General features: G+C 54.2%; 57 protein-coding genes (2 of these 57 cut by a window edge). 15 read left to right on the top strand and 42 right to left on the bottom strand.

What is annotated here, in order from left to right:
- The 6 genes in view from miaB to Q8W32_RS11350 are tightly spaced (at most 35 nt apart) and all read left to right on the top strand, a layout consistent with a single transcriptional unit that may run on beyond the window.
- Positions 1-787: the 3' portion of a tRNA (N6-isopentenyl adenosine(37)-C2)-methylthiotransferase MiaB gene (miaB, locus tag Q8W32_RS11375; RefSeq protein ID WP_305414994.1), read on the top strand. Its footprint begins 575 nt before the window's first position; the window shows 787 of its 1,362 coding nt (coding positions 576-1,362); its start codon lies beyond the left edge, outside the window; its stop codon occupies positions 785-787.
- A 35-nt stretch (positions 788-822) separates the two neighbouring features.
- Positions 823-1,920, top strand: coding sequence for a PhoH family protein (locus Q8W32_RS11370; protein WP_305414993.1), 1,098 nt, complete (start codon positions 823-825; stop codon positions 1,918-1,920).
- Positions 1,917-2,399 (top strand): rRNA maturation RNase YbeY, encoded by a 483-nt coding sequence (ybeY, locus tag Q8W32_RS11365; RefSeq protein WP_305414992.1) that lies wholly within the window; start codon positions 1,917-1,919, stop codon positions 2,397-2,399. The genes Q8W32_RS11370 and ybeY overlap by 4 nt, the downstream gene beginning before the upstream one ends.
- On the top strand, positions 2,396-3,217 hold the full coding sequence (locus tag Q8W32_RS11360; RefSeq protein ID WP_303433027.1) for an HlyC/CorC family transporter: 822 nt from the start codon (positions 2,396-2,398) through the stop codon (positions 3,215-3,217). The genes ybeY and Q8W32_RS11360 overlap by 4 nt, the downstream gene beginning before the upstream one ends.
- Before the next feature lie 26 nt (positions 3,218-3,243).
- Positions 3,244-4,767 (top strand): apolipoprotein N-acyltransferase, encoded by a 1,524-nt coding sequence (lnt, locus tag Q8W32_RS11355; RefSeq protein ID WP_305414990.1) that lies wholly within the window; start codon positions 3,244-3,246, stop codon positions 4,765-4,767.
- On the top strand, positions 4,767-5,120 hold the full coding sequence (locus Q8W32_RS11350; RefSeq protein WP_305414989.1) for a DUF6164 family protein: 354 nt from the start codon (positions 4,767-4,769) through the stop codon (positions 5,118-5,120). Before lnt ends, Q8W32_RS11350 begins: the two co-directional genes overlap by 1 nt.
- 11 nt (positions 5,121-5,131) lie before the next feature.
- Here the strand turns inward: Q8W32_RS11350 and mutT are convergent, their stop codons facing one another.
- The 20 genes from mutT to mraZ form a co-directional block, all read right to left on the bottom strand.
- A complete protein-coding gene (gene mutT, locus Q8W32_RS11345; RefSeq protein WP_305414988.1) occupies positions 5,132-5,584 on the bottom strand; it encodes an 8-oxo-dGTP diphosphatase MutT in 453 nt (150 codons plus the stop codon).
- The gene (gene argJ, locus Q8W32_RS11340; protein WP_305414986.1) at positions 5,584-6,801 is read right to left on the bottom strand and encodes a bifunctional glutamate N-acetyltransferase/amino-acid acetyltransferase ArgJ; all 1,218 of its coding nucleotides are present in this window, start codon (positions 6,799-6,801) and stop codon (positions 5,584-5,586) included. Before argJ ends, mutT begins: the two co-directional genes overlap by 1 nt.
- Before the next feature lie 17 nt (positions 6,802-6,818).
- A complete protein-coding gene (gene secA / locus Q8W32_RS11335; protein ID WP_303433032.1) occupies positions 6,819-9,554 on the bottom strand; it encodes a preprotein translocase subunit SecA in 2,736 nt (911 codons plus the stop codon).
- A 114-nt stretch (positions 9,555-9,668) separates the two neighbouring features.
- Complete coding sequence (locus Q8W32_RS11330; RefSeq protein WP_303433033.1) at positions 9,669-10,598, bottom strand: M23 family metallopeptidase; 930 nt, start codon at positions 10,596-10,598, stop codon at positions 9,669-9,671.
- A gap of 170 nt (positions 10,599-10,768) precedes the next feature.
- Positions 10,769-11,677, bottom strand: a complete 909-nt coding sequence (gene lpxC / locus Q8W32_RS11325; protein WP_303433035.1) for a UDP-3-O-acyl-N-acetylglucosamine deacetylase — start codon at positions 11,675-11,677, stop codon at positions 10,769-10,771.
- Positions 11,678-11,777: 100 nt separating this feature from the next.
- Entirely contained in the window at positions 11,778-12,965 is a 1,188-nt protein-coding gene (gene ftsZ, locus Q8W32_RS11320; RefSeq protein WP_303433086.1) for a cell division protein FtsZ, read from the bottom strand.
- Positions 12,966-13,028: 63 nt separating this feature from the next.
- A complete protein-coding gene (gene ftsA, locus Q8W32_RS11315) occupies positions 13,029-14,264 on the bottom strand; it encodes a cell division protein FtsA (RefSeq protein WP_303433037.1) in 1,236 nt (411 codons plus the stop codon).
- Positions 14,264-15,025: a cell division protein FtsQ/DivIB gene (locus Q8W32_RS11310; protein ID WP_303433040.1), complete on the bottom strand. Its 762-nt coding sequence runs from the start codon at positions 15,023-15,025 to the stop codon at positions 14,264-14,266. The genes ftsA and Q8W32_RS11310 overlap by 1 nt, the downstream gene beginning before the upstream one ends.
- 1 nt (position 15,026) lies before the next feature.
- On the bottom strand, positions 15,027-15,947 hold the full coding sequence (locus tag Q8W32_RS11305) for a D-alanine--D-alanine ligase (RefSeq protein ID WP_303433042.1): 921 nt from the start codon (positions 15,945-15,947) through the stop codon (positions 15,027-15,029).
- The gene (murC, locus tag Q8W32_RS11300) at positions 15,944-17,389 is read right to left on the bottom strand and encodes a UDP-N-acetylmuramate--L-alanine ligase (RefSeq protein WP_303433088.1); all 1,446 of its coding nucleotides are present in this window, start codon (positions 17,387-17,389) and stop codon (positions 15,944-15,946) included. Before murC ends, Q8W32_RS11305 begins: the two co-directional genes overlap by 4 nt.
- A gap of 43 nt (positions 17,390-17,432) precedes the next feature.
- Complete coding sequence (gene murG / locus Q8W32_RS11295) at positions 17,433-18,515, bottom strand: undecaprenyldiphospho-muramoylpentapeptide beta-N-acetylglucosaminyltransferase (protein ID WP_303433044.1); 1,083 nt, start codon at positions 18,513-18,515, stop codon at positions 17,433-17,435.
- The gene (gene ftsW / locus Q8W32_RS11290) at positions 18,512-19,669 is read right to left on the bottom strand and encodes a putative lipid II flippase FtsW (protein WP_303433045.1); all 1,158 of its coding nucleotides are present in this window, start codon (positions 19,667-19,669) and stop codon (positions 18,512-18,514) included. Before ftsW ends, murG begins: the two co-directional genes overlap by 4 nt.
- Positions 19,662-21,023, bottom strand: a complete 1,362-nt coding sequence (gene murD / locus Q8W32_RS11285; RefSeq protein WP_305414984.1) for a UDP-N-acetylmuramoyl-L-alanine--D-glutamate ligase — start codon at positions 21,021-21,023, stop codon at positions 19,662-19,664. Before murD ends, ftsW begins: the two co-directional genes overlap by 8 nt.
- A gap of 12 nt (positions 21,024-21,035) precedes the next feature.
- On the bottom strand, positions 21,036-22,118 hold the full coding sequence (mraY, locus tag Q8W32_RS11280; protein ID WP_303433047.1) for a phospho-N-acetylmuramoyl-pentapeptide-transferase: 1,083 nt from the start codon (positions 22,116-22,118) through the stop codon (positions 21,036-21,038).
- A gap of 5 nt (positions 22,119-22,123) precedes the next feature.
- Positions 22,124-23,488, bottom strand: a complete 1,365-nt coding sequence (murF, locus tag Q8W32_RS11275; protein ID WP_305414982.1) for a UDP-N-acetylmuramoyl-tripeptide--D-alanyl-D-alanine ligase — start codon at positions 23,486-23,488, stop codon at positions 22,124-22,126.
- The gene (locus Q8W32_RS11270; protein ID WP_305414981.1) at positions 23,478-25,022 is read right to left on the bottom strand and encodes a UDP-N-acetylmuramoyl-L-alanyl-D-glutamate--2,6-diaminopimelate ligase; all 1,545 of its coding nucleotides are present in this window, start codon (positions 25,020-25,022) and stop codon (positions 23,478-23,480) included. The genes murF and Q8W32_RS11270 overlap by 11 nt, the downstream gene beginning before the upstream one ends.
- Positions 25,019-26,740 (bottom strand): penicillin-binding protein 2, encoded by a 1,722-nt coding sequence (locus Q8W32_RS11265; RefSeq protein ID WP_305414979.1) that lies wholly within the window; start codon positions 26,738-26,740, stop codon positions 25,019-25,021. Before Q8W32_RS11265 ends, Q8W32_RS11270 begins: the two co-directional genes overlap by 4 nt.
- The gene (gene ftsL / locus Q8W32_RS11260) at positions 26,737-26,991 is read right to left on the bottom strand and encodes a cell division protein FtsL (protein ID WP_305414978.1); all 255 of its coding nucleotides are present in this window, start codon (positions 26,989-26,991) and stop codon (positions 26,737-26,739) included. Before ftsL ends, Q8W32_RS11265 begins: the two co-directional genes overlap by 4 nt.
- Positions 26,988-27,923, bottom strand: coding sequence for a 16S rRNA (cytosine(1402)-N(4))-methyltransferase RsmH (gene rsmH, locus Q8W32_RS11255; RefSeq protein ID WP_303433053.1), 936 nt, complete (start codon positions 27,921-27,923; stop codon positions 26,988-26,990). The genes ftsL and rsmH overlap by 4 nt, the downstream gene beginning before the upstream one ends.
- Complete coding sequence (gene mraZ, locus Q8W32_RS11250) at positions 27,920-28,363, bottom strand: division/cell wall cluster transcriptional repressor MraZ (protein ID WP_303433055.1); 444 nt, start codon at positions 28,361-28,363, stop codon at positions 27,920-27,922. The genes rsmH and mraZ overlap by 4 nt, the downstream gene beginning before the upstream one ends.
- An 827-nt stretch (positions 28,364-29,190) precedes the next feature.
- On the opposite strand from mraZ, the gene Q8W32_RS11245 reads away from it, so the two are divergent.
- From Q8W32_RS11245 to Q8W32_RS11235, 3 genes are all read left to right on the top strand, one after another.
- Positions 29,191-29,832 carry a DUF502 domain-containing protein gene (locus tag Q8W32_RS11245; protein ID WP_303433057.1) on the top strand — a complete coding sequence of 214 codons (642 nt, stop codon included), beginning with the start codon at positions 29,191-29,193 and terminating at the stop codon, positions 29,830-29,832.
- A 151-nt stretch (positions 29,833-29,983) separates the two neighbouring features.
- Entirely contained in the window at positions 29,984-30,973 is a 990-nt protein-coding gene (locus Q8W32_RS11240; protein WP_303433059.1) for a cyclic nucleotide-binding domain-containing protein, read from the top strand.
- 110 nt (positions 30,974-31,083) lie between these two features.
- Positions 31,084-31,872, top strand: coding sequence for a transglutaminase family protein (locus tag Q8W32_RS11235; RefSeq protein ID WP_305414975.1), 789 nt, complete (start codon positions 31,084-31,086; stop codon positions 31,870-31,872).
- Between the two features lie 141 nt (positions 31,873-32,013).
- Here Q8W32_RS11235 and Q8W32_RS11230 read toward each other — a convergent pair whose 3' ends face one another.
- The 3 genes from Q8W32_RS11230 to Q8W32_RS11220 are packed head-to-tail and all read right to left on the bottom strand — an operon-like array spanning position 32,014 to position 34,417.
- Entirely contained in the window at positions 32,014-32,373 is a 360-nt protein-coding gene (locus Q8W32_RS11230; protein ID WP_303433062.1) for an Hpt domain-containing protein, read from the bottom strand.
- A 3-nt stretch (positions 32,374-32,376) separates the two neighbouring features.
- Positions 32,377-34,101 carry a SpoIIE family protein phosphatase gene (locus tag Q8W32_RS11225; protein WP_303433063.1) on the bottom strand — a complete coding sequence of 575 codons (1,725 nt, stop codon included), beginning with the start codon at positions 34,099-34,101 and terminating at the stop codon, positions 32,377-32,379.
- 10 nt (positions 34,102-34,111) lie between these two features.
- Entirely contained in the window at positions 34,112-34,417 is a 306-nt protein-coding gene (locus Q8W32_RS11220; protein ID WP_303433064.1) for an STAS domain-containing protein, read from the bottom strand.
- Positions 34,418-34,714: 297 nt separating this feature from the next.
- On the opposite strand from Q8W32_RS11220, the gene Q8W32_RS11215 reads away from it, so the two are divergent.
- The gene (locus tag Q8W32_RS11215) at positions 34,715-34,882 is read left to right on the top strand and encodes a hypothetical protein (protein WP_305414973.1); all 168 of its coding nucleotides are present in this window, start codon (positions 34,715-34,717) and stop codon (positions 34,880-34,882) included.
- Here Q8W32_RS11215 and Q8W32_RS11210 read toward each other — a convergent pair.
- A complete protein-coding gene (locus tag Q8W32_RS11210) occupies positions 34,867-36,573 on the bottom strand; it encodes an ATP-binding protein (RefSeq protein WP_305414972.1) in 1,707 nt (568 codons plus the stop codon). The two genes, Q8W32_RS11215 and Q8W32_RS11210, sit on opposite strands and share 16 nt — an antisense overlap.
- A gap of 338 nt (positions 36,574-36,911) precedes the next feature.
- Here Q8W32_RS11210 and Q8W32_RS16630 point away from each other — a divergent pair, with 338 nt between their 5' ends.
- Genes Q8W32_RS16630 through arsB form a run of 4 tightly spaced genes read left to right on the top strand, consistent with a single transcriptional unit; the run spans position 36,912 to position 39,875 of the window.
- Positions 36,912-37,661, top strand: coding sequence for a metalloregulator ArsR/SmtB family transcription factor (locus tag Q8W32_RS16630; RefSeq protein ID WP_368501375.1), 750 nt, complete (start codon positions 36,912-36,914; stop codon positions 37,659-37,661).
- A gap of 1 nt (position 37,662) precedes the next feature.
- Entirely contained in the window at positions 37,663-38,127 is a 465-nt protein-coding gene (locus Q8W32_RS11195) for an arsenate reductase ArsC (protein ID WP_303433066.1), read from the top strand.
- Positions 38,127-38,846, top strand: coding sequence for an arsenical resistance protein ArsH (gene arsH / locus Q8W32_RS11190; RefSeq protein ID WP_305414970.1), 720 nt, complete (start codon positions 38,127-38,129; stop codon positions 38,844-38,846). The genes Q8W32_RS11195 and arsH overlap by 1 nt, the downstream gene beginning before the upstream one ends.
- Positions 38,847-38,858: 12 nt before the next feature.
- A complete protein-coding gene (gene arsB, locus Q8W32_RS11185; protein ID WP_305414969.1) occupies positions 38,859-39,875 on the top strand; it encodes an ACR3 family arsenite efflux transporter in 1,017 nt (338 codons plus the stop codon).
- Between the two features lie 56 nt (positions 39,876-39,931).
- Here arsB and Q8W32_RS16625 read toward each other — a convergent pair whose 3' ends face one another.
- The 4 genes from Q8W32_RS16625 to nudC all read right to left on the bottom strand — a co-directional run bounded on the left by Q8W32_RS16625 (position 39,932) and on the right by nudC (position 42,062).
- The gene (locus Q8W32_RS16625; RefSeq protein ID WP_370693683.1) at positions 39,932-40,198 is read right to left on the bottom strand and encodes a cysteine-rich CWC family protein; all 267 of its coding nucleotides are present in this window, start codon (positions 40,196-40,198) and stop codon (positions 39,932-39,934) included.
- A gap of 39 nt (positions 40,199-40,237) precedes the next feature.
- On the bottom strand, positions 40,238-40,588 hold the full coding sequence (locus Q8W32_RS11180; protein WP_303433070.1) for a VOC family protein: 351 nt from the start codon (positions 40,586-40,588) through the stop codon (positions 40,238-40,240).
- Positions 40,589-40,668: 80 nt separating this feature from the next.
- Complete coding sequence (locus tag Q8W32_RS11175; protein WP_305414968.1) at positions 40,669-41,214, bottom strand: sugar O-acetyltransferase; 546 nt, start codon at positions 41,212-41,214, stop codon at positions 40,669-40,671.
- The gene (nudC, locus tag Q8W32_RS11170; protein ID WP_305414967.1) at positions 41,211-42,062 is read right to left on the bottom strand and encodes an NAD(+) diphosphatase; all 852 of its coding nucleotides are present in this window, start codon (positions 42,060-42,062) and stop codon (positions 41,211-41,213) included. The genes Q8W32_RS11175 and nudC overlap by 4 nt, the downstream gene beginning before the upstream one ends.
- A gap of 133 nt (positions 42,063-42,195) precedes the next feature.
- On the opposite strand from nudC, the gene Q8W32_RS11165 reads away from it, so the two are divergent.
- Positions 42,196-43,749, top strand: a complete 1,554-nt coding sequence (locus Q8W32_RS11165; RefSeq protein ID WP_305414966.1) for a tetratricopeptide repeat-containing sulfotransferase family protein — start codon at positions 42,196-42,198, stop codon at positions 43,747-43,749.
- Between the two features lie 93 nt (positions 43,750-43,842).
- On the opposite strand, the gene Q8W32_RS11160 is transcribed toward Q8W32_RS11165, so the two are convergent.
- The 14 genes from Q8W32_RS11160 to Q8W32_RS11095 all read right to left on the bottom strand — a co-directional run.
- Positions 43,843-44,430 carry a HupE/UreJ family protein gene (locus tag Q8W32_RS11160; RefSeq protein WP_305414965.1) on the bottom strand — a complete coding sequence of 196 codons (588 nt, stop codon included), beginning with the start codon at positions 44,428-44,430 and terminating at the stop codon, positions 43,843-43,845.
- Positions 44,431-44,535: 105 nt separating this feature from the next.
- Positions 44,536-45,183, bottom strand: a complete 648-nt coding sequence (gene ureG / locus Q8W32_RS11155) for an urease accessory protein UreG (protein ID WP_303433076.1) — start codon at positions 45,181-45,183, stop codon at positions 44,536-44,538.
- 37 nt (positions 45,184-45,220) lie between these two features.
- Positions 45,221-45,976 (bottom strand): urease accessory protein UreF, encoded by a 756-nt coding sequence (locus Q8W32_RS11150; RefSeq protein ID WP_370693682.1) that lies wholly within the window; start codon positions 45,974-45,976, stop codon positions 45,221-45,223.
- Positions 45,906-46,448, bottom strand: a complete 543-nt coding sequence (gene ureE, locus Q8W32_RS11145; protein WP_305414964.1) for an urease accessory protein UreE — start codon at positions 46,446-46,448, stop codon at positions 45,906-45,908. Before ureE ends, Q8W32_RS11150 begins: the two co-directional genes overlap by 71 nt.
- Positions 46,449-46,466: 18 nt before the next feature.
- Complete coding sequence (gene ureC / locus Q8W32_RS11140; RefSeq protein WP_305414963.1) at positions 46,467-48,527, bottom strand: urease subunit alpha; 2,061 nt, start codon at positions 48,525-48,527, stop codon at positions 46,467-46,469.
- A 109-nt stretch (positions 48,528-48,636) separates the two neighbouring features.
- Positions 48,637-48,939 (bottom strand): urease subunit gamma, encoded by a 303-nt coding sequence (locus tag Q8W32_RS11135; protein WP_303433078.1) that lies wholly within the window; start codon positions 48,937-48,939, stop codon positions 48,637-48,639.
- 48 nt (positions 48,940-48,987) lie between these two features.
- Entirely contained in the window at positions 48,988-49,914 is a 927-nt protein-coding gene (locus tag Q8W32_RS11130; protein WP_305414962.1) for an urease accessory protein UreD, read from the bottom strand.
- A gap of 49 nt (positions 49,915-49,963) precedes the next feature.
- Complete coding sequence (urtE, locus tag Q8W32_RS11125) at positions 49,964-50,686, bottom strand: urea ABC transporter ATP-binding subunit UrtE (RefSeq protein WP_303433080.1); 723 nt, start codon at positions 50,684-50,686, stop codon at positions 49,964-49,966.
- Positions 50,683-51,528: an urea ABC transporter ATP-binding protein UrtD gene (gene urtD, locus Q8W32_RS11120; protein WP_305414960.1), complete on the bottom strand. Its 846-nt coding sequence runs from the start codon at positions 51,526-51,528 to the stop codon at positions 50,683-50,685. Before urtD ends, urtE begins: the two co-directional genes overlap by 4 nt.
- Positions 51,525-52,751 (bottom strand): urea ABC transporter permease subunit UrtC, encoded by a 1,227-nt coding sequence (gene urtC, locus Q8W32_RS11115; RefSeq protein WP_305414959.1) that lies wholly within the window; start codon positions 52,749-52,751, stop codon positions 51,525-51,527. The genes urtD and urtC overlap by 4 nt, the downstream gene beginning before the upstream one ends.
- A complete protein-coding gene (urtB, locus tag Q8W32_RS11110; protein ID WP_305414957.1) occupies positions 52,748-54,475 on the bottom strand; it encodes an urea ABC transporter permease subunit UrtB in 1,728 nt (575 codons plus the stop codon). The genes urtC and urtB overlap by 4 nt, the downstream gene beginning before the upstream one ends.
- A 135-nt stretch (positions 54,476-54,610) precedes the next feature.
- A complete protein-coding gene (urtA, locus tag Q8W32_RS11105) occupies positions 54,611-55,897 on the bottom strand; it encodes an urea ABC transporter substrate-binding protein (RefSeq protein ID WP_305414956.1) in 1,287 nt (428 codons plus the stop codon).
- Between the two features lie 416 nt (positions 55,898-56,313).
- The gene (locus Q8W32_RS11100; protein WP_303434863.1) at positions 56,314-57,249 is read right to left on the bottom strand and encodes a response regulator transcription factor; all 936 of its coding nucleotides are present in this window, start codon (positions 57,247-57,249) and stop codon (positions 56,314-56,316) included.
- A protein-coding gene (locus Q8W32_RS11095) for an ATP-binding protein (protein WP_305414955.1) crosses the window boundary here: on the bottom strand, positions 57,246-57,671 show its 3' end. The gene runs 3,177 nt beyond the window's last position; the window shows 426 of its 3,603 coding nt (coding positions 3,178-3,603); the start codon falls outside the window, past its right edge — the gene reads right to left on this strand; its stop codon occupies positions 57,246-57,248. Before Q8W32_RS11095 ends, Q8W32_RS11100 begins: the two co-directional genes overlap by 4 nt.

The raw sequence follows: 57,671 nt of genomic DNA, 5'->3' as shown, positions 1-57,671 counted from the left end.
ATCGTTGGCAGCGCAGGGGGTACGTGAAGTCAACTTGCTCGGTCAGAATGTTAACGCCTACCGTGGCCAAACCACCGACGACGACGAAGCCGACCTTGCCGAACTGATCACTCAGGTTGCCGATATCGAGGGTATTGACCGTATCCGTTTCACCACGTCCCACCCACTGGAATTCAGCGATAGCCTGATCCAGGTGTATGCCGAAGTCCCCGAACTGGTCAGCCATCTGCATTTACCCGTACAAAGTGGTTCCAACCGGATTCTTGCGGCGATGAAACGCGGCCATGAAATTGACCTCTACATCGACAAGATTGAGCGACTGCGCAAGCTGCGTCCGGATATCTCCATTTCCTCCGACTTTATTATCGGCTTTCCGGGTGAAACACTGGCAGACTTTGAAGACACCATGAAGCTGATCGAAACCATTGGTTTTGATACTTCGTTCAGTTTTATTTACAGCGCCCGCCCCGGTACACCGGCGGCTGAGTTACCGGATGAGACACCAGAGAGCATCAAGAAAGAACGTCTGCATATTCTGCAGGACCGTATTTTGCAAAATGCCCAGCTGATCAGTCGTCGTATGGTTGGCCGGGAAGAGACCATTCTGGTCACCGGCGTCTCCCGCAAAGACCCCGGTGAACTGCAGGGACGTACTGAAAACAACCGTGTCGTCAACTTCCGCTATGAAGACCATAGCCTGATTGGTAAATTCGTCCGGGTGCAGATTGAAGATGCCTACCCGAACAGTCTGCGTGGTGTCATCATCGATGCTGATCAGGCGTACTAGACCAGTACGCTTTTGCTTATTTTCAGGAGATTTTTTTGACCGATACGCCCAGCGCTCCAGCACTTACTGCGGATCCTGCCGTCCAGACTCTGGAGCTGCAGCCGGAAGATGCCTCCCGACTCGCCAATCTCAGTGGCCATCTGGACAGCCATATTCGCCAGATTGCCGACCACTACCAACTGGTGATCTATAATCGCGGCGGTCAGTTCCGCTTTGAAGGCGACCAGATTGCCGGGCAGCGGGCAGCGCGGCTGATTGAACGGCTTTACCGTGAGACCGCCAATAGCACGCCGATCACACCCGACCTGATTCATTTACTGCTCTCGGAAGATAAAATCAGTCAGCATGATGAAGCCAGTGACAACAGTAACAGTGACAGCGATATTGCAGAGTCACCAGAACAGCCTGATCTCCACGGCCCGCTGGTTATCAAGACCCCCCAGACCTATGTCAAAGTCCGCGGCAAGCATCAACGCGAATATATTCACCAGATACGCCGCTACGACATCAGCTTCGGCATTGGCCCCGCAGGTACCGGTAAAACCTTTCTCGCCGTTGCCGCCGCAGTAGAAGCCCTGCAACAAGATGAAGTAAAACGCATCCTGCTGGTACGCCCGGCCGTGGAAGCTGGTGAAAAACTGGGTTTTCTTCCCGGTGACCTGGCCCAAAAAATTGACCCGTATCTGCGGCCACTGTACGACGCTCTCTACGAGATGCTGGGCTTTGAGCATGTCGGCAAACTGATGGAGCGTAATATCATCGAGGTAGCGCCACTGGCCTATATGCGGGGGCGTACCCTCAGTCACTCTTTTGTGATTCTGGATGAAAGCCAGAATACCACCAGAGAACAGATGAAAATGTTCCTGACCCGGGTCGGCTTTGGCTCCAAAGCGGTGATTACTGGCGACCTTACCCAAACCGACCTGCCCCGTGGCGTGCAGTCCGGCTTGCGCCATGGTCTGGAAGTTCTCGACGGCGTTGAAGGCATTGGCATTACCCGCTTCGACAATCGTGATGTCGTCCGCCACCCACTGGTACAACGAATTGTGGATGCCTACGACCGTCACGACGAACAAGAGGAGCAGGCCAGAGTAGCCCGCCGCCAGGAACGACAGCAGGCCAACACACAATGACCACACCTCTGCTGGACTTACAGCTAGCCGATGAGATCGATCTGGGCGCAACAGAACTGCCAACGGAAGCGCAGTTTTTGCAATGGGTAACCGCCGCGCTCACCGACCGCTCACCTTATGACGAGCCAGAGTTAACCATTCGTCTTTGTGGAGCGGAAGAAAGTCAACAATTGAATCATGAGTATCGCGGAAAGGACTCGCCCACCAATGTCCTGTCCTTTCCTTTTGAGGCTCCGCCTCAGGTGCCGATCCCGTTATTGGGAGATTTGGTCATCTGTGTGCAGATTGTCACCAGAGAAGCTCATGAACAGGGTAAATCCGACGAGGCCCATTGGGCGCATATGGTCATTCATGGCTGCTTGCATTTACTCGGATACGACCATATAAATGACGACGAAGCGGAAGAGATGGAAGCACTGGAGCGTTGCCTGCTGGCACAGCTCAACTTCCCAGACCCTTATCAAGACGAGGCCCCATGAGCGAAGACCCCCGAAGTTGGTTGGAAAAGCTGACTGACCTGTTCTCTGACGATCCACAAAGCCGTCAGGACATCAAAGTGATTGTACGCGAGGCTGCCGAACGCAGCATTGTCGATAACGATACACTGAACATTCTTGAAGGTGCCCTGCAGGTTTCCGAAATGCAGGTCAGGGATATCATGATTCCCCGCGCCCAAATGGTCTCGATTCAAATCAACGAGTCACTCAAGGGCTGCATTCCGCGCATTATTGAATCAGCTCACTCGCGCTTCCCGGTACTCGGTGAAGGTCAAAACGAAATCCTCGGCATTATGCTGGCCAAGGATTTGTTGCCACTGCTGTTGGCGGATCATCACGATCATTTTCGCCTGCGGGATATACTGCGTCCAACCACCTTTGTGCCAGAGAGCAAGCGGCTGAATGTTTTGCTGCGGGAATTCCGTGCAACCCGTAACCATATGGCCATCGTGGTTGATGAATTTGGCAGCGTCGCCGGCCTGGTCACCATCGAAGATGTGCTGGAACAGATTGTTGGTGATATTGAAGATGAACACGACTTCGATGAAGAAGAGAGCCTGATCAAGGAAGTCGAAAGCCAGATCTTTATGGTCAAGGCACTGACTCCGGTTGATGACTTTAACGACCATTTTGAAGCCAGCTTCAGTGATGATGACTTCGATACCATTGGCGGCATCGTGATCCATCATTTTGGCCGGGTACCTGAGTGTAACGAAAGCATCAATATCGAAAACTGGCACTTCAAGGTCATTAACGGCACCAGCCGTCAAATCAACTTGCTTGAGGTCACCCCTGTGTGATGCCAACCACTTCCACCAGGGTCTCTATGATCTCCCACCGCTGGATTTCAAGGCTGTTGTTATTGGCCGCTGGTGCCATTTTCCCTCTCGCACTGGCGCCACTGTACTGGTGGCCGCTGGGCCTGGTCAGCCTGGCGTTGTTTACCCATATGCTGTGGCAACCGGATTCTTGCCGACAGGCCTTTGGGCGTAGTTGGTGGTATGCCTTTGGCCAATTTGGTAGCGGTGTTTCCTGGGTCTATGTCAGCATGCATGACTTTGGAGGCACCTCTGCGCCACTGGCCATCTTGCTGGCTGCCGCCTTTGCTGCCGTACTGGCTCTGGTACCGGCTGGCTGTTTCGCACTGTATGCCCTGTTCCATCGTAATGGACGGCAGGTAATACCCTGGCTGCTATTACCAACATTCTGGTTTATCAGTGAGTGGGTACGAAGCTGGCTGTTTACCGGCTTTCCCTGGTTATTTGCCGGTGATGCTCACTTGTTCACCTGGCTGGCGGGCTGGGCACCAGTGATCGGCAGCTATGGTATTTCCGTTATTCTGGTACTGACCGTCAGCAGCCTGATCCAGACATTACGCACTACCCGGCTACGTTACTTGTTAGTACTGCTGCTTTGGCCCACGGGGTACTGGTTACAGCAGCAGCAGTGGACCACGGCGATCGACACACTAACGGTCAGCAGCGTACAGGGCAATATCAACCAGAACCTGAAATGGAAACCGGAGATGGTCAGTCCGACCATCAACCTGTATATCAAGGAAACTAGAAAACTCTGGGACAGCGACCTGATTGTCTGGCCCGAAACAGCCGTGACACTAGTTTATGACCAGTTTCTACCCTATCTTGACGAACTCAGTCACAACGCCCAACTGCATAATTCCGGCTTGATTACCGGCATTGCCTACCGTTATCCCCCCAATCATCCGCTGGCTGGGGAGTACCACAATAGCGTGGTTGCGGCGGGTATGGCTGACGGCCTGTATCACAAGCAACAACTGGTGCCTTTTGGCGAATTTATCCCTTTTGAAAGTCAGCTACGCGGATTAATTCCTTTTCTGGATCTGGAAATGTCGAGTTTTCTGCATGGTGCTGCCGAGCAGCCGCTGATCCGTTTTGAAGCACATGACCAGCTGTATCTGATAGCCCCTTATATCTGCTACGAAATCGCCTACCCCCAACTGGTGGGCGAGATGGCCAAGAATGCCAACCTGCTGGTTACAGTGAGTAATGACGCCTGGTTTGGTGACTCTCTCGGGCCGAAACAGCATATGGGACTGGCGCAAATGCGCGCACTGGAAACCGGACGCTATTTGCTCCGCTCGACCAACACCGGTATCACCGCGCTGGTCAACCATCACGGCCGTATCGTAAAACAGCTACAGACCAGTACCCTGGGCAGTCTGACCGCCAAGGCGGAATTACGCACAGGAGAAACCCCCTACACCCACTGGGGACTGATTCCTCTATATGCTTTCTGCCTGATATCCCTGATATATGCTGCCGGTCTGATCATCACGGTCCGACCAACACCTGCAACGAGCAAACCCTGATGGCCAGATTATTATTCAAGCTGAATAACGTACCGGATGAAGAAGCCAATGCCGTGCGGGCTTTACTGGAACAGCATGATATTCCGTATTATGAAACCCATGCCGGGCGTTGGGGGATAGCGGTAGCAGCTATCTGGTTAGTGAGTGCTGACGATTATACCGAAGCCAGGTCCCTGATCGACCAGGTACAGCACAATCTGTTAACCCAAAAACAGACTGGCGATCCGGATCAGCTACCAGCGTCTCTACGCCAGCGCTTTCAGGAACGTCCCGTCGATTTTTTTCTGGTAGTAGTGGCGATAGCTATTATTATCATGCTGACCGTATGGCCATTTTTAACCGCGTTTGAATAACCGGCTTGCGGTTATTCAGCCAGGTTTGATTGGGCCAAACGATGCAGTGTTGCTTCCAGAATCGGCTGATTCGCCGCCGGAAAATTGTAATCAAGCAATTCCCTGGCGGTTACCCAGGTAATCGGCTGGCCTTCGGCACCATGAGCCTGTAACGCTTCAGCCGCCGTAACAGCAACCCAATACACATCCAGTCTCACCGACTTGTCAGGATAATCGAAGCAGACTTCAATCAGTGCCGACAGGCAGGCAGGCTCCAGCTGCAATCCCAGCTCTTCGTCCAACTCTCGTATCAGCGCGGCCGTCGTTGTTTCCCCAGCTTCAATTTTGCCACCTGGAAATTCCCAATAGCCGCCCTGATGTTTGTTATCCGGACGTTTTGCGATCAGGATTTGCTGTTGCGGATTACAGATCACCGCAACGGCAACAGCCAGTTGAAGTGGCTGGGTATCAGCGCCAATTGCCATCAGGAACGGTAATCAGCATTGATGCTGACATATTCATGCGACAGATCGGTCGTCCAGATAGTCTCGGTTACATCACCACGCCCAAGGGCAATACGTACGGTAAACTCAGGCTGTTTGAAAATCGCAGCGCCAGCATCTTCGTTATAACCATCACAACGACCGCCATCTTCCACGATTTGTACGTCATCCAGCCAGATCTGGATTTTTTCCAGTTCCATGTCTGCTACACCGGCACGACCAACAGCGGCCAGAATACGACCCCAGTTGGCATCGGAGGCAAACATCGCTGTCTTGACCAGAGGTGAATGGGCCACGGTATAGGCCACATCCAGCGCTTCTTGCGCGGCTTGTGCCTCGACCACTTCGACGGTGACAAACTTGGTTGCCCCTTCCCCGTCACGCACAATGGCCTGAGCCAACAACTGGAATGCGATTTTCAGTTCGGCAAACAGGGCTTCAGCCACTGGCGAATCGGCATCATCAATGGTCAGGGTCGACTGACCTGTTGCAATTAACAGGCAACTGTCGTTAGTGGAGGTATCACCGTCAATGGTAATACGGTTGAACGAGGCATTCGCCAGGCGTCCACACCACTGTTCCAGCACGGTTTTGTCAATGCGAACATCCGTGGCGATAAAACCCAGCATGGTCGCCATATCTGGCTTGATCATACCAGCACCCTTGGAGATGCCTGTGATCGTTACTTCGTGGCCATCCAGCTCAAAACAGTGAGAGTAACCTTTGGGCAAGGTGTCGGTTGTCATGATGCCACGGGCTGCACGGGCCCACTGATCGTCGCCCAGGTGAGCCAGAGCCAGTGGAATACCCCGTTCAAAGGCATCCATATTCAGCGGCTCACCAATCACGCCGGTCGAGAATGGCAAGACCTGACTGCTGGCCACACCGGTTGCCTGCGCCAGTAGCTCACAACTACGTCGAGCATTGGCAAATCCCTGCTTGCCTGTCCCGGCGTTGGCATTGCCGGTATTGATCAGCAGGTAACGTGGCGCCTGCAGCGCCAGATGTTCACGAGCAACCACGACCGGGGCGGCACAAAAGGCATTTCGGGTAAATACTCCGGCGACTTCTGTGCCTTCCGCCAGCTCAAAAATTACCATGTCGTCCCGGTTTGGATAACGCACGGCAGACTGGGCAACCCCCAGCCGCACACCGGCAACAGTTGCAAAATCTTCAAATACAGAAAAATTAACGGCCATCTTGTTTCTCTTGTGCCTTATGACAGCTTGCCATGGCAATGCTTGTATTTTTTACCCGAACCACACGGACAGAGCTCATTACGACCTACCTTGCGATCGTCACGTACAAATGGCTGCGCCTGATCATCACCTTCGGCCTGCTCGATTGGTTCATCCGCCACCATGCTGGTCGTTGCTTCGTGTTCGTACTTGGCCAACTGGGCCTGGGCTTCAGCTTCCGCCCGGCGTTTTTCTTCCATTGCCTGCACTTCTGACTCTTCACGCACTTTGACATGAGAGAGTACACGGATGGTTTCGCGCTTGATATTGCTCAGCAATTCCTGGAACAGGATAAATGATTCACGCTTGTATTCCTGTTTCGGGTTCTTCTGGCCATAACCACGCAAGTGGATTCCCTGACGCAGATGATCCATGGTCGCCAAGTGCTCTTTCCAGAGGTTGTCGACGATCTGCAGCATGACTTGCTTTTCAAAACCACGCAGTGTTTCCCGACCGGCAGATGCTTCCTTCTCTTGGTAGGCTTGCTCAATGGCCGTCAGAATACGTTCACGCAGCGTCTCTTCGTACAGTTTGTCTTCCGAGTCCAGCCATTGCTGAATCGGTAAATCGACATCAAATTCTGATTTCAGATGCGCTTCCAGCCCAGCGATATCCCACTGCTCTTCCAGACTTTGTGGGGCGATATAGTCATTAATCGCATCATCAACCACGTCTTTCCGGATCGTGGAGATAATGTCACCAATATCTTCCATCGCCATCAGGTCATTACGCTGCTCATAAACCACCCGACGTTGATCGTTGGCAACATCATCGTATTCAAGCAGCTGTTTACGAATATCAAAGTTACGGCCTTCCACCTTGCGTTGTGCTTTCTCAACGGCATTGGTGACCATTTTGTGCTCGATGGATTCGCCGTCTTTCATACCCAGCGCTTGCATCATGTTACGCATACGGTCGGACATGAACATACGCATCAGGCTGTCGTCCAGCGACAGGAAAAACCGGGTTGATCCGGCATCCCCCTGACGACCCGCACGACCACGCAGCTGATTATCGATACGGCGTGATTCATGACGTTCGGTACCGACGATATGCAGACCCCCGGCTTCCAATACCGCATCATGCCGTTCTTGCCAGTCCTTCTTGACTGCGGCGATTTCTTCCTCGGTAGGATTATCCAGGCGGGCAACTTCAGACTCCCAGTTACCACCCAGCATGATATCGGTACCACGACCTGCCATGTTGGTCGCGATGGTCACGGCTCCCGGACGACCGGCATCAGCGATAATTTCTGCTTCGCGTGCATTTTCCTTGGCGTTCAGCACATTGTGCGGAATCTTGGCTTTTGTCAGTAATCCAGCCACATACTCGGAAGATTCAATCGACGCGGTACCCACCAGTACCGGACGTTTCAGCTCAATTACCGCACGTACTTCTTCGACAACTGCTGCGTATTTTTCTGGCTGGGTAGCGTAAATCACATCATTGTAATCGATTCGCTGGACGGGTTTGTTGGTCGGAATCACCACCACATCAAGGCCATAGATCTGGTTAAATTCAAATGCTTCGGTATCGGCAGTACCAGTCATACCAGCCAGTTTTTCATACAGCCGGAAGTAGTTCTGGAAGGTCGTGGAAGCCAGAGTCTGACTTTCGGCCTGGATACGGACACCCTCTTTGGCTTCAATAGCCTGATGCAGGCCTTCGCTCCAGCGACGCCCTGGCATGGTACGTCCGGTATGCTCGTCGACAATAACAATCTGGTTATTCTGGACAATATAGTCGACGTTTTTATGGTAAATCGCATGGGCCCGCAAAGCGGAATGGACATGGTGCAGCAAGTTGAGATTCTGGGTGGCATACAGGCTTTCACCGGCTTCCAGAATTCCCTCGTCAACCAACATGCCTTCAACAAATTCGTGCCCTTCCTCAGTCATTTCAACTGAACGGGTTTTTTCATCGATAATAAAGTGCCCGGAAACCGGGGTATCGTCTTCGTCCAGTTCACCTTGGACCAGCTTGGGTGCCAGCAAATTGATCTTGCGGTACAGCTCGGAATTATCCTGAGCAGGGCCAGAAATAATCAAAGGAGTTCGGGCTTCATCGATCAGAATGGAATCCACTTCATCGACGATGGCGAAATACAATTCGCGCTGCACCTTATCGTCCAGAGAAAACGCCATATTGTCGCGCAGGTAATCGAAACCGAATTCGTTATTGGTGCCGTACACGATGTCCGCTTGATATTGCTCGCGCTTTTCTGCGGTTTGCTGGCCGGGGACAACAACACCAACACTCAACCCCAGGTATTCATACAGGGGACGCATCCACTCGGCATCACGACGCGCGAGATAATCGTTCACGGTAACGACACTGACGCATTTGCCTGTCAAAGCATTCAGATAGGTTGGCAAGGTACCCACCAGGGTTTTACCTTCGCCGGTACGCATCTCGGCAATACGGCCTTCATGCAGGGTAACACCACCAATCAGCTGGACGTCAAAGTGACGCATCCCCATCACTCGCCGGCTGGCTTCCCGGCAGACGGCGAAAGCTTCTGGCAGCAGGGCATCCAGTTTTTCACCACCTTCCAGGCGCTGCTTGAATTCAGCAGTTTTGGCCTGCAACTCGGCATCAACAAGCGCTTTCAGGGCTTCTTCATGGCTGTTTATCTGTGTAACCAGCTTACCCATACGCTTCAGTTCCCGGCTATTTTTACTGCCGAAAAGCTTGCGAAAAATATTACCCATCATGAGATTCTAACTATCCAATTTGCAAATACAGTGAGGCCCGGACGGACTGAAACGCTCGATTATACGCGCTTCAGATGACAAGTCCGAGATGGTGACAAGTAATTTGATCAATGCCTATCGGAGGGTACGATGAAGATATGCAGATGGGTCAACTGTCCGGCCGTTCTTGTACACTTCAAAATGCACATGAGGGCCGGTTGAACGGCCACTACTTCCCATCAAGGCAATAACATCGTCTTTACGAACGATATCGCCAACCTTGACGTTCAGCTCAAAGCAGTGGGCATAACGCGTTTTATAGCCATTGCCGTGATTGATCTCAACCAGTTTGCCATAGCCATAACGATCACCAGCCCAGGTAACAACCCCAGACGCAACCGCAATAATATCCGACCCCTGCTTACCGGCAAAATCAACACCGCCATGCCAAGCCAGCTGGCCGGTAAAAGGATCGGTACGACGACCATAGCGGGAAGACATCCAGCCTTTTTTGATCGGTCGGCCAGTTACAAATGTATCCGCATCCAGCCGTTGGGCAGACATCAGGTCATCCAGCACTTCCAGCTGCTGCTCACGATGACCAATACGATTAGCCAGGTCATTCAGCACATCGCTGATTTCCGGCGCTTCGTAGGCTTCACCCAGTGTCTTTGGCCCGCCCAAAGCAGGTGCCATGGAAAAATCGAATTCATCGGCTTCCAGATTGGCAACACTGACCAGGCGTTCACCCAGAGCATCCAAACGCATCAGACGGGACTGCAGCTCGGCCAGTTTGACCGTTAGTGCCTGTAATTCCTGATTGGTCTGGACACGAATCTGCTCCAGCTCCTGACGCTGCAGGCTGAGATCATTTTCCCAGGCTTCTGCTGCCTGTGGCTCCAGGGAAAAACCTTCATCTGCCAACCAGTCAACCAACCAGAACCCGGCCATCCCCATTGCAAAAGGCAGGGCCACAAGGCACCCAAATAACAATGTCTTGGCAGGTGTGGTCAATCGGTAAGTACGGGACTCTCCGTGACGCTGACCAACAACAATAATGTTCATAAATAACCAGGTAAGTGACGATTACCAACTTGCTTGCTACTTATTGACACCAACCGCATCACAAACGAAGCCTTACAAACCGCAAAACTCATCAGAATCCACCAACAAACAGACAAAAACAAGGCCATATAGTATGGCCTTCGGGTATTGCTATAGTTTTTCAGATGCAATCAGCCAGCAGCAGCTGGGCGCATATAAGTAATCGGTGCAGTTTCTTCGGTAAATTCAACGAATTCCCATGCATCTTCATGCGCCAGCAACTCTCGTAACAGACAGTTATTCAGTCCATGACCAGACTTGTAGCCAATGTACTCACCGATCAGGCTATGCCCAAGCAAATACAGATCACCGACTGCGTCCAGTATCTTGTGTTTGACGAACTCATCTTCATAACGCAAGCCGTCTTCATTCAGAACCCGATAATCATCCACTACGATCGCATTTTTAACGCTACCGCCCAGCGCCAGGTTCTTGGAGCGCATATACTCAAGATCCTTGGTAAAGCCGAAGGTACGCGCACGGCTTACTTCCTTGACGTATGACGTCGAGGAAAAATCCAGGCTGGCCTTCTGAACACTCTGTTTGAGTACTGGATGATCGAAATCAATTTCAAACGATACCTTGAAGCCATCATAAGGAGCAAAAGAAGCGGTTTTGTCACGCTCTTTGACTTCGATACGACGTTTGATACGGATAAAACGCTTTGGAGCATCCTGCTCCATCAAACCTGCCGATTGCAGCAAAAATACAAATGGGCCAGAGCTGCCGTCCATAATAGGCACTTCGCGGGCACTGACTTCTACAATCGCGTTGTCGATACCCAGCCCGGCCATGGCCGACAACAGGTGTTCTACCGTATCGACTTTGGCGTGATCACGTACAAGGGTGGTGGACAAGGTGGTTTCGCCGACATTCAACGCATGCGCAGGAATATCAACGACAGGGTCAAGATCGGTACGACGGAATACGATCCCTGTATTAACCGGGGCGGGCTTCAGAGTCAGGTAGACCTTTTCACCGGAGTGAAGGCCTACACCTGAAGCGCGGATAGTGTTCTTTAAGGTGCGTTGAGGGATCATTCTGACAATCCTGCCATTTCTGGTCGTTTCTTATACAAATAGATAGATCCTGCAATTATAGCAGGAATGCAAGAACACGCTAGCGGCATGCTCTTTTTACTCAATCTGCCTGACGACGCAAGAAAGCAGGTATATCCAGATACTCCATGTCTTGCCGTGTTTGTGGTTCCGCTTTTGTCGCAGCCTGAGCTCCCGCTCCAGCCTGACGAGTCACGGCTGGACGATCAAGCTTGTTGTAGTCTGGAGTACCATCTGCACGCTTTGGCGCCGGTGTATTATCGACTACTTTTTTTGGACGGGGTTCCGTTGCAGGAGCTGAAGAACTGCTGGCATGGAAATTCAGGCCAGTGGCAACAACAGTAACCCGCAGCTCATCGGTCATTTCCGGATCAATAACAGTACCGACAACAACCGTTGCATCTTCAGCAGCGTATTCACCAATAATGTCACCCACTTCCGAGAATTCGCCCAATGACAAATCATAGCCTGCGGTCACATTCACCAGGATGCCACGTGCTCCTTTCAGGTTGACGTCTTCCAACAGAGGACTGCCAACAGCTGCTTCTGCGGCCTGGCGTGCACGGTCTTCGCCACTGGCGGAACCGCTACCCATCATGGCCTGGCCCATTTCGGACATAACTGTTCGCACATCGGCAAAGTCAACGTTGATCATGCCTTGCTGGGTAATCAGATCGGCAATGCCTTTGACCGCGCCATACAGCACGTCATTGGCAGTGCGGAAAGCATCCATCAATGTGGTGCCTTTACCCAGGACCGACAGGAGTTTTTCATTAGGGATAGTAATCAGTGAGTCAACATGCTCGCTTAACTGTTTCAGGCCAACTTCTGCCATGGCCATACGTTTTTTACCTTCAAACGAAAACGGCCGGGTAACAACAGCAACAGTCAGGATGCCCAGTTCACGGGCAATTTCAGCAACAACAGGAGCGCCACCTGTACCAGTGCCTCCCCCCATGCCAGCTGTAATAAAGACCATGTCAGCACCTTTCAGGGCCTCTGCGATACGATCACGATCTTCCATCGCCGCCTGGCGACCAACATCGGGATTCGCGCCAGCACCCAGTCCTTTGGTCAGGCCAACACCCAGTTGAATTACAGAACGAGCACCAACATTACGCAACGCCTGAGCGTCGGTATTGGCACAGATAAAATCAACGCTATCAATGTTGCTTTCTACCATGTGCTGGACGGCATTACCGCCACCGCCACCCACGCCGATAACCTTGATTATCGCCTCTTCCGGCACATCATCTGCTAACTCAAACATATCGCCTTCTTTTCCAAATGACATGATGCCCCCCCTCTCTACTACCCATCATTACATTAAATACTAAAAGTTGCCTTTTATCCATTCCGATAACTGTGTAAAGATCCCGGAATGTGATTTACCTTCAATTATAGCTACTGGCTTATTTTTAGCCTGTTTCACAGCGTAAAGAAGTAACCCTACAGCGGTACTATAAATAGGGTTATTAATTACGTCAGTTAACCCGGAAACCCCATGAGGCCGGGCCAATCGGACTGGCATATGAAATATCTCTTCTGCCAATTCAACCACACCTTCCATTTTTGATGTGCCGCCGGTCAGTACAACACCAGCAGGGATTAATTCATCATAGCCGCTACGACGCAATTCTGCCTGAATCAGAGAAAATAATTCATCATATCGAGGCTCGACCACTTCTGCCAAAGATTGCCGTGACAGCTGACGTGGCGGGCGTTCACCAACACTCGGAACATTGATCATCTCATCTTCGTGCGCCAACTGGCGCAAGGCGCAGGCGTACTTGATTTTTATCGCTTCGGCATGCTGGGTCGGTGTTAATAATGCCATTGCGATATCATTGGTCACCTGATCCCCTGCAATTGGAATAACAGCGGTGTGCCGTATAGCGCCATCGGTAAAAATAGCTATATCAGTGGTACCACCACCGATATCTACCATACAGACTCCCAATTCCCGCTCATCATCACTTAACACGGCATAACTGGATGCCAATTGTTCCAGAATAATATCATCAGTACTCAGTTCACAACGTTGTACACAACGTTCAATATTTTGCGCTGCATTCACCGCTGCAGTTACCAGATGTACCTTGGCCTCCAGCCTGACACCGGCCATTCCTACCGGTTCACGAATACCTTCCTGATGGTCGACTGAATATTCCTGGGGCAGAACATGGATCGTACGTCGATCCTGTGGAATAGCGACAGCTTGAGCAGCGTCGATGACCCTCTCCACGTCGGCTTCCGTGATCTCGGCTCCTCTGACGGCGACTACGCCATTGGAGTTTTGTGACTGTACATGGCTGCCAGCAATACCGGCATACACCGAATGAATGGTACAGCCCGCCATCAGTTCGGCTTCTTCAACTGCACGGCGAATTGACTGCACAGTGGACTCGATATTAACCACTACGCCTTTTTTCATCCCCCGACTGGGGTGACTGCCGAGACCAACAATTTCAATACCGCCATCTGATGTCACTTCCCCGACAATAGCAACAATCTTGGACGTTCCTATATCCAGTCCCACCAGCATTTGACCTGCCTGTGCATTTGCCATTACCCGGTTACCCCTGTTGTTTGCCAGCGAATAGCCGCACCCTTGCCATATCTCAAATCCACCTGGCGTACCTCTTTAGCATCCAGCGCTCCCAATAGAGCAATCAGACGCTGTAATCGTTCTTCAAAATACTGGCGTCCAAAACGAACAATCCAGCCATTTGACAATGTTGCATCGACTGCCTGCACCGCATTAACACTCATGCTGTTCACGGTCAAACCCTGACCAGTCAAAGCCTGCTGCAGGCGTCGAAAATATTTCACTGATTCATTCTTCACCGGATCAGCCCCGTATAGTCGCATCAGCCCGGTTGTGGCGAATCCAGGCGGTATTGCCGACAGACGACCCGTGGCAGTCAGTAGCTGTTCATCATTCCATAGCGCCACCGGCAACTCCTCATACAACAGTAATTCCACACTGTCCGGCCAGTGCTTTCTGACCGCAACACGGCTCACCAGTGGAATAGCCGCCACCTGCTGCTGAACCTGGTTCACATCCAGAGTAAAGAAACTCTTGTCTCTCACCCACAATAACTGGCGCGCAATATCTTCTGCATTCAAAACATTCAGCCGGCCAACCACCACCACCGCTTGAACCGGCCAGGTGTGATAGGCCTGACGTACAACCACTCCGGCACCGACAAAGAGCAGCGCAATAACCAGTCCGATCCAGACCTGAACGGGAATATGCAGTCGCCGGGTAATTGGCTCACGTCTGACTGGCGTCAGAGTGGCACCGCGTGCTGGTTGCTTGTCCGACATATCAGTGCTTCTTCACTTCTTCCAGCAAGCGGATAACCAATTGCGTAAATGACATCCCCACTGCCCGGGCCGCCATTGGCACCAGGCTATGGTCTGTCATACCCGGACTGGTATTCACTTCCAGTAGCCAGAATTGGCCATCGGCATCGGCCATCACATCCACTCGCCCCCAGCCCTGACAACCAATCAGATCGAAGGCCGTCATGGCCAGCTGCTGCAACTCGGCTTCTTTCTCAGCACTCAGGTCCGATGGTAATAAATATTCTGTGTCTAATGATTCGTATTTTGCCTCATAATCATAAAACTCATGTGACGTTTTCAACTGAATCACAGGCAGCGCCTGTCCCCCCACCAGAGCAATGGTGTACTCGTTCCCGGTAATCCAGCGTTCTGCCAGCACCAGCGCATCGTATTGACTGGCAAATTGATAACTGTCTTGCAGGGCTTGCGCATCATGTACTTTACGCATGCCAATGCTGGAACCCTCATGGGCAGGCTTGACGATGACGTCATGCCCCAATTCCTGAATGACGTGTTGCCAGTCAGATTGCTGCCCCAGCAGCACTGCCGCGGGTGTTGGCAAGCCAGCAGCCTGCCAGATCAGCTTGGTGCGCCACTTATCCATTCCCAGTGCCGATGCCATAACACCACTACCGGTATAGGGAATCCGGAGCCACTCCAGTAACCCCTGAATGGTACCATCTTCGCCGCCCCGCCCATGCAATGCGATAAATGCCATATCAAAATGCTCACGCGCCAGGCAAGCCGCAATGTCTTCTTGTACATCCACGCCAACAGCATCCACCCCGGCAGCGACCAGGGCGCTCAACACAGCCTCACCGCTGCGTAGCGATACGGCACGTTCAGCAGAAACACCGCCCATCAAAACGGCTACACGACCAAATCCGCTACGATCTGTCATTCATTCGCTCCCTTTGCTTTGGCACGATCAATGGACTCCAACCAGCCAGGTAATTGCTCGGCCAGCCGGGCAGACAAGGAACCAATGTCGCCAGCCCCCTGGGTCAGTAACAAGTCACCGGCTCTGAGCACCCCCGTCAACAGTCCTTCGAGGGATTCGCCACGTTCGATAAATACCGGATCCACCTCTCCGCGCTGACGCAAACTGCCACAGAGTGAGCGGCCATCCGCACCGGCAATTGCTTTTTCTCCAGCGGGATAAACATCCATCAACAACAGGATATCCACGGTCGATAATACTTTGACAAAATCTTCATACAGGTCACGCGTACGGCTAAATCGATGCGGTTGAAACAGCATCACCAGACGGCGGTCGGGAAAACCCTTGCGAATGGCTTCAATCGTCACTTCCAGCTCACGGGGGTGATGACCATAGTCATCCACCATCATCACATTGCCACCTGCCAGTGGATATTCTCCACAGACCTGGAAACGCCGCCCGACACCGGCAAATTTTTCCAGTGCCGAACGGATTGCTTCATCAGGCACACCTTCTTCATCGGCAACCGCAACCGTTGCCAGCGCATTAAGAACGTTATGCCGACCCGGCATCCGCATACGAATATTCAGTGGCTGACGATCCCCTGGCCGCACCAGAGTGAACTCGGTAAACAGCCCCTGCTGAACCACATTGATCGCCCGATAGTCGGCATCTCCGGAAAAACCGTAGGTCACGGTCTGACGGGAAATGGCAGGCAGAATGGAGCGTACTGTCTCGTCGTCAATACAGATCACTGCCAACCCATAAAATGGCAGGTTTTGCAGGAAATCAACGAAGGTCTGCTTTAATCGCTCAAAGTCGCCGCCATAAGTCGACATATGGTCCGCATCAATATTGGTAACGATCGACACCATCGGCTGCAGATGCAGGAAGCTGGCATCACTTTCATCTGCCTCGGCAATCAGGTAACGACTGGCCCCCAAGCGGGCATTGGCACCGGCACTGTTCAACTTGCCACCAATAACAAAGGTCGGGTCCAGCCCGGCCTCCGCAAAAATACTGGTCAACAAGCTGGTCGTGGTGGTTTTACCGTGAGTGCCGGCAACCGCCACCCCATGACGAAAACGCATCAGTTCCGCCAGCATTTCTGCCCGTCGCACGACCGGCTTGCGTTGTTCCAGGGCCGTCGATACTTCCGGGTTGCTGACATCAATCGCCGACGACACCACCACCACATCGGCGCGCGCCACATTGTCTGCGGCGTGGCCAATAAACAATGTCACCCCCAGATTTTGCAGGCGACGGGTCACCGCGGAAGCCCGGATATCGGAACCAGTGATGGTATAGCCCTGGTTCAACAGCACTTCTGCAATACCACACATCCCGGTGCCACCAATACCCACAAAGTGAATGCAACGAATACGCCGCATTTCGGGAATCATATGTGCCAGCGGACCATTCGCCAGCGTCGCTTCTACAGACGCATTAATCACGGGTTTTCCTCATAATCTGTTCAACAGCCAGTGCGGTTGCATCCGGCCGGGCCTGTGCATGACTTTGATCGGCCATGCCTTGTAAACGGGCACGATCCTTATCCAGCAAGCCTATTGTTTGTTGTAGCCACTCTGGCGTCAGATCCTTCTGTTGACAGATCAGTGCGGCCTGATTGTTTGCCAAATAACCGGCATTGATGGTTTGATGATCATCGACCGCATAAGGGAACGGCACAAAAATCGCCGCTTTACCGACCGCCGCAACTTCCGATACCGTCAAGGCACCAGAACGACAAATCATCAGATCGGCCCAGCCATAAGCCGCCGCCATATCGTCAATAAATGCAGAGACGTCTGCGACCACATCACTGGCAGCATATGCCGCCAGCATACGCTCAGCATCCCGCTTGCCAACCTGGTGGCGCAAGTTCGGCCGCCCAGCCGCTGGCATCGCTTGCCAACAAGCCAGGACGGCATCGTTCAGGGCCGACGCACCAAGACTGCCGCCCACCACCAGAATATTCAAAGGGCCAGACAAGGGCACGGCACGGGCTGGTAACTCGACCAGTTCACGACGTACCGGATTGCCCACTGTCATCGCGCCGGCCAGAGCACCGGGAAAGGCCTGCAAACTCAAGTGCGCGATACGGTTAAGCCAGCGGTTGGTCATTCCAGCAATTGCATTCTGTTCATGGATCACCAGAGGCACTCCGGCAAGCCGTGCTGCCACCCCTCCGGGGCCGGCAATATAACCACCAAACCCCACCACGATATCGGCCTTGATGGCACGAATAACCGCCCGTGACTGCCAGGTTGCCAGGGCAATACGCCAGGGGGCCATCATCAGACCCTTGATGCCTTTGCCACGCAAACCTCGAATATTCACTGCATGCAGCGGGTACCCTGCAGCAGGAACCAGATTTTGTTCCATGCCATAAGGTGTTCCAAGCCAGTGAATCACATAGCCTTGTGCTACCAGAGCACGGGCAACCGCCAATGCCGGGAACACATGTCCCCCGGTACCAGCAGCCATAATCAGGGCCACTTTGCTACGACTGGATCCTGAAGGCTTCATGCCCTACCTCCGTTATCTCTTGGTTCCGGCTCAGGCATCAGCATGGCCTCGTGCTTGATTCGCATAACAATACCAACCATGGCACAGGCCAGAATCAGGCTACTGCCGCCATAACTGAAAAATGGCAAGGTCAGACCCTTGGTCGGTAACAACCCGATATTCACACCCAGGTTAATAACAATCTGTAGTGCCAGCATCGAGCCAATACCGGCGGCAATATACGCGCCGTACAACAGTCCACGCTGTTGGGCAATCCAGACGGTTTGCCAAATCCGTACGACCAGAAAAGTCAGCAAGCCAATAGCCATCAGGCCACCAAACAAGCCTGTCTCTTCAGCCCAGATGGCAAACACAAAGTCGGTGTGTGCTTCCGGCAAATAAAACAGTTTCTGCACGCTTTCTCCCAACCCGACCCCAAACCATTCACCACGACCAAAAGCGATCAATGACTGCGTCAGCTGATACCCGGTGCCATATACATGCTCAGGTGCCCAGGGATCCAGATACGCCATCAAGCGCGCAACCCGCCACTCTTCCGACGTTAATGCCACAACCGACAGAGCACCGGTGCCAATCATCAATAAAAAATATTGCCCGGCTTTCACACCACCGAGAAACAGCTGGATCATGGTGGCTCCCAGCAACACGACCGCTGCACCAAAATCCGGTTCCATCAGTAACAACAGCACCATGATAACCAGCACAATCAAGGGTTTGATAAACCCCCAGAAACGCTCACGCACTTCTGGCAAGCGCCGCACCAGATAGCCAGCCACATAAAAAACGGCCGCCAGCTTGGCCAGCTCGGACGCCTGCAACTTGAACAGGACAAAATTCAGCCAACGACGACTGCCGTTAACTTCATGACCAACCCCCGGCACCAACACCAGACACAAGCCCGCAAAGCCCACCGCCAGCATTGGCAACTCAAACTGGCGCCAGCGTGCCAGACTGATCTGGCTGGCGCCGTACAAGGCAACCACACCCAGAATCAGATACACACCATGACGAATTGCAAAATACGCCGCATTACCGGTCAGTTTTTCGCCAATACCGGTAGACGCCGAAGCCACCATGACCCAGCCCAGCACCATCAGCAGCAACCAGGGAACAAAATGTTGATCACGGGCTTGCCAGCGCAGACTGTCAATCATCCATCAGGCTCCCGACCAAGGCGCCAAAATGCCGGCCCCGTTCCACGTAATTGGCAAACTGATCCAGGCTGGCACAGGCGGGCGACAACAGTACCCGGTCGCCCGGCTGCGCCTTTGCAACAGCCAGCGCAAACGCCTCAGCCAGATATTGACAGCTATACGTCGGACAACTGTCGGACAGCGTCGCCGCCAATGCTTCACCATCCTGACCAAAACAACACACACCGGCGACCCCCGTGGCACACGCCGGAGCCAGCGGCTGAAAGTCCTGTTGCTTGCCATCCCCCCCTGCCAGCAACCACAACGCACCAGCCTGACCGGTCAGGCCCTGGATCGCGGCCAGTGTAGAACCAACATTGGTGCCCTTGGAGTCATTGATAAACACCACCCCGTTATGCTCGCCAACCCACTCACAGCGATGCGCCAAGCCGGTAAAACGACTCAGCGTCATACGGGCCTGGGCCGGACTGACACCAACGGTTTCGACCAACGCCAACGCTGCCATCACATTCGCCAGATTGTGACGGCCATGTATTTTCAATTCCGAACTGTGTACCAGCTGCATACCGGCACGCACAATCCAATCGCCAGCAACACCATCACAGTCGCCCGCTTGCAGGCCAAAATCATCCTCTGTCGGGGCCTTGATGGTGAAACCGGCGGCTTCAATAATCTCGCCACACGGATTACTGGCCGCATCATCACGATTCACAACGGCTAACTCACAACCAGTAAAAATACGTTGCTTGGCCAGTTGGTAAGCCGCCATCCCCTGATAACGATCCATATGGTCTTCGCTCAGGTTCAGAATGGTCGCCACTCGTGCCTTCAGGCTCGATGTCGTTTCCAGCTGGAAACTCGATAGTTCCAGCACATACACATCCGGTTGCGGCCCAGCCAATAAATCCAGTACCGGCACCCCAATGTTGCCGCCCATTTCCGCGGCAACCCCGGCATCCCGCAAGATATCCCGGACCAGGGTAGTGACCGTACTCTTGCCGTTGGAACCAGTGATCGCAATCACCGGCACCCGGTTCTGGCGAGCAAACAGCTCAACATCCCCAATCACGTCCACTCCCGCAGCCAAGGCCTGCTGTAATGCAGGGTCAGACAAAGCCATCCCCGGGCTGACAATAATCTGCTGATAAGCAGACAGGCGCTGACCATCCAGCGCCCCCAGATACAGATTCGCGGCTGGGAAAAGAGTGCTCAGACTGCTCGCTGCCGGGCAATCGGTACGGCTGTCACACAGATCAAACGACCAGCCCATTCGCTGGCAATAGCGCGCCGTCGCCTGGCCTGAGATTCCCAGTCCGACGATCAAGCGTTTGATATCTGCTTCTGCCAGCGTCATAGATACAACCTGTTATCGAATTTTCAAGGTAGCCAGTCCGGCTAGCACCAAAATAATAGTGACAATCCAGAAGCGGACAATCACCCGCGGTTCTGGCCACCCCTTTAACTCAAAGTGATGATGCAGGGGTGCCATACGGAAGATGCGTTTCCCTGTCATTTTGAATGATCCCACTTGCAGGATAACCGACAGGGTTTCGGCAACAAAAATACCGCCCATGATAAACAGCACCACTTCCATGCGAATGATCACCGCCACAATACCCAACGCAGCTCCCAGCGCCAGCGAGCCCACGTCTCCCATAAATACCTGGGCTGGATAGGTGTTAAACCAGAGGAACCCAATCCCTGCCCCTACCATGGCACCACAGAAAACCACCAGTTCCCCGGCGCCGGCAATGTAGGGGATATGCAGATAATTGGCGTAGTTCACATGACCCGCCAAGTAAGCACATACGCCCAATGCCGCGCTGACCATCACCGTTGGCATAATCGCCAGACCATCCAGACCATCGGTCAGATTGACAGCATTACTGGAGCCAACAATGACGAAGTAACTCAGCAGCACAAACATCAGTCCCAGTTGCGGCATGATGTCCTTGAAAAACGGCATCACAAACAAGGTTTCCTGCGGGCTCTGGGCGCTGTAGTACAGATACGCCGCAGCCATCACACCAAACACCGATTGCCAGAAATATTTCCAGCGCCCCGGCAAGCCTCGTGAATTTTTCTCCACCACCTTACGGTAGTCATCAACCCAGCCAATGGCACCAAACATCAGCGTCAACACCAGCACCACCCAGACAAACCGGTTTTCCAGATTCCCCCACAACAGGGTGCTGACCGCGATCGATAGCAGAATCAGCACGCCTCCCATCGTCGGCGTGCCAGCCTTGCTCAAATGCGATTTTGGCCCGACTTCACGAATCGCCTGACCAATCTGATATTGGTGCAGTTTGCGAATCACAACCGGCCCCAGCACCATCGACACCACCAGTGCCGTAATGACGGAGAAGATACTTCTTAACGATAAATAACCCACGACACCAAAACCCGAGTGCCACTGCGTCAGCCATTCCCCCAGCCACAACAACATAAACCTTATTCCTCTGAATGCAGTTGCAGCGCCCGGACCACAGAGTCCATACCAGCGCTGCGCGAACCCTTGACCAGAACAGTCGTCTGGTCGGGCATTTTTTGTTTTATCAGCGCCACCACCCCATCCCGATCAGGTAACCAATATCCCTGATCACCAAATGCGGCCACAGTGAAGCGGCTCAATGGCCCGGTTGCAACCAGTGCCGAGACTCCCTGTTGGCGTGCATAACGACCAATATCGCTGTGCGCCTGTTCCGCTTCTTCACCCAGCTCTGCCATATCACCCAGCACCAACCAGGCACCGGAGGCGAGGCTTATTACATCAATCGCTGCGCGAATGGAAGCCGGGTTAGCGTTATAACTGTCATCAATAATTTGCCATTGATTCTGCCCGGCCACGGCCTTCATTCGACCAGCCACAGGCACGGCAGCCTGCAATCCGGCGGCAATCATAGCCGGAGTCATGCCCAATCCCCGGGCTGCCGCAAAAACAGCCAGCGCATTGCTTACATTGTGCTGCCCCGGGAAAGCCAGACACACATGTTGCGACCAACCCTCATGACGGCTATGCACAACAAAATCACTGCCATCCACACGGCACGCCACCTCGCTGGCAAACAAATCAGCGCTGGCCGATAAACCAAACGAGACAACCTGTTTATTGCCCGCCCGTGTTTGCCACGGTGCAAATGCCGGATCATCGGCGTTCAACACCACGATGCCGTTAGCATCGACGCTATCAATCAACTCGCCTTTGGTTTGCACCACCCCGGCCAGAGAGCCAAACCCTTCCAGATGAGCAGCACCCGCGTTAGTGATGATGCCGATGGTTGGTTTGACCAGACAGGCCGTGTAATCAATCTCCCCTGGGCCACTGGCACCCAGCTCCACCACCGCCGCTTCATGCTCCGGTTGCAAAGCCAGCAGGGTTTTGGGTACCCCAATGTGGTTATTCAGATTCCCCGGTGTCATCCAGGTAATAAATTGTTGCTCAAGCACCTTCGCCATCAGCTGCTTGGTCGTGGTTTTACCTGCACTGCCGGTAATCGCCACAATCGGGCCATAAAAGGCGCCCCGTTGCCAGCCTGCAATCTGACCATACGCCACCAGCCCGTCAGCACAGATCAGACACGGGCCATCCAGGGCCTCCGGCGGTACTTCATCCAGCAAGACGGCCACCGCGCCAGCGGCCAACGCCTGGGATGCAAACCGATTACCATCAAAATGCTCGCCCCGCAGCGCGACATACAAGTCGCCCGACTGGATCTGACGTGTATCCGTACAGACACCAGTACAACGCACATCCACGGCTGGTGCTGCCAGGTCCAATAAAGCCGCCACCTGACTGAGGTTAAAATCAAACCGCATGCTGCCCTCCCCTGGGAGACGGGCTACGCGGCACATACCCCAATGCCGCCAGTACATCGGCGTCGCAAAAAGGATGTTTGACACCAGCAATTTCCTGCCAGGTTTCGTGACCTTTCCCTGCGATCACCACCAGTCCCTGTTCCGGCGCATCAGCCAGGGCCTGGGTAATGGCCTGCGTGCGGTCATGCTCCAGGTGCAAACCGGCTTCACTGGCGCCGGGAGCTGCCAGTGCATCAGCAAAAATACGCTGCGGATCTTCAAAACGCGGGTTGTCATCGGTCAGCCAGATGGCATCGGCAAACTGCATGGCGACCGCCATCATTTTGGGCCGTTTGCTCCGGTCTCGATCACCACCACAGCCAAATACCAGCGTCAGCGGTTGCTGCCAGGGCTGCAAGGAGGACAGCACGCTGTTCAATGCATCCGGCGTATGGGCAAAATCAATAATAACCGTCGGGCCAGTACCACTGACCGGCTCGTACACATCCATACGGCCAGCCACAGGCTGCAGTCCGGCGGCCGCCTCTGTCAGCGCATCCAGATCGTCACCGGCCGCCGCCAACATGGTGATGGCAGCCACTGCATTGGCGAGGTTAAACACCCCCAATAACGGCAACTCCAGCTGGCGGCATCCCCAAGGGGTGGTTAGCTCAGCACACATCCCGTTGCGGTTCAGGGTCAGCAGACGATAACTGACAGACTGAATCGCTGCAGAGCCAGCGTCGCTTGGTGCTGTACTCGCCTGATCCGTCATCTCGCCATAACTGAAACGCTGCCCCGGAATCTCCGGGTCCGCCAGCAAGCGTTGTCCATACGGGCAATCCCGATTAATCACAACAAACCGGGCGTTGTAATCCAGTAACAAGCGGCGCTTGGACTGGAAGTAACTCTCCATATCACCGTGATAATCCAGGTGATCCTGGGTCAGATTGGTCAGTAGTGCGCCCTGGAAATGCATGCCGGCCACACGGCCCTGGTCGAGACCATGGGACGACACTTCCATTGCCGCACGGCCAGCGCCTTGGTCCGCGGTCTGGGCCAGGGTCCGTAAGACCACCGACAAATCCGGCGTGGTATTACGAGTCGGAGCCAAGGCCGGCCAGATACCATTCCCCAGGGTGCCCAGCACCCCGCAAGGCTTGCCCAGCGCCCGGGAAAGCTGGGCCATATACGCCACGCATGAGCTTTTGCCGTTGGTGCCGGTGACCGCCAGAACCGGTAACTGGCCCGCATCCGGATACCGCCGATACAACCAGCTTGCCAGTTGCGCAGACACTTCTGGTGTCGAAAAAACCGGCACCGCGGTCTGGCCAAACTCACAGCGAAAACCGACGTCCGCCTCTTGTAGAACCGCAACCGCACCCTGCTGAATCGCAGCATTGATATAATCAGCCCCGTGGCTCACCGCTCCGGAGCGGGCAACAAACAAGTCACCGGCCTGAACATCTCGGCTATCGGTAACCATATCGGCAAATTCACGATCCCATTCCGGTGGAATAAACAGATCGTCCTGCAACAATTGGGAAAGCTTCATCTCGGGTCTCCGGCAACAATCAGGGCGGCGGCACTCGAATCGTCCGGTGCAATCTGGCGCAAACGTAACGCTTGTTCCATGATGCGAGAAAAAACCGGAGCAGCCACTTCGCCGCCGTAATATTCACGCCCCTGGGGTTCATCAATCGCAACAACCAGCACCAGGTCAGGGTCGGTCAGCGGTGCAATACCGGCAAACACGGCGTTATAGGTCGAATCCTCGTAACCACTATCACCAACCTTGTGGGCTGTGCCTGTTTTGCCGCCGACCCGATAGCCAGCAACACGAGCACGTCGACCGGTGCCAATATCGGAAGTCACGGTTTCGAGAATATCCAGTACCTTGCGAGCGGTATCCTCCGACATCACCTGCTTGCAACCAGGCCGCGCTTCATTGTCCAGTAGCAAGGTCGCGTTAAAACGACAGCCATGCTGGGTAAAACTGGTATAGGATTGCGCCAGCTGTAACGGCGAAACCGCCATGCCGTAACCGTACGACACCGTGGCCAGACGCAAGTCGTCCATCTGTTCGGGATAAGGCAAGATGCCCACACTTTCACCCGGAAAGCCCAAACCACTGGCCTGACCCAGACCGGCCGCTCGCATGATATTGAACAGCACGTCAGCCCCAAGATCGGCTGAAATCAGGCTCACGCCAACGTTACTGGACTTGGTAATCACACCGGTGACATCCAGTACGCCATAGTTACGATGATCCCGAATGGTCTTGTTTTTGATACGTAAATAACCCGGACTGGTATCAATCGGGGTATCCGGAGCATAGCGGCCGGAATCCAGCGCCGCCGCGACCGTAAACGGCTTCATGGTTGAACCTGGCTCCAGCACATCCGCCAGTGCCCGGTTACGCATAAACTCCGGTTTTAGCCCGGCCCGGTTATTGGGGTTGTACGATGGCTGATTCACCAGCGCCAGTACCTCGCCATTATGAGCATCCAGTAACACCGCACTGCCCGACGTCGCCTGGTGCTGACGCACCGCAGCCATCAGTTCACGATAGGCCAGATATTGCAGCCGCAGGTCGATGGTCAAGCGCAGGTCATGGCCCGGCTGTGCCACGGACTCCACCACGAGTTGTTTTACCACCCGACCGTATCGGTCACGAATCACGGTACGCCGCCCGCCAGTACCGGTCAGGTAATCGTTATAAGCCAGCTCCATTCCTTCCTGGCCGTTACCATCGATATCAACAATCCCCACCAGATGCGATGTCACCTCTGCGGCGGGATAATAACGCCGGAACCGACTGTCAAATTGCAGCCCGTCCAGCCCCAAAGCGGCAACCCGATCGGCCTGGGCCGGTTGTACCTGACGGTCAACGTAATAAAAGCCACGCCCACGCTGGCGGGCTTCGGTAATTTCCTTTGCCAGTGTCGCGGCGGGCATATCCAGCACGTCAGCCAGTGCACCGGCCTGTTTTACATCAAAAACCTGTGGATTCAGGCTGATATCCACCACCGCAGTACTGACCGCCAATGGCTTGCCAAAACGGTCGGTAATCATGCCGCGCCGGGCAGGTTGCAGTTGGGCACGGACAATCCGTTTTTCGCCTTCTTCAAACAGAAACGGCTGATCTACCGTATGTAACGAGATCAGCCGCACCAGAATCATCACCAGCAGCGCAGCCATCACCAGCAGCACTAATACAAAGCGCCAGCGGATAATGCCCGGAGCAGTATGATCATTCGCCAAGCCTGTCATTGAGGTAGAATCCTGACCTGTTGCGGTTCAATCATATTGAGTTCACGTCGTGCGCGCTGATCGATACGGGCATAACTGGTCAATGCCGCCAGCTCCAGAACCAACCGGGTCTGTTCCTGCTGCAAGGCGTCGCTGCGACTATCCAGAGTCTGCCATTGCTGTACCAGCTGGCGATGACCATGGCTGACGCCGATCTGTACCAGCGCAGAAACCACAACCACCAACCAGACCAGGATCACTGCCAGGTTCATGACAACCGTTCGGCAATGCGTAATACCGCACTGCGGGCACGGGCATTACTGCGCACTTCGTCATCATCGGGCATGATGGCTTTCCCAATACGTTTCATGGTTTTACCCAGGTCTGCTTCCAGTATCGGGAAGCCGGGAGGTACATCGCGTCCTTTTTCCTGTGCCCGGATAAAGCGTTTCACCATGCGGTCTTCCAGCGAATGAAAGCTGATTACCGCCAGGCGGCCACCGGGTAACAAGAAGTCGACGCTTTCGTCCAGTACCCGCTCCAGATCTCCCAGTTCATTATTCACGGCAATACGGATCGCCTGAAAGGCACGGGTGGCTGGATGCTTGTGACGTTCCCAGGCCGGGTTGGCTTCCTTGATCAGTTCCGCCAGTTGCAGGGTACGGGTAATTGGTGCCGTCGCCCGGGCAGCCAGAATGGCGCGTGCCATACGCCGGGCAAAACGCTCTTCACCGTATTCTCTCAAGACCCGGATAATTTCATTTTCGTCCGTGGTGGCCACCCATTCCGCGGCAGACATGCCCGCATCCGGATTCATACGCATATCCAGCGGGCCATCACGCATAAAGCTGAAGCCACGTTCCGGATCATCCAGCTGGGGGGAAGAAACACCCAAATCCAGCAGAATGCCGTTGATACGCTCGATTCCCCGAGCCGCCATCTCCTGTTTCATATCCGCAAACGAGGCTTGTACGATATTGAAACGCTCGTCTTCCTGATGCAGCTGCTCACCGGTTTCGATGGCCCGCGGGTCTTTATCAAACCCGAACAGTCGGCCATCGGCTGCCAGTTTCGATAACAACAGCCGGCTGTGCCCACCACGACCAAAGGTACCATCGATATAAACCCCGGACGGATCGTTCAAACAACCGTCAACGGTTGGTTCCAGCAACACGGTAGCGTGGGCCAGCTCTTGCAAATTCATATAGACAGACTCTTGAGTTCGTCGGGAAGGGTGTCCAGCGACATGGGTTGTTCCAGATAATCGTTCAGCTGAGTCTCCCAACGGGCCTTGTCCCAGAGTTCCAGCTTGTTGCCTTGCCCCATCAATACACATTCCTTGATCAGCCCGGCGTATTGACGACAGGCTGGGCTGATCAGGATCCGACCGCTGCCGTCGGCGCTGCATTCTGTCGCGTGGCCTTGCAGCAAGCGTTTCAGCTTTTTGGTCGCGGGGTTTAACGTGGGCAGTTGATCCAGCTTGGCTTCAATCTTGACCCATTCCGCGAGCGGGTAAACCAGCAGACAGGAATCCTGACTGTCCACCGTTACCACCAAAACAGACACTTCCTGCTCCTCCAGGGCTTCCCGTACTTTTGCCGGGATTGCCAGACGACCTTTGGCATCCAGATTTATATGGTGCATGCCGCGAAACATAAAAAATCAGATCATCACGGTGCAGGTTTCAGGCGTTTTGGTCATTACAGACCCTCGTGTATGTCTTGGTCAAAGCTCAATTCAGGGCAGTGGATATTAGCCTTTATTCCATCCGGTTACTCCCCACTATCTCCCACTTTTGTCTCAAATACGCCACAATTCGACACTTTGTGACACTATAGGAATAGGCTACTCTCATTGCAAGCTGATGAATCCACCTGAAATTTGAAATTTCTTTTAAAGAACAATCAGTTAGCAAGCTTTCTGGCGATGCAAAAAAACTCACAAACAAAATATTCCAGCGGCCTTGAAGCCTGGCGTCATGACTCAAGGCGATTCCTCACGTTCTGTTACATTCAGATACAATCCAGCACGCTTGCCAGCAGGAATAATCCCGGCCAAGCAGAACCAGAAGCGCAATCATCCGGCACTCCTGTCACCCGTTGATATCCACTCTCGAAGTCACAAACCAGTCATTGCTCCAAAGCATGACTTTTGTTCACGCAAGCACGGGGGATCACTGTTCGCCGGACTCCCGGGGCCCATCAGCGGGGAAATAACCGGCAGGATTGACGCCATATCACGAGTACACGCATTACGGGCTGTCCACGGTTGTGAATCCTGGACTCCCGCTTTATCTTTCTGGCCAGCTGCGTATTGTTGAACGTGGTGGCTGGTCTCGTGGTCAATGTACCGAGCAGTAACAATACCCAGGCAACACAGCGTAAAATCCGGCGCAAGCGCCAAGCGCTACGACACAAACTCAATCACCGGAAACCGGACCTCTGAGCCGGCTCCATTATCAAGGAACGTCCATGCCATACCTGGCTCGAGTGCTATTAAAGGGATCTGTCGTCGTATTACCACTGGTGATCACTGCCTGGTTGCTGTGGTCAACGCTGCTATGGCTCGACAATATCGGTCTTGAACTGTTATCCCTGACCGGCCTGGTATTGAGCGATGCCAACTCAGATATTCCCGGCTTTGGCCTGATCGTGATGCTGGTCAGCCTGTTTGTGGTGGGTTTACTGATCCAGTTCAACCCGATCAGCTGGTTACACTCATACCTCGAAGACACCCTGTTACGCTTCCCTGTCGTCAAGACCCTGTACGGTGCAGTAAAGGACTTTGCCGGTATGTTTGACGGCCAGAAAAAACAGTCACAGCCGGTCGTACTGGTTGATATGCCCGGGCCAGGTATTGCCGTCGGTTTTATCACCAACCAAAAGGTACCCCCGGTGGTACAACAAACACGCCCTGACCAGCCCCTCGTCGCGGTTTATCTGCCAATGAGTTATATGGTTGGTGGCTACACCCTGTTTCTGCCCAAGTCAGAGTTGACCCAGGTTGACTGGTCCTTTGAAGATGCCATGCGCTTTGCGATCACTGCCGGAGTATCCCAAAGCCAGTCACACCCCAAACAACCAGTGAACGACAAAACTTCACCGGAGCTGTGATACAGCGCAAATCAGGGGCTGACGTACTTGAGGTATCCTCGAACACCTTTGTATTTTATTACTGGCGGTTTTTTATCTTGACGGGCACACCTGTATTCATGACATTCTGTACTCCGCTCACCCGGCACTCTCCCACCCAGGACGGAAGGTTATGATCAGTGCAGAGCAATTACAGCGGTTTATCCCTTTTGGTGATCTCTCCGAACATGCATTGGAAGAGTTGCTGCCCCATTTCGAGCTGATCCGGCTGACGTCACGCAGCTTGTTGTTCAAACGCGGTCAGCAAGCCGACTACTGTCATTATTTGCTACAGGGCTCCATCGACCTGATCGACGATCATTTTGATGTCACCCGCCAGCACAGCGAGGATGAAGGTAACGTCCTCGCAATCGACGCCGACCATTCCATTCATAAATACTCAGCAGTCGTTGTTGACGATTGCCTGATTGCCCGCTTGCCCAGACGCTCCCTGCAATTAATCAACACCTGGATTGACGTCGCGCTGGCTGCAGCATCCGATGAAGAAACCGACTGGCTCGAGGCCTTGCTGACGTCCGACCTGTTCAGCCGTATTCCACCCGGCAATATCCAGACATTATTAGCCCGTTTCGACGAACGTCCGGTAACACTGGGGGATGTACTTATCCAGGAAGGAGATGAAGGCCATGAATGTTACGTTATCAAACACGGCAAGGCCGTTGTCACCAGAAGCAATGGCAAGCAAGAAGAAACACTGGCGGCACTCGGCCCGGGTACACTTTTCGGCGAAGATGCACTGATCAGTAACCTGCCGCGCAGTGCCACCATTACCATGAGCAGCAATGGCACGGTGATGGTTCTCAGTAAAACTGACTTTGATACCTTACTGAAAATACCGGTGCTGGAATATGTCGACAACGAACAACTTAATGAACTGATCGAAGACAGTGATACCGGCATTATCCAGCTTGATGTGCGCCCCACGCAGGAGCTGATAAAAGAAACCACTTCCCGCGCTCGCAACGTCCCCCTGACCCACCTGCGTAGCCATTTGGACACATTGAATCGCGATTTTATCTACGTGGTACAGGGAGACAACCGGGCCGAAGCCGCCGCCTATATTCTCAGCGAAGCCGGATTTGAGGTAAAAGTTCTCAGATAACAGGCCGCTGTAATTACCCACTCCGTCCAGAAAACAGCCTGATATCACTAGGCGTATAGGGCTTCTGCCCATATAGTTACCGCTTCAGCTACCAACCAGGAAAAGCATGAATGTGGATCAGCACCAGTTGTGAATTTTCCTTTGAAATTTCCGTGCCCACACCGTTTATTCTGATGCTGCGCCCTCGTCGAGGCTCTCAGCAATGGGTCGCACGGGAAGAATACGAAGTGCTTCCCAGCGTGCCGGTTACCGAATTCAAAGACTCCTATGGCAACGACTGCCAGCGACTGATCGCGCCTCCCGGCCCGTTTTCCCTGTATTGCTCAGCAGAAGTCATGACCCTTGAGCATGTCGAGGAAGCACCGGGCAGCTTTTTTGTGGAAATCCAGTATCTGCCAGCGGATGTCCTCAACTATCTGTTGCCCAGCCGCTATTGTGAATCCGACCGTTTTCACCAACTGGCTACCGAAATCACCCAAGGCTGTCTGCCGGGTTATGATCAGGTGGCGGCGATTGAAGACTGGGTGCGCCGTACCATTCGTTATGAACCAGGCACCAGCCCGTTACCGGTATCGGCTATCGAAATCAACCTGCGCCAGTCCGGTGTCTGCCGGGATTTATCCCACCTCTGTATCGCTTTATGCCGGGCACTGAGTATTCCTGCCCGTCAGGTTGTCGGTTACTTGTACGAGCTGCAGCCGATGGATTTGCACGCCTGGTTCGAAGCCTATGTCGGCGGCCGCTGGTACACCTTTGATGCCACTCAATATGGCCGCAAGGGAGCCTACGTGGCTACCGGTTACGGACGTGACGCGACCGACGTGGCCATTTACAACCAGTATGGGCCACCGGTGTTTCCGATTGAGCAGATTATTTCTGTTGAAGAGATCAAGCGCTGAAGCTGCCGCTACGGCATAGAGGAAAACAGGGGCAAGCCATCAGGCATGCCCCGGTTTGTTATGCTTGTCAGCCCGTACACGGCTGGTGCCCTGCCGAACGTGGAGTATCAACCCTGGCCTTATCGACAAGGTCGATAATAATCAGCAAAAATTATTCTGGATACAGGCCTTGACGGCGATAAACTCCTGTTGGATGGCAGACAGCAAGCGACTGGCTTCTTCCCAGTCAACCTCTTCGGTTTTTCTGTCGCGCAGCATATCTTCCAGCTTTTTATTGCAATCCGACAGAGGAATGGCACACACATTGCCGCTGGCTCCCTTGAAGCTGTGGGCCTGGCCTCCCAACCCGGTCACATCCTGTTGCGCCAACGCTTCATTCATTTTAGGTAAGCGGCTCTCGCAATCATCCAGAAACAAAGTGATCAGCTCATCAAACTCCTCTTCCATCACTTCGCGCAACATGTCCAGCGACTCATCATCAAAATGATCCTGTAGTGTCATGAACTACTCCTCCTCCTGGTGAGGCCAATGAATAATCGCTTCCACTTCATTCCCCTTCCCATAATAAGTAATCGATTTGCATATCTGACTCACCAGAGAGATACCTCTACCGGAATACTGATGCTTGGTAACTTCCAGCAAATCAGAGTCCTCTTCTCGTTGTAGTGACTGATAATCAAACCCATCGCCACTATCAACAAAGCGGACCCGTAGCTGCCCGGTCACGCCATCGCCCTGATGTTCCATATCAATCCGAATCCACTCATCTTCCAGCTGTTCCAGATGTTCCTGGCGCTGCTGGTAATATTTCATAAAACCTTCGGGCGAACGTTTCATGGTGGAATCCAGCTTCAACACCCCATGCTCCAACGCATTGGCAAACAGCTCACCCATAACGGTATACAGCTGGCCACTCATCATACGCAGGCCCGGTACTTCCATCATCAGATGCATCACCAAAGGCAAGGGGTTGAAATTACGCAGACTGACCGGGCCCAGTTCGTAACTGAAAGACCAGTCCATTGGCCCAACATCCGACGTCGTCGCAACCGCTTTAGGGTCGACTTCAACATCGTCCGGCAACACCATCTGAATCTCCAGCAAGGTGATATCATCATCACGTTCGCTGTTGTTCTGGAACTCGGCCAATGTTGACTTGATCGTTGGAAAAATCATCTCGGCTGCCGCGGCAGAGTTGATCGCATCCTCAAGCCGTTGCTGCCCGAACATATCGCCAGCCGGATTACGCGCTTCAAGAATGCCATCAGACCACAGCAACAAACGATCGCCCGGTTCCATGGTGTACTCTTGCAAGGAATCAACAAAGCGGCTGTCACCGAACACCCCCAAAGGCAAGTGCTGGGAGCGCAAGGTATGCAGTGACGCATCAGCGACCCGATACAGATAACAATCCGGAATGCCGCCCATCCAGATACTGGTGGATTTGCGTTCAAAATTCATTTCGACCATCACTGCGCAGCAGAAAAAACCTACCGGCAAAATCGAATTCATCTTACGATTCACTTCACGAATAATATCGCGAATGCCAAAACCCTTGGCGGTCATACCATAAAAGATTTCCGCCAACGGCAAGGCACCAATGGCTGCCGGTAGGCCATGACCGGTAAAATCACCCAGCAGCAGATTCATACTGCCGTTAGGCTGACGTGCAGCCAGCAGGACATCACCATTAAAGACCGCCAGCGGCGAGATCAGGTAACGGATATTCGGGGCGGACAGGCAGCCAAGGTGGGCCACATTGTCAAATACCGCCTTGGCTGCTTCCTGTTCCTGGATCAGATGTTCGTTATGGCAAACAATGGTATCGCGCTGTTGCTGCAAGGTCTGATGCATTTCCCGCATGCGGTAGAAAGAGCGTACCTTGGCCTGCAAGACCACCGGATTGTAAGGCTTGTTCAGAAAATCATCGCCACCACTTTCCAGACAGTCCGCCAGACCATAGGCATCGGTCATGGAGGTCAGAAAGATCACCGGCACCATATCTTCGCCAGCCAGCTGCTTGATCTGGCGCGCAGCCTCCTTGCCATCCATCACCGGCATCATCACATCCAGCAGCACGATATCCGGCGATTCTTGCTTGAACAGTGCCACAGCATCTGCACCATTTTCGGCATCCAGTACTTCATGCCCCTGCTTCTGGAGGATACGCCCCAGAATCTTGCGGTCGACCAGGTTGTCGTCGGCAATTAAGATCCGGATTGGCAGCATGTCAGTCGCCTCAGCGAATAGTAAAAAGTTGCTCGAAGTTGGAGATTGTCAAAATCTTTTTCACATCCTGATTACAATTCACAATGCTGATATCTGCTGCATCACCGCCCGCATGATCACGCAGCAGCAGCAACATGCCCAACGCCGAACTGTCGAGGTAAGAGGTTCCTGCCAGGTCCAGTACATAACGCAGTGCCGCTGGCTGGTGCGCATCATAAGCATCCCGAAATGCTTGGTGCACACTGAAATCAAAACGGCCAAATACCTTGATCGTTAATTCTTTACCATCGGCGGACACCAGGGTTTCTACAGTCATTGATCTATTACCTCATATACTCGAGAGCTGCCGCTCCCAAACAGTTTTTTACACCCGATCCTGCTCAAACCGATCAGGCTACAATTATTCTTAATAAACGTTTAGCACACGCTGTTAAATTTGCACAGCTCAGCGCGGTTTTTCCTATATAACAGCCATTATATGCGTTTACATCAAGTAATACCCCTGCCGTTATGCCATCAGCAGCGGCTATCGACGCAAAATGAAGTGTCTGCCAATCGCCACCAGCAACTGAAATATGCCGCACAGAGACATCATAACAGCCGGTCGGCGCCGATGACTCGCTTCAGCCGCAGTGATGACGTACAGGGGAAAGAAAAGAAAGAGAAGCAGATGGACGGGACGCAGGCCGCCACGATCACCAGAGACACACATGATGACTCCTATCGCACCGGCCCGGTGGGTATTGACGTTAGATTGGCAAGCAATCAGCGCTGGCTGTGATCAATATCCATACCCCGGAAAATACTGCAGCGCTCAAACGCTTCCAGCGTTGGCGCCACCGATTTATACAAACAATACTTGGAAACCAGCCGCGACAGCCCTTTGATATCCCGCCCGGTCGCAGCCGGAAATACATCCGTCAGAGTAGCCAGCAATGCCGGGCTGATATCCAGACCAAACTGGCGCGTCATAACGTCCCAGATTTTTTGTCGGTCGTCCCGTTCTGGTGGATGGTACTTGATCAGGGCAATACAGCGCGAGACGATGGCTTCATCGATATCTTCCACCCGATTGGTGGTCAGGAACAGCAAGCCATTAAAATATTCCAGCACCCGCAAAAAGACCCCCACCACCGCATTGGCGGCAATATTGTCATCCCGGCGTTTGATATAGACATCCGCTTCGTCGATCAGCATCACCGCGCCCCAGCGCTGCGCCCGGGTCAGAGTGTCCTTCAGTGCCAGCTCCATTTCCTTTACATTCAGGCCCAGCTGGCCAGAATGTACCCGATATAACGGCCGTTTGATAATCTCCGAATATACCTCTGCCGTCAGGGTTTTACCCACCCCGGGCGGCCCGGCACACAGCACCGTGGTACCGCCGGACTTGCCCTCCACGATATCGTCCATCAACACATCCATTTCTGCGGTCAGAATATCAATCAGATCGGTTTGTTCAGGGGGCAGAATCAGCTTGTCTTTCAACTCGGGTTGATACACATAAGGCGACATATCGTCCACATGCACCCAGACATGATGATGCAACTCCAGGTGAAACATCAGCATATAGCCGTGAACCGGCAGCTGGGTGAAGACATCCTCTGGCACATTGGCCATCAAGGCTTCGACCCGCTGCTCGACCTTCTCGTTGTAGTTCATGCTGCGTCCGGCCTTGCGCAAATACTTGCCCAGAATCTGGCCAGGTGCATCCAGCGTCAGCTCTCGTTCTTTCAGGACTTCTTCATCATTAACCAGCCGGGCAGTTCCTCCCCCCGACGACAGCACCACCCGGTTTTTGCGTGACCAGTCGGTGGTACGGTGGCTGGCACCGGGATCTTCCGCAAAAATGCCGGTACCAGCCCCTGAAAACTGCATGCCGTAATCAGAACGCCAGTCAAAATAGCGGTTCGACGACGCCTCGTAGGCCGCCATCAGGGCCGGGGTTTCTTTCAGAAAACCCTTGCTGGCGAAGATTTCGGCCAGCGTATGGCCTTCAATATCACGTTCACGAATCACCAGATTTTCCGTTGCGATGCGGGCCATGGCATTGGCTTTTAATTCCAGCAGAATCCGGCCCGTTTCTTCCTCCCCTGGGGGAGTAAAGTCGATACGCGTGACCAGATAAGCAATGGGTTTCCCCGATGTCATCACCCGGAACAGCCAGCCACGAATGGCATCCTGTAATAAATACTCGGTGATCGCCGCCACCAATAATTCCAGATTACCCGCCTCAAAACGTTCCCCGGCTGTTCCCATGGCCTGCTTCAGAGTGGCGAGCTGCGCAGCCTGACCCGCCATCGATGGCCCGGCTTCCAGATACAGGGTTTCCAGAAAGCCCAGTTGCTCGACAGTCAGCTGGACAAATGGCACCTCGGCCCGATGGCCAAATCGCAGCTGGTCAGCCAGATACGACAAGGTCGGAAAACGCTCAACCAGAGCTTCTACATAAATACGATGAATGTTCAGTTTCATAATCAACACTTGAAAAACGTCAGTTACAGGCCTTGTTGCAAGCGCCAGACCAGTCACTAACTTGTTGATTTTGTGTGGAATAGCAGCCTCATCTGTCGCAAATCATACAGCCTGAATGTACCAATCAGTGGCACTGAAGCGAAAGCGACAGCCCGAAAGATTGTCTTGTTAATGGCGGTCTTGTTAATAGCGCTGAAACCTGCCTGCAAAACAGACACCCCAAACAAACACCCCAGACAGACGTTCAAAATCAAAGAATCCGTTGACCGATAAATATATATGGAATTTCGTATATATGGTTGTTAGCATGCGCGTATTCACACAGGACACAGCACATCATGAAAGTGTTATTTATCTGCACCGGCAACTCTGCCCGCTCGCAACTGGCGGAAGTGGTACTGCGCAATATGGCCGGCGACCACTTTGAAGTCTTCAGTGCCGGAACGCAGCCGGAAGGCATCGATAGCAGAACACTCCAGACACTGGATAAAGCCGGCTTGCCAACCGTGGGCCTGCGCTCCAAGAACCTGACCGAATTTGCCGCGCAGTCATTTGATTATGTAATTACGCTCTGCGACAAGGCACATCAGGAATGCCGCCAATGGCCAACCGCCGGAGTGACGATGGCCTGGGACTTTCCCGACCCCAAAGCCAGCGATGACCCTCTGGCGTTCACCCGGACCTTGCAGGAAATCAGCGAGCGCATCCGTCTGTTTGTGCTGGTCAACAGCAAGGTCAGCAAACCAGATCCGTCGTTTACGCCGGTCGAATTTTTCAAAGCCATGGCCGATGACACTCGCCTGCAATCCTTGCTGCTGATCGCCGACCGGGGAGAATTATGCGTTTGTGAGCTGATGACCGCCCTGAACGAATCACAACCCAAAATCTCACGCCATCTGGCGCAACTGCGCAAAAACAACATTTTGAAAGACCGCCGCCAAGGGCAATGGGTGTACTACCAACTGCACCCCCTGATGCCCTCCTGGGCCAGGGATGTTTTGCACATCACCTTCGCCAACAACACCGACTACCTGGCAGAGGCGCTGCAACGCCTGTCTGCCGATGCCACCACGACCGGAGACGCTTGACATGAAAATCCTGTATATCTGCACCCACAACCGCTGCCGCAGCATTCTTTCGGAAGCCGTCACCAACCATAAGTCTGACGGCTCGCTGGTGGCCAGAAGTGCCGGGAGCCAACCGTCCGGAGAAGTACACCCACTGTCACTGAAATATCTCGCCGAAGCCGGTATGGATACCACCGGCCTGCAAAGCCAGTCCTGGGATGATCTCGAAGATTTTGCGCCAGACCTGGTAGTAACCGTATGTGATTCTGCCGCCGGAGAAGCATGCCCGGTCTGGTTCGGACAATCCCTCAAGGTGCACTGGGGATTGGAAGATCCGTCCAAATTACAAGGCAGCGATGATGAGATTGCAGCGGCGTTTCGCCATACCATCCAGCAAATCGAAACACGCGTCGACGCCCTGCAGGACATCGCCCGGCTGGATAAAAGCCTGTGGCCAGCCGCACTGGCACAACAGGGGGCCAAATAATGGATCTGCACGATATGTCACTGCCCAACCTCGACGAAAATCACTTCCAAATCCCGAAACCAGCGTCATTCAGCCTTGCGGGGCCGGAGCATAAGCCGCGTTTCTTGCTGCTGTACGGTTCCTTGCGCGACCGCTCTTTCAGCCGTCTGGTTATTGAAGAATGCGCCCGGCTGCTGATCCATATGGGCGGCGAAGTCCGTATTTTTAATCCATCCGGATTACCACTACCGGACGATGCCGATGATCAGCATCCCAAGGTCAATGAATTACGCGAACTGGTTGTCTGGTCGGAAGGACAAGTCTGGTGTTCACCGGAACGCCATGGTTCGATCACCGGCATCATGAAAACCCAGATTGACTGGGTACCCCTGTCGATGGGCGCAGTGCGGCCGACCCAGGGCAAAACCCTGGCCGTGATGCAGGTCGAAGGTGGCTCGCAGTCGTTTAATGCCGTCAACCAGCTGCGCGTGCTCGGCCGCTGGATGCGCATGATCACCATCCCGAACCAGTCTTCAGTGGCCAAGGCCTTTATGGAGTTCGACGACAACAATCGCATGAAACCATCTGGCTACTACAACCGCATCGTCGATGTGATGGAAGAGCTGATGAAATTTACCCTGCTCACCCGCCATAACAGCGCCTATCTGGTCGACCGGTATTCCGAGCGGGTAGAAAGTGCCGAGGCACTGATGCAACGCGTCAATCAACGATCTATCTAGGAGCAAACCAGCATGGGACTGTTTGAACGTTATCTATCGGTGTGGGTCGCCTTGTGTATTGCGGCAGGCGTACTGCTTGGCAATCTGCTGCCGACAGTGTTTACCCTGATCGCCACATGGGAATACGCCCATGTAAACCTGGTTGTGGCCGTGCTGATCTGGCTGATGATCTATCCCATGATGATCCAGATCGATTTCAGCTCACTGAAAGACGTGGGCAAAAAGCCCAAAGGCCTGGCCCTGACACTGGTCGTCAACTGGCTGATCAAGCCTTTCACCATGGCAATGCTGGGCTGGTTGTTCTTCAAGGTCTTGTTTGCCGGCTGGGTCGATCCACAATCCGCAGAAGAGTATATTGCCGGGATGATCCTGCTCGGGGTTGCTCCCTGCACCGCGATGGTGTTTGTCTGGAGCCAACTGACACGGGGCGACGCCAATTACACATTGGTTCAGGTCTCGATCAACGACATCATCATGATTTTTGCCTTTGCACCGATTACCGCTTTTTTGCTGGGGATCAGTGATATTCAGGTGCCATGGGAAACCCTGCTGATTTCCGTCCTGTTATACGTTGTTTTGCCATTGATTGCCGGTGCCCTGACCCGCAAGAAACTTGACCGGGGAAACGATCACCAGCGCCTGAACAGTTTTGTTGCCGCCCTGAAACCCTGGTCGATCGTTGGCTTGCTGACCACAGTGATTTTGCTATTTGGTTTTCAGGCCGAAACCCTGCTGGAAAAACCCCTGGTTATCGGCCTGATTGCCATTCCGCTGTTGATTCAGACCTACGGCATCTTTGCCTTGAGCTACTTCGCCGCCAAACGGATGAAACTGGCACACAACGTAGCTGCACCCGCCAGTATGATTGGCTCGTCCAACTTCTTTGAGCTGGCCGTTGCCGTCGCGATTTCACTGTTTGGCCTGCATTCCGGAGCCGCCCTGGCCACTGTGGTCGGTGTATTGGTGGAAGTGCCGGTGATGCTGTCGCTGGTCTGGTTCGCCAACCGTACCCGTCACTGGTTTGATTGATATTTGAGACCACGAAGGGCTGCCATGGAGGGCGCCCCGGCATCGTGATTCCGGCCCTACGGCCGTGGCATCGTTGTAATATCAAACGCGTTCAGGCACTGCACGCAAATACACCGTTGTCCGGCAGAATCACGATTTTGTTCCAGCAATTGCGGCGGGAAGGTCGCTGTCATACACCAGCACTGTGACGCATCCCGCTGATTGGCCACGGCGCATTCATTATCCCTGGCACACAAGGGACACAGCCGCGACGCGGGTTCTCCGAGGTCAGCCCCTTGCACCGTCCGCTCTGATGGTATGACAGTCGTCACCGGGTCAGTCATCTTGATTTCCAATTCCATTAACAGGCACTAGCCTGACTGCTATTCAGACCACACGGCCAATTCATTACCACTGGGTTCGGTAAAATGAAAACGGCGGCCCCCCGGAAAAGCAAAAATTGGCTGAATAATCACCCCACCAGCTTGCTCAACCGCCGCCAGAGTCTCTTCCAGATGGTTGCTGAAAAATACCAATAGCGCACCGCCTTGCTCCACTCGGGAAGCCAGCTCCGCCCGATAAAATCCACCGTCGAGTCCTGCGTCGGCAAACGCAGTGTAATCCGGGCCGTAGTCTATAAACTGCCAGCCAAAGGCAGCGTTAAAAAATGCCTTGGTGGCTTCCAGGTTACTGGCTGCCATTTCTACGTAGTTCAGTTTGCCGTGCTGATTCATGGCTTTGCCCTTTATGAATAACGTCTGTTGGTAACGTCTGTTGATCGCGCCGGTTGCTGATACTGACCGAACACATTGGCTTATAACATACGAATTACCCGTGCCGGGTTACCGGCTGCCACAGCACCGGCGGGAATATCCCGGTTCACCACACTGCCAGCCCCAATGACACAACGGTCACCAATCGTTACTCCGGGCAATACCGACACATTGCCACCAAGCCAGACATGGTGCCCAATCACAACCGGCGCGCCGGATTCGATCGTCTCTCGTTCAACAGGGTCTAACGGGTGTTTGGCCGTTGCGATCATACAGCCCGGCCCCATCATCACGTGTTCAGCGATTGTGACCGGGCAAACATCCAGAATCGTGAGATTATGATTGGCGTAAAAATGATCACCGATCTCGATATTCACCCCATAATCACAAAAGAAATTAGGCTCGATATAGGCACTGCCATGCAAGGTCAGCAAGCCATCCAGCAATGCCATACGAGCCGCAGGCTGGCGAGGATCGGCCTGGTTAAAGGCATGACAAACCGATTTGGCCAACAGGCGTGCTTGCAGCAGCTCGTTATCCCAGGCGTTATAAGGCAAACCGGCCAGCATTTTTTCACGTTCGGTCATACCGTCCCTTGCCGACAGCGGTCAACAAAGGTCTGGATCAGTTGACCGGAAATAGACATCGGTGGCGGGATTTCTGGCAAGTTGGTGTAGTGAAACCATTGGGCATCCGAGATTTCATCATCATCGATCACAATCTCGCCACTGGCGTAACGGCTGATAAACCCGACCATCAGTTGGCCCGGAAAAGGCCAGCTCTGGCTACCAAAGTATTCAAGATCCTGCACCCGCACCCCAACTTCTTCCTTGACCTCACGGTGTACCGCATCTTCGATCGATTCACCGGCTTCGATAAACCCTGCCAATGTGCTGTAAAAATTGGTTTTGTAACGGGTGTGATGCGCCAGCAGGCAATATTCCCCCTTGATCACAATGGTAATCATGCAAGGTGAAATACGCGGATAATACATTTTGTTGCACGGCTCACACGTCATTGCCCGCTCAACCCGGTGCCGCTGGGTGGGTTGTCCACACAGCCCACAAAAGCGATGCTCGCGAACCCAGACGCACAACTGCAACGCCCGCGCCAGAGCCAGATATTCCGCCGCAGAGGCAATGGCCATCAGCACCCGGGGAGACAGCCACTGATGTTGCGAAGAGGCGGTCGGCTGTGCCAGCTCAACCACAAAACACGGTGTCTTGCCGTTGGCGATGCCGACATAAATGGCCTGATCCTGGATGGGCAGATCGGCCATTCCAGACAAGCGCTGCACCTCCTCATCAGCATACAGCGTCAGCTGTGCCTCGATACCCGATAATAACTGTCCCTGACTCACCAGCAGATAACGAGGTGCTTGATCATGTTGCTCTGGCAGGTAATCGCACAGTTCAAAAGTAAAAATATGGCTCATGGTGAGCGCCTGTAACCTTGGTTTGAAAGTGTAACGATAACCCCGGCTGCCAAAGGCGGCAAATGCTCCGTATGATTCATTCAGGCATAATCCACCGACCGATTGATGGTGTTTACGAAAGGCGAATACTGGCGTGGTTAAAAAAACAGCAACAAAAAACAGCAAAACCGGCAAGGCAAACAAGGCCGCTCTGAAACCGGTCAGCATCCAGTTGCCCGGACAAGGCCAACGCACCCTGCCAGCACAGGAAGCCATGGGACTGGCACAACGCTGGTCAAGCAGTGGCCAGCCCTTGCCCGCTCTGGATCTGCTCAAACAGGTCACGCAACAACTGCCCGGTTTTGCCGATGCCTGGATGCTGCTGTTTGCCACCCTCAATAAAACCGGAGACCAGCAAGGCCTGATTCATGAAGCGCAGCGCTGCCTGAGCAGCAAACCCCGTTTTATTCCGGCCCTGACCAACCTGTCCCAGGCCATGAGGCTGACCCAGCAACACCAGAGTGCCTTACAGCTGATCGACAAGGCCATCAAGCTGGAACCGGCACTGGCAGAATTGCACAACCACCGTGGTGTTATTCTGAAAGAAACAGGCCGCAGTGATGATGCACTTGCCAGCTTTAACCGCTGTCTGGCGCTGCAGCCCGGTAATGCCAATGCCATCTGGAACCGTTCCGACATGATCGGTGTCTTGCCAGAGCAGGAATATCAGGGTTATGCGGCGCTGGCGAGCGGCGACAAACTCTCCCCAAGACAGCGGGTGATGGTGTATTACGCCCTCAGTCGCAGTGATGAGGCAGCCCAGGAATATGCCCGCCAGTTCGACAATATCAAAGCGGGTGCCGATCTCTATCGCTCGTTAGTGCCATACCAGCACCAGGCCGAACTCAACCAGATCGAAAAAACCATCAGCGCCTTTCCTGCCTCGCACCCTGCGCGTTCTTCTCCTTCCGCAGACCCGGCAAGCGATGTGATACCGGTCTTTATCTGTGGCTTGCCCCGTAGTGGCACCACACTGACCGAACACATTTTGTCCAGCCACCCCAGTGTGACTGCTGGCGACGAACTTAACGACCTGCCATTGGCCTGTGGTCAATACCTGACCCGTCGAGGCATTCGGAAAAGCTTTCCGGACTGGGTCGCCGATATGCCACAGGAAGGCTGGCAAGCCATTGGCAGCGTCTACCGCAAAAGCACCAGAGCACTGCAAGGCAGCGGCTGGTTTACCGACAAAAACCTGCAAAACTACAAGGCGATCGGCGTGATTCGTCAGGCCTTGCCAGAGGCCAGGATTGTGGTCTGCCGACGTCACCCGATGGACAATTTGTGGGGCTGTTACCGCCAGTTTTTCTCCGAAGGCATGTACTTCACCTACCAGCAGGAAGAGTTGGCCGATATCTGGAACGCCAGCGACAAGCTGATTCAGCACTGGCAGAACACCGGGGCCGATATTTTTGTTATGGAGTATGAAGCCCTGATTGCCGAGCCAGAGCCGACCATCCGGGCACTGCTGGATTTTGTTGGCCTGCCGTGGGATGACGCCTGCCTGAATTTTCATAACAACAAGCGCAGTGTCCGTACCCTGTCGGCGACCCAGGTACGCCAGCCGCTATCAAACAGCCGGGTAGCTCAGTGGCGGCGTTACGAAGAGCAACTGCAACCGATGTTGCAACGGCTTAACCAGCCCTGAACCCTGCCTGCAGCATAAAACCGTTTCGCTCAGGCGCCAGGCTCCCATACCAAAGATCGGCATGGGAACCTGAAAACAGCACAAGCGGCGTGATTACATCACCGCCAGCACCAGACCACCGGCAGCGATAGAACCACCCGCAACACGAGCCACCAGGGTAGTAAGTGCAGGTTTACCGGCCTTGATCAGGGCGATACCAGCCAGATGTAAGACCAGCGTAGCCAGCATAAAGCCGCTCATATAGCCCAGACCGCTGGCCGCAAGTGGCATTTCGGCACCGTGAGCAACACCGTGAAACATCGCCATGGCCGCCGTCAGGGCAGTGCACAGCAGCAGGTTAAAGCGGGCTGCAAAAGCCACCAACAAACCGGCGGCGATCACCGACGCCAGAATACCGCTTTCCACAAAGGGGACGGTCATGCCTGCCATCGACAGGCCAGCGCCCAACGCCATGGTCGCGATAAACGCCAATGGCAGTTGCCAGATGGCTTTCCCGCCCATTTGGGCTGCCCACAGACCGACTGCCACCATGGCCAACAGGTGATCCAGCCCGGTAAACGGATGGCTCAGACCCGCCATCAGACCCGAGGTTTCGTGACCGGTATGCGCCATGGCTACCGTTGGCACCAGCGCCGCAACAGTCATGGACGCCGTGAGGGCAGTTTTAAAAATAGGTTTCATAGCGGTTTCCTTGATGTCGTTCGTTCAACAAGAGTTGTTTAATCTCTTAATCTTTCGTCGTGTAATGTTTCAGTCGCGCCAGCATCGTGCAAACAATATTGTCGCTTACACCACTGCTTTGGCAGGTGGAATCTCTTTTGGCTCCAGCATGCCTTCGGTCACAATAAAGTGAATGATGTCATCCAGACCCTGGGCCTGTTTCAGGTTGGAGAATACAAATGGCCGGGTGCCACGCATTTTCCTGGCATCACGATCCATGACTTCCAGAGAAGCACCAACCAGAGGTGCCAGATCGGTTTTATTGATGATCAACAAGTCCGATTTGGTAATGCCCGGGCCACCTTTGCGAGGAATCTTGTCCCCCGCCGACACGTCAATCACGTAGATCGTCAAGTCCGACAGCTCCGGGCTGAAGGTCGCACTGAGGTTATCGCCACCACTTTCGACAAACACCACATCCAGCGCACCGTGGCGCTCCAGCAGCTGGTCAATGGCTGCCAGGTTCATGGAAGCATCTTCACGAATGGCGGTGTGCGGGCAGCCGCCGGTTTCAACCCCAAGAATACGATCCGAGCTGAGCGCCTCGTTTTCGGTAAGGAATTTTGCGTCTTCCTTGGTGTAAATATCGTTGGTCACCACGGCAATATCGTAATGGTCACGCATCGCGGTACACAACGAACGCAGCAGCGCCGTCTTGCCTGAGCCAACCGGGCCGCCTACGCCTACGCGTAATGTCTGTTTTGGTTTCGACATACAAATCCCCTTGTCTTTTTAACGCCGTTCGACTCGTTCAGGAGCGAAACAGGCGTGAGTACATATGTTCATGTTGAGAACTGACAATCGCCAGAGCGGGCAAGCCTGCTCCGATCCCATCGTCGTCGATGGTGTCGGCTCGATCCAATGCCTGTTGTAACGCCGGCTGTAAGGCACCCAGCAGTTGCTGGGCCTGGGTTTGCCCCAAAGGCACCAGCTTGGTTGCTGCGGCAATCTGGTTTTCCAGCCAGGACCATAACAATCCCAGCGCTGCCGACCGATAAGGAATTCCCCATACACCAGCCGCCAGCGCAAACAGGCAGACAAAGCTGACCGGCTCTCCTTTGGCAAAAGGCAGATCCATATTCAGGCTGGTCAGCAGACGGTGCAAGGCTTCTCCCATGGCGGTATCGGTCAGCCGCAATTCACGGGTTTCCCGACAGGCCAGCAGCAAGTCATTCAGGCGCTGTAATTCTGCCGGGTCATTCGCGTCAATGGCGGCCATACACCGCCGCAAGACCGGCACATCCGTGGTCGCCAGGCTGTATACCAGTTGCTCGCTCACCCATTGACTGACCTGATCGGCGTTGCGAATCCAGCCCGCCTCAATGGCGTATTCCATGCCGTGGGAAAACGCATACCCGCCCACCGGCAAACTGACCGAGCACAGCTGCATCAAGCGGATCAGACCGGCGTCACTCAAGGTGGCCCCGGCGGCCGCTTCAGTGATGATGGCCATCGGCATGCCCGTGGGAGTGGCCGTGACCTTGTGAATGGTCGTGATCGTCATCATGACTGTGATCATGGTCGTGACCGTGTGAATGACCGCCATGACCGCCGTTGGCATAAGCCCCCGATTCCGGCACAAAAACGGCCTCGGTCGCACTGACCGTCAGGCCGAGTAATACCAGCATTTCTTCCAACACATGATCCGGTGTAATACGCAGCCAGCGCTCCCCGACTTGCAATTTCACATGGCGATTACCCAGGTGATAACAGGCCCGGGAAAAAGTGCGCCAGTCATCACACGTTGCTTCTGCAACGGCTTCGGTTGCACCATCAATCTGTACTATTTTGCCGCATTGGGTTTTCAGAAACTCGCCAACCAGCAGCGGCTTGCCACGTTCCAGAAACACCCGCACTTCTTCACCGTCTGTGCTGACCAGGCGTAAACGCCCACGGTCGCGCTGCTCATGCGTCAGGCAAACCGTGGCGTAAATCGGGCCGGCGGCCTCAAGGCCAAGGCGTTCGTAAACTTCCAGCATTGTGTTCTCCAAATTCACTCAGAACAGGCAATACAACTGCGCCAAAGGCAGTTCGGTTGCCGGTTCACAGGTTAGCAGCTCGCCGTCGGCACGCACTTCATAGGTTTGCGGGTCGACGGTGATATTCGGCTGCCAGCTGTTGTGCACCATATCGCTTTTGCGAATGTTGCGGGTATTTTTACAGGCCACCAGCTCGCGCTTGATGCCCAGTTGCTCTTTCAGGCCATTATCCAGCGCCGCCTGGGACACCATGGTGAACGAGGTTTTGGCCGCCGCCGAACCATGGGCACCAAACATCGGCCGGTAATGCACTGGTTGTGGAGTCGGTATCGACGCGTTCGGATCACCCATTTGTGCCGCCGCAATCATGCCGCCCTTGATGATCATGGAAGGTTTGACGCCAAAAAAAGCCGGTTTCCACAACACCAGATCCGCCAGTTTACCCGGCTCAATCGAACCCACTTCGTGGGAGATGCCGTGGGTAATCGCCGGATTGATGGTGTACTTGGCGATATAGCGGCGGGCACGGAAGTTGTCATTCCCTTGCGCCTGGTCTTCTTCCAGAAAACCAAACTGCTGCTTCATTTTATGGGCGGTTTGCCAGGTGCGTGTGACCACTTCGCCGACTCGTCCCATGGCCTGGGAGTCGGACGAGATCATCGAAAAGGCACCGCGATCGTGAAAGATATCTTCCGCTGCGATGGTTTCCTTGCGGATACGTGAATCAGCAAAGGCAACGTCTTCTGGAATCGAGGTATCCAGATGGTGGCAAACCATCAGCATGTCCAGATGCTCATCCACCGTGTTTACGGTATAGGGCCGGGTCGGGTTGGTGGAGGACGGCAATACATTCGGGTAGGAACAGGCACGGATAATATCCGGTGCGTGACCGCCCCCGGCACCTTCGGTGTGATAGGTATGAATCACCCGATCCTTGAACGCTCCGATGGTGTCGTCGACAAAACCGGATTCATTCAGGGTGTCGGTGTGAATCGCCACCTGTACATCGTATTGCTCCGCCACGCCCAGGCAACAGTCGATGGCCGCAGGGGTGGTGCCCCAGTCTTCATGCAGCTTCAGGCCACAGGCGCCGGCTTGCAGCTGTTCTTCCAGGGCGTCTGGCAGGCTGGCGTTACCCTTGCCCAGAAAGCCGAGGTTCATCGGCATATCGTCAGTGCTCTGGATCATTTTGGCCAGATACCATGGCCCCGGCGTACAGGTTGTGGCATTGGTGCCGGTGGCCGGGCCAGTACCACCACCGATCATGGTGGTAACGCCGCTCATCAATGCTTCTTCAATCTGTTGCGGACAAATAAAGTGAATATGGGCATCGATGCCCCCTGCGGTCAGGATCGAGCCTTCTCCGGCGATCACTTCCGTACCGGGGCCAACGATAATATCGACACTGTCCTGAATATCCGGATTACCGGCCTTGCCGACTTTGACAATACGACCGTTCTTGATGCCAACGTCACCTTTGACAATCCCCCAATGATCCAGCACCAGTGCGTTGGTAATCACCAGATCCATAGCGGGCTCACCTTCGGGCGGATTATTCAGCGCCTGGCTCTGGCCCATGCCGTCACGGATAACCTTGCCACCGCCAAATTTGACTTCGTCACCATAAACCGTGAAATCCTGCTCCACTTCGATCCACAGGTCGGTATCACCCAGGCGTACCTTGTCGCCCACGGTAGGACCAAACATCTGGGCGTAAGCGGTGCGATCCATTTTTACCGAGACGGTGCTCTCGTCAGCGGCAGCAGCGGCGGGCAACGTGCCCATGACATCACCACGGAAGCCATAGATTTCACGCTTGCCCGCAAACTCCACCAGTTCCACTTCACGCCCTTGACCCGGCTCAAACCGGACCGCCGTTCCAGAAGCAATATTGAGATGGAATCCCAGTGCGGCCTCACGATCAAAGCTGAGTGCCGGATTGGTTTCGGCAAAATGATAATGGGAGCCAACCTGAATCGGGCGGTCCCCGGTGTTTTCCACCCGGACGGTCAGGGTTTTACGGCCAGCGTTCAGTTCGATTTCGCCGCTGGCAGCTTGTACTTCACCTGGTATAAACATGGAGTGTCTCCCTGTAATGGGGTTTAAACGTGTTCTTGCTGGATGCTTTGCGCCAGCCCGGTATGCCCGGTGACTGACGACGGCCACGACGGATCACCCGCCGGACAATCTAGCAAATAGGCTCGTGCACAGTGACCAACTTGGTGCCATCCGGAAAGGTGGCTTCTACCTGCACTTCATGGATCAGCTCAGGTACCCCGTCCATCACCTGATCACTGCTGAGCAGGGTTTTGCCATAACTCATCAGTTCAGCCACGGTTTTACCGTCACGCGCCCCTTCAACAATTTCCATGGTGATATAGGCCATGGCTTCCGGGTAGTTCAGTTTCAAGCCACGATTCAGGCGTCGTTCAGCCAGCAAGGCGGCAGTAAATATCAACAGCTTGTCTTTTTCTCTTGGCAGTAGTTCCATGCCGGACCTCTTTGATGTTGGTCGTATTATTCAGGTTGGAGCCGCCGGTCAGGTGGCCCAGATTCGTGGGGCGCAGGCATTGCGCCCTGTCAGCAACGGGCGGATTTCTTGCCAGCAGTGGGTAAACAGTGAGCGCCCTTGTTCCGAGCAATGACCAAGATAACGGATAATCAGAAAATCATGATTAAGAGTAACACCTGTTAGATATGCTTTTCCAGACCCGTCCGGTTGCAGTAATTCGCGCAACTGCTGGATATGCTCTTCGGTCAGCAAGGCCTGGCCATCGGGTTGGTCGGGGCTGCCGTCCGATAAAAACGGCCCGGCCACCATCATGCCGCTGATGGGCATGGATTGCAGTCCGGTCATGGCGGCGTAGAGGCCTTGCTGGCCATCCACCACCAGGCGTTCTCGCAGCACCAGCCGACCATCACGGAACAGATTGAGATTCTGGGTGAATGAACTGTCGGCGCTGAACGGTTGGCTTGAAGCCGGTAATCCCAGACTGGTGACATCCCAACCGATATAGCTTGCCCCGGCTGACAGGTAAACATCGGTATCCAGACGCGTATTGGCCCCCGGATAAATAATGCTCTCCAGCGGCAGCCATTCCAGTGTTGCCTGTTCGGCCAGTTCAAAGCGAAGGGTTTGTCGTTGCAAGGTTTTATCAGCACGGGCCTTGTAGGCCCGACCGGCACCAGGAGTGGTAATCAACGCTGATGCCGCTGGGCCAAGACTGGCGCTGATGGCCAGCGTATCCCCTGAGACCATACCACCGGGAGGATGCAGCAAATACACATGCGCCAGCTCGCGCCCTTCCGGGTAAAACGGCTTTTGCACATACAACGGCCCGTGATGGACGTTGCTTTTTAACACCGAGCCGCGCGCGGTTCGGCTGATGCCTAACGCCAGTGATGCGTTCCAGCGGGATGGCTCCGCTGGAGGGGCTGACGCTGGCTCTTTAACCGGCATATTCATGCCGCGTACTCCTTGATCTGTTATGCCAATAAGCGAGGGGTGCTTGCCATCATACTGCCAGATATTGTCGAATCAGGGCATCGTTCAAATTGGCCATCTTGTCACTTGCAACAACCCGACCCTTTTCCATCAACCGGAACTCTTTACCGACCCGACGCGCAAAACCGAGTTTCTGCTCAACCAGAATCACCGTCAGCCCTTCCTCTTCGTTCAGCTTGAGGATGACATCGCCAATCTGACGGACGATATTGGGCTGAATGCCTTCGTTGGGTTCATCCAGAATCAGGACATTGGGTTCGATCACCAGTGCCCGCCCGATAGCCAGCTGCTGCTGCTGACCACCGGAAAGGTCACCGCCACGGCGGTGCAGCATTTCTTTCAAGACTGGAAACAGGGTAAAGATTTTTTCCGGAATCTCGGCCGAATCATCCTCACGCCCCAGCATTTTTAACCGCTGCTTGCGAATGGGCAGACCAATCCGCAGGTTTTCTTCCACCGACAGCATCGGGAAAATATCCCGTCCTTGCGGCACGTAACCAATACCGGCCACGGCCCGGGCTTCGGCATTTTTCTTGTGCAGCGGCTCACCGTCGAGCAGGATTTCACCATTCGAAATCGGCAATAGTCCCATCAGGCATTTCAGCAGTGTGGTTTTGCCGACTCCATTACGCCCCATAATGCAGGTACAGGAGCCTTGCTCAATCGCCAGATCGAGATCCCACAAAATCTGGGTGCCGCCATACAGTTGGTTGACCTTGTTAATGGCAATCATGCTTCTTCCCCCAGATACACTTCAATCACGTCGCGGTTGCTCTGAATCTGGTCCATGGTGCCTTCGGCCAGAACGGCTCCCTGGTGCAAGACGGTCACGGTTCGGGCAATACTGCGGACAAATTCCATATCGTGTTCCACCACAATCACCGTGTGTTTCCCGGCCAGCGAGGTCAGCAACTCAGCGGTGCGTTCGGTTTCCTGCGGGGTCATGCCAGCCACCGGCTCATCCACCAGCAGCAGCCGGGGTTGTGCCATCAGCAACATGCCGATCTCCAGCCATTGCTTCTGACCGTGGGACAAGGCACCGGCCAGCATCGAGCGCTGTTCCGTCAGGCCGATGATTTCCAGCACTTCTTCGATACGACCGATTTCCGTCGGACTGAGACGGGCAAACAGCGTGGGCAACACCCCCTTGTTGGACTTCAGCGACAGCTCCAGGTTGTCGAATACGCTGTGTGCTTCAAACACCGTCGGTTTCTGGAACTTGCGACCAATGCCCAGTTCGGCAATTTCCGCTTCCGAGCGGTTCAGCAAATTATGATTGCTGCCAAAATACACCGTACCGGAGTCCGGTTGGGTCTTGCCGGTAATCACGTCCATCATGGTGGTTTTACCGGCCCCGTTGGCACCAATCAGGCAACGCAACTCACCGTCGTTGACGTACAGATTGAGGTTGTTCAAGGCCTTGAAACCGTCAAAGCTGAGGTTCACCCCTTCGACATACAGAATCATCTGCTGCGAGACATTGACCTCTGGCTGCTTCGGCATCAGAAAGGGCCAGACCTGATCCGGCCGCAAGGCATCCCGGGCCTGATCGGAAACTGTTTCAATCACACTCATGAGGACACCCCGCTGGAATCCGACGTTGATGTTGTTGGCGCTGCTGACGTTGCAGGTGTTGATGTTGCCGCGGTGGATGCAGATGCTTCAGGCGCGGCGGGTCGAGTCGCAAAACGCTGCTGCAGCTGACCGTAAATACCCATCAAGCCTTTTGGCAAATACAGCGTTACCAATACAAACAGTGCACCCAGTGCAAACAGCCAGCCATCCGGCATAATGGCCGTAAACCGTGTCTTGGCGTAGTTCACCAGCAACGCCCCAATAACCGCACCAATCAGCGTGCCACGGCCACCAACCGCCACCCAGATCACCACCTCAATCGAGTTGATGGGGGAAAACTCTCCGGGGTTGATAATACCCACCTGAGGCACATACAAGGCCCCGGCAATTGCCGCAATCACTGCGGAATAGACAAACAGCCAAACCTTGTACTGCTCGGTGCGATAACCGATAAAGCGGGCGCGGGATTCGCCATCCCGAATGGCTACAATCACCTTGCCAAGCCGCGACTTCATAATCCAGTGACTGGTAATCAGTGTCAGCGACAGCATTAATGCCGTGATCAGAAACAGCGCCACCCGGGTACTGTCCGACTGCAGATCAAAGCCGAGAATATCCTTGAAGTCAGTCAGGCCATTGTTGCCACCAAACCCCATTTCGTTACGGAAAAACGACAGCAGCAAGGCATAGGTCAGCGCCTGGGTCATGATCGACAGATACACCCCGGTCACCCGCGAGCGAAACGCCAACCAGCCAAACACATACGCCAGAATACCGGGCACCAGCACCGCCATCAGCATGGCAAACCAGAACTGATCCATCCCCTGCCAGAACCAGGGCAACTCACTCCAGTCGAGGAACACCATAAAGTCGGGTAATTCCGGGTTGCCATAAACCCCGCGATCACCAATCTGGCGCATCAGGTACATGCCCATGCCATAACCACCCAGCGCAAAAAATGCCCCGTGGCCAAGACTGAGAATGCCGCAATAGCCCCAAATCACATCCACCGCCAACGCCAACATGGCGTAGCTGAGGTATTTGCCCAGCAAGGTAATGGTGTAGGTGCTGACATGAAATGCCGATGTTTCCGGCACCAGCAAATTGGCCGCCGATGCCAACACGGTCACCACCAGCAGCAGAATCACAAAGGGGGCGACCCGGCCACCAGGCTGACCCTTGTTTTTCAGCAAGGTCTGAAATACAGCAGCAAGTGCGTTCATTCTGCCGCCCTCCCTTTTTGAGGAAACAATCCTTTCGGACGTTTCTGGATAAACAGAATGATAAAGACCAACACCAGGATACTGGCCAGCACCGCTCCCGTAACCGGTTCCAGAAACTTGTTGGCAATACCCAGCGAGAAGGCTGCCACCAGCGTGCCGAGCAGATTGCCGACACCGCCAAAGACCACCACCATAAACGAATCAATAATATACGCCTGGCCCAGGTTCGGCCCCACGTTGGTCAGCTGGCTCAACGCCACCCCGGCAATACCGGCAATGCCGGAACCCAGACCAAAGGTCATGGCATCGACCCGGTCGGAGCGCACCCCCATGGCCCGGGCCATGGAACGATTCTGCGAGACCGCCCGAACATTCAGGCCCAGATTGGTTTTCTTCAAGATCAGTTGCAGGGCAAAAAACACCAACAACGCAAACGCCAGAATGTACAAACGATTCAGGGTCAGCGACAACACCGGGTTGATCTCGACCGAGCCACTCATCCACTCAGGAGATGCCACCTGCCGGTTCAGCGGCGAGAAAATCGTACGCACCAGCTGCTGCAGGATCAGGCTGATCCCGAAAGTCGCCAGCAGGGTTTCCAATGGGCGACCGTGCAAATGGCGAATGACCAGTCGCTCAATCAGGACGCCCATCAGACCCGATACAATAAAGGCAGCCGGGATCGCCACCCACAGTGAATAATCGATCAGGTTGGGCATGATCAGCTGAATCACATACGTCGTATAAGCCCCCAGCATGATCATTTCACCATGGGCCATATTGATCACCCCCATAACCCCGAAGGTAATGGCCAGACCAATCGCCGCCAGCAGCAAGACCGAGCCAAGGCTCAGGCCAAAAAACAACTGGTCAACAAAACCGTACAGTTCCACCCGTTCCTGAATACGGTCCAGCGCCTTCGCCGCTGCCTTACTGACCACCGGGTTGTAGTCACTGTGATCCGTTGCCATATCCGCGAAGTAACGCAGAACGTTGCGGGCATCACCTTCCAGACTGCCACCAATGGCTTCAATGGCCGCCAGTTGATCGGCTTGTTGTGTCGAACTTTCCAGCTGATACATGGCCAGCGCCAGATCCATGATTTCTTGAACTGATGCTACGGTTTCATGCTGACGCGCTGCCTGAATCGTCACGATGGTATCGGCATCCAGCTCCGACAGCAGGTTTTTCACCGCCGTCTCGCGTACTTCAGCCCGTTCGGACGACAAACGAATCCGGGCTATCACGCCATTCAAATAGTTGCGCAAGCGGTTATTTACCCGAATCTTTTTCACATCACGCTTGCCCAGGTCTGAGACCAGAACACTGGTCAGCGGGTCTTTGTATTCGGTTTCGCCCTTGGTCTCGATCTTGCCGACCACCTGGCGTGTTGCTTTCACGTAGTAGAGATCCCCGGCGAGCAGGGTTTTGAACAGCGGCAGTATCTCCTTGCCGCCCAGGTCATGCAGTTGCTCCAGCACCGGGATCGTTTTGTTCAGCGAGGTTTCGGTCAACTCAAGCAGCAATGACTCGATCGTCACAACCGGAGCCAGCGCCTCAGCATCCAGGCCAGCTTCCAGCGTAACCGTCGTTAATTCAGATGGCTCAACAGCGACTGGCGTTGTCTCAGCGTCGGGCGCTCGTACCGCGTCGTCCAACTCGGCAAACACCGGCCCGGCCAGCATGCCGAGCAGGCAGCAGCAGGTAATAAACAGTTTTTTCACAATGAGGCTCCGCGTCTGATGATCAGGAAAACCAACAGACACCCCGGTCCAGATAAGAACCAGAATGTCGGCGGGCGGAATCAGGTAGTCAGATACCCTGCCAGAAGTGGCAGGGCTTGGGGGTCCGGCGTCGGCCTAGTAGTTCTGGCCAGAGCAGGTTTTGGTTTTGGTATTGTAGTTACCGCACTTGGTAGGTGCCGTCCAATCGGCAATCAGATCCTTGGAACCCGGCAGGAAGTCGGACCAGGCATCACCAGCGACCAGGCCATCGGTTTCCCAGACAACTTCGAACTGGCCATCGTCCTGAATCTCACCGATCAGTACTGGCTTGCTCAGATGGTGGTTTTTGTTCATCACCGCCATGCCGCCAGTCAGGTTCGGCGCTTTCTGGCCGATCAAAGCTTGTTCAACCTTGTCGACATCGGTGGTACCGGCTTTGGCAACGGCCTGGGTCCACATTTGGAAACCGATATAAGTCGCTTCCATAGGATCGTTGGTTACGCGCTCGTCGTTACCGGTAAATTTCTGCCAGCTTTCGATAAAGGCTTCGTTTTCATCGCTATCCACGCTCTGGAAGTAGTTCCAGGCGGCCAGGTGACCCACCAGAGGCTTGGTATCGATACCGGACAGTTCTTCTTCACCAACCGAGAAAGCAACAACGGGAATGTCTTCAGCCGAAACGCCCTGGTTACCCAGTTCCTTGTAGAAAGGCACGTTGGCATCACCGTTAATGGTAGAAACCACTGCGGCTTTTTTACCCTTGCTGCCGAACTTCTTGATATCCGACACAATGGACTGCCAGTCAGAATGACCAAACGGCGTGTAATTGATCATGATATCTGATTCCTTGACACCCTTGGACTTCAGATATGCTTCCAGAATCTTGTTGGTAGTACGGGGATAAACGTAATCGGTACCGGCCAGAACCCAGCGTTTGACGCCCAGATCATTCATCAGATAATCAACCGCAGGAATGGCCTGCTGGTTTGGCGCAGCGCCAGTGTAGAATACGTTTTTGGAAGATTCTTCCCCTTCGTACTGCACCGGGTAGAACATCAGACCGTTCAGCTCTTCAATCACCGGCAAAACGGATTTACGGGAAACCGACGTCCAGCAACCGAAGATGACATCCACCTCGTCTTTGGTCAGCAATTCGCGGGTTTTTTCAGCAAACAAAGGCCAGTTAGAGGCAGGATCAACCACCACGGCTTCCAGCTGCTTACCCAACAAACCACCCTTCTTGTTTTGCTCTTCCACCATCATCAGAACCGTGTCTTTCAGCGTTGTTTCTGAAATCGCCATGGTGCCAGACAACGAATGCAACACACCCACCTTGATGGTGTCGGCTGCAAGTGCACTGTAGCTTGCCATAGTAGCACCAACCGCCAGAGCGACGCCGGTAACCAGCTTTTTGAATGTCATACCGAAGCTTCCTTTAATCTACTTTTATTGGCCTGGTGACGCCCGCTGACGGGCCTCCCCTCTTCTGTAATCTGCCAGTCAATTATTCGGAAAAGCCCTGCATTCAGGTATGGGGTAATTAACGCACAGGTATACGTCATTTGACGTATAGCCGCAGAGACCGGCGCCATCCGGGCCACAAGCGAGAGCGCAGACATTAACGCCATTCACGAAAGCGAGAGCGCAGACAGCCAGACGTTATTCACGGGAGCCCGGGTGGCCCCGGCTATACCAGTCCTACCACGACATCGAGACCCGCCATTCGCGGGAGCGCGGGCGGCCCGCCCGCCGTTCAGGCAAGGCGCCTCTATCTTCAAGTCCGTTGTTAACGTCCAGCAATTGACCACAGTGCAAGACGACTACCGCCATGACTGTTGTCAGGCTTCCACCGCCAGTAATCGCAATGCGACGCCGGCGGCGGCGGTGCGGTTTTCTACACCCAGCTTGGTAAAGATCTGTTCCAGGTGTTTGTTGACAGTACGTGGGCTCATATTGAGGATTTCAGCGGCTTCGCGGTTGGCTTTGCCGTTGGCAATCCAGTACAGCACTTCGGATTCCCGTTCGGTAAGGTTCAGGTGTTCCCGCAACATGGCGGCACCGGTCGGGCGTTGTCCGTCGACCAGCTTCAGCAGCATTTCACCGTTGCCTTGTTCGTTGACCAGTTTGGCAGCCAGCGGATAACCAAGGCCGTCCAGACGCAGGCTGTTGCCGGGTTCAGGGTGATGTTCCAGCCAGCGGGCAATCTGTGGTGCCAGCAGGGATTTCTGGCTGAGGTCGTCAACTCGGGCGCGTGCCAGCAAGGCGTAGGTTTGTGGTGTGGCCCAGCGTAATTCCCCCTGGGTCGATACTGTCATCAGGTGTTGGCCGGTGCTGTCGAGAGCCGACTGGGCGCTACTGGTCAAACGAGCGTTAGACAGATGTACCCGCATCCGCGCCAGTAATTCATCGGGGTTGATGGGTTTGGTGAGATAGTCGACACCACCGGCTTCCAGCCCTCGTACAATGTCGCTGGTATCGGTCAGGCCGGTCATGAAGATCACCGGAATCGACGCCAGCGCCGGGTCGGTTTTGAGCAGTCGACAGGCTTCAAAACCGTCCATATTCGGCATGATGGCATCCATCAGGATCATGTCTGGCTTCATTTTGCGGGCAATGCTCAACGCCTGGCGGCCTTCCAGCGCCACCAGTACATCGATACCGGCTCCTTCGAGGGCATCGTTGATCAGACTCAGGGAATCGGGAGAGTCATCCACCACCAGAACCATGTCCGACGGCATATCCACGCCTGCTGTTGTGCTGCTGGTTGGCTTCATGAGTCTGTGCTTCCTCCGTCGGTTTCGGCCAGCGCAATTTTCAGTAATTCTGCCAGTTCCTGCAGCTGAAATCCGTCGGCCAGTTGTTGCAAACAGGCCAATTGACGAGCCGTTAATGCCGGTGATGTTTTCAGGCTTTGCAACTCTTGCACCACCCCTTTGCGATAGCCCATTTCGGCATAGGCTTGCAGCTCCCGCAGTTGCGGATGGGGTTGCAGCACCCCAAACGAGGCGGCGTCATGAATCCCGACCGGCGGTGCCTGGGGTTCCTGCAGCAAGCCGGTCGTGGGCAGGCTGACGGTTGCTGCCGCCGGACCGGGGCCATGCTGCCAGGTCCAGGATAAATCCAGCACTGTGCCAATGGTGTTTAACAAGCGGCTGTTGCTCACCGGTTTCACCAGATAATCGTTATAAATCGCGCG

The sequence above is a fragment of the Oceanobacter sp. 3_MG-2023 genome (assembly GCF_030688925.1).
In the GTDB taxonomy this organism is placed as follows: Bacteria; Pseudomonadota; Gammaproteobacteria; order Pseudomonadales; family Oceanobacteraceae; genus Oceanobacter.
This window is presented reverse-complemented; position numbering and strand designations above follow the sequence as displayed.

Excerpts from the sequence above, each read along its gene's own strand:
- arsB (WP_305414969.1), top strand. The coding sequence starts at position 38,859 with ATGGGACTGTTTGAACGTTATCTATCGGTGTGGGTCGCCTTGTGTATT.
- Q8W32_RS11310 (WP_303433040.1), bottom strand. The coding sequence starts at position 15,025 with ATGTCGGACAAGCAACCAGCACGCGGTGCCACTCTGACGCCAGTCAGA.
- Q8W32_RS11100 (WP_303434863.1), bottom strand. The coding sequence starts at position 57,249 with ATGAAGCCAACCAGCAGCACAACAGCAGGCGTGGATATGCCGTCGGAC.
- ftsA (WP_303433037.1), bottom strand. The coding sequence starts at position 14,264 with ATGGCAAATGCACAGGCAGGTCAAATGCTGGTGGGACTGGATATAGGA.
- mraZ (WP_303433055.1), bottom strand. The coding sequence starts at position 28,363 with ATGCACCATATAAATCTGGATGCCAAAGGTCGTCTGGCAATCCCGGCA.
- Q8W32_RS11235 (WP_305414975.1), top strand. The coding sequence starts at position 31,084 with ATGTGGATCAGCACCAGTTGTGAATTTTCCTTTGAAATTTCCGTGCCC.
- Q8W32_RS11230 (WP_303433062.1), bottom strand. The coding sequence starts at position 32,373 with ATGACACTACAGGATCATTTTGATGATGAGTCGCTGGACATGTTGCGC.
- Q8W32_RS11305 (WP_303433042.1), bottom strand. The coding sequence starts at position 15,947 with ATGACAGATCGTAGCGGATTTGGTCGTGTAGCCGTTTTGATGGGCGGT.
- Q8W32_RS11175 (WP_305414968.1), bottom strand. The coding sequence starts at position 41,214 with ATGACCGAACGTGAAAAAATGCTGGCCGGTTTGCCTTATAACGCCTGG.
- arsH (WP_305414970.1), top strand. The coding sequence starts at position 38,127 with ATGGATCTGCACGATATGTCACTGCCCAACCTCGACGAAAATCACTTC.
- Q8W32_RS11360 (WP_303433027.1), top strand. The coding sequence starts at position 2,396 with ATGAGCGAAGACCCCCGAAGTTGGTTGGAAAAGCTGACTGACCTGTTC.
- Q8W32_RS11150 (WP_370693682.1), bottom strand. The coding sequence starts at position 45,976 with ATGATGACGATCACGACCATTCACAAGGTCACGGCCACTCCCACGGGC.
- Q8W32_RS11215 (WP_305414973.1), top strand. The coding sequence starts at position 34,715 with ATGACTCGCTTCAGCCGCAGTGATGACGTACAGGGGAAAGAAAAGAAA.
- Q8W32_RS11180 (WP_303433070.1), bottom strand. The coding sequence starts at position 40,588 with ATGAATCAGCACGGCAAACTGAACTACGTAGAAATGGCAGCCAGTAAC.
- nudC (WP_305414967.1), bottom strand. The coding sequence starts at position 42,062 with ATGAGCCATATTTTTACTTTTGAACTGTGCGATTACCTGCCAGAGCAA.
- Q8W32_RS11220 (WP_303433064.1), bottom strand. The coding sequence starts at position 34,417 with ATGACTGTAGAAACCCTGGTGTCCGCCGATGGTAAAGAATTAACGATC.
- urtE (WP_303433080.1), bottom strand. The coding sequence starts at position 50,686 with ATGATTGCCATTAACAAGGTCAACCAACTGTATGGCGGCACCCAGATT.
- lpxC (WP_303433035.1), bottom strand. The coding sequence starts at position 11,677 with ATGATCCCTCAACGCACCTTAAAGAACACTATCCGCGCTTCAGGTGTA.
- ybeY (WP_305414992.1), top strand. The coding sequence starts at position 1,917 with ATGACCACACCTCTGCTGGACTTACAGCTAGCCGATGAGATCGATCTG.
- ureE (WP_305414964.1), bottom strand. The coding sequence starts at position 46,448 with ATGCTGGAAGTTTACGAACGCCTTGGCCTTGAGGCCGCCGGCCCGATT.
- urtD (WP_305414960.1), bottom strand. The coding sequence starts at position 51,528 with ATGAGTGTGATTGAAACAGTTTCCGATCAGGCCCGGGATGCCTTGCGG.
- rsmH (WP_303433053.1), bottom strand. The coding sequence starts at position 27,923 with ATGAATTTGCAAGAGCTGGCCCACGCTACCGTGTTGCTGGAACCAACC.
- Q8W32_RS16625 (WP_370693683.1), bottom strand. The coding sequence starts at position 40,198 with ATGACTGACCCGGTGACGACTGTCATACCATCAGAGCGGACGGTGCAA.
- Q8W32_RS11270 (WP_305414981.1), bottom strand. The coding sequence starts at position 25,022 with ATGAAGCTTTCCCAATTGTTGCAGGACGATCTGTTTATTCCACCGGAA.
- mraY (WP_303433047.1), bottom strand. The coding sequence starts at position 22,118 with ATGTTGTTGTGGCTGGGGGAATGGCTGACGCAGTGGCACTCGGGTTTT.
- Q8W32_RS11210 (WP_305414972.1), bottom strand. The coding sequence starts at position 36,573 with ATGAAACTGAACATTCATCGTATTTATGTAGAAGCTCTGGTTGAGCGT.
- Q8W32_RS11225 (WP_303433063.1), bottom strand. The coding sequence starts at position 34,101 with ATGCTGCCAATCCGGATCTTAATTGCCGACGACAACCTGGTCGACCGC.
- ureG (WP_303433076.1), bottom strand. The coding sequence starts at position 45,183 with ATGTCGAAACCAAAACAGACATTACGCGTAGGCGTAGGCGGCCCGGTT.
- Q8W32_RS11350 (WP_305414989.1), top strand. The coding sequence starts at position 4,767 with ATGGCCAGATTATTATTCAAGCTGAATAACGTACCGGATGAAGAAGCC.
- murC (WP_303433088.1), bottom strand. The coding sequence starts at position 17,389 with ATGATTCCCGAAATGCGGCGTATTCGTTGCATTCACTTTGTGGGTATT.
- ftsW (WP_303433045.1), bottom strand. The coding sequence starts at position 19,669 with ATGATTGACAGTCTGCGCTGGCAAGCCCGTGATCAACATTTTGTTCCC.
- Q8W32_RS11330 (WP_303433033.1), bottom strand. The coding sequence starts at position 10,598 with ATGAACATTATTGTTGTTGGTCAGCGTCACGGAGAGTCCCGTACTTAC.
- ureC (WP_305414963.1), bottom strand. The coding sequence starts at position 48,527 with ATGTTTATACCAGGTGAAGTACAAGCTGCCAGCGGCGAAATCGAACTG.
- Q8W32_RS11195 (WP_303433066.1), top strand. The coding sequence starts at position 37,663 with ATGAAAATCCTGTATATCTGCACCCACAACCGCTGCCGCAGCATTCTT.
- Q8W32_RS11135 (WP_303433078.1), bottom strand. The coding sequence starts at position 48,939 with ATGGAACTACTGCCAAGAGAAAAAGACAAGCTGTTGATATTTACTGCC.
- ftsL (WP_305414978.1), bottom strand. The coding sequence starts at position 26,991 with ATGAACCTGGCAGTGATCCTGGTCTGGTTGGTGGTTGTGGTTTCTGCG.
- Q8W32_RS11245 (WP_303433057.1), top strand. The coding sequence starts at position 29,191 with ATGCCATACCTGGCTCGAGTGCTATTAAAGGGATCTGTCGTCGTATTA.
- mutT (WP_305414988.1), bottom strand. The coding sequence starts at position 5,584 with ATGGCAATTGGCGCTGATACCCAGCCACTTCAACTGGCTGTTGCCGTT.
- argJ (WP_305414986.1), bottom strand. The coding sequence starts at position 6,801 with ATGGCCGTTAATTTTTCTGTATTTGAAGATTTTGCAACTGTTGCCGGT.
- murG (WP_303433044.1), bottom strand. The coding sequence starts at position 18,515 with ATGAAGCCTTCAGGATCCAGTCGTAGCAAAGTGGCCCTGATTATGGCT.
- urtA (WP_305414956.1), bottom strand. The coding sequence starts at position 55,897 with ATGACATTCAAAAAGCTGGTTACCGGCGTCGCTCTGGCGGTTGGTGCT.
- murD (WP_305414984.1), bottom strand. The coding sequence starts at position 21,023 with ATGACGCTGGCAGAAGCAGATATCAAACGCTTGATCGTCGGACTGGGA.
- secA (WP_303433032.1), bottom strand. The coding sequence starts at position 9,554 with ATGATGGGTAATATTTTTCGCAAGCTTTTCGGCAGTAAAAATAGCCGG.
- murF (WP_305414982.1), bottom strand. The coding sequence starts at position 23,488 with ATGCGGTTTGATTTTAACCTCAGTCAGGTGGCGGCTTTATTGGACCTG.
- lnt (WP_305414990.1), top strand. The coding sequence starts at position 3,244 with ATGATCTCCCACCGCTGGATTTCAAGGCTGTTGTTATTGGCCGCTGGT.
- Q8W32_RS16630 (WP_368501375.1), top strand. The coding sequence starts at position 36,912 with ATGAAAGTGTTATTTATCTGCACCGGCAACTCTGCCCGCTCGCAACTG.
- urtC (WP_305414959.1), bottom strand. The coding sequence starts at position 52,751 with ATGAACGCACTTGCTGCTGTATTTCAGACCTTGCTGAAAAACAAGGGT.
- Q8W32_RS11265 (WP_305414979.1), bottom strand. The coding sequence starts at position 26,740 with ATGACAGGCTTGGCGAATGATCATACTGCTCCGGGCATTATCCGCTGG.
- ftsZ (WP_303433086.1), bottom strand. The coding sequence starts at position 12,965 with ATGTTTGAGTTAGCAGATGATGTGCCGGAAGAGGCGATAATCAAGGTT.
- Q8W32_RS11160 (WP_305414965.1), bottom strand. The coding sequence starts at position 44,430 with ATGAAACCTATTTTTAAAACTGCCCTCACGGCGTCCATGACTGTTGCG.
- Q8W32_RS11240 (WP_303433059.1), top strand. The coding sequence starts at position 29,984 with ATGATCAGTGCAGAGCAATTACAGCGGTTTATCCCTTTTGGTGATCTC.
- Q8W32_RS11130 (WP_305414962.1), bottom strand. The coding sequence starts at position 49,914 with ATGAATATGCCGGTTAAAGAGCCAGCGTCAGCCCCTCCAGCGGAGCCA.